Annotated in this window: 46 protein-coding genes, 1 tRNA gene and 3 rRNA genes (1 of these 50 only partly in view); 38 read left to right on the top strand and 12 right to left on the bottom strand. The window is 72.6% G+C overall.

Going from position 1 to position 57671, the window contains the following annotated elements:
- The first annotated feature begins 253 nt into the window (after window positions 1-253).
- The 3 genes from mfd (at window position 254) to JOE61_RS06285 (ending at window position 5317) form a co-directional block, all read left to right on the top strand.
- Complete coding sequence (mfd, locus tag JOE61_RS06295; RefSeq protein ID WP_307822843.1) at window positions 254-3901, top strand: transcription-repair coupling factor; 3648 nt, start codon at window positions 254-256, stop codon at window positions 3899-3901.
- 74 nt (window positions 3902-3975) lie between these two features.
- Entirely contained in the window at window positions 3976-4662 is a 687-nt protein-coding gene (locus tag JOE61_RS06290; RefSeq protein WP_193670067.1) for a hypothetical protein, read from the top strand.
- Window positions 4663-4675: 13 nt separating this feature from the next.
- Window positions 4676-5317 (top strand): MazG nucleotide pyrophosphohydrolase domain-containing protein, encoded by a 642-nt coding sequence (locus JOE61_RS06285; protein WP_307822842.1) that lies wholly within the window; start codon window positions 4676-4678, stop codon window positions 5315-5317.
- Window positions 5318-5329: 12 nt separating this feature from the next.
- Here JOE61_RS06285 and JOE61_RS06280 read toward each other — a convergent pair whose 3' ends face one another.
- Window positions 5330-6808, bottom strand: a complete 1479-nt coding sequence (locus JOE61_RS06280) for an amidase (protein ID WP_193670066.1) — start codon at window positions 6806-6808, stop codon at window positions 5330-5332.
- A gap of 141 nt (window positions 6809-6949) precedes the next feature.
- Between JOE61_RS06280 and eno the strand changes: the two genes are divergently transcribed.
- From eno to JOE61_RS06255, 5 genes are all read left to right on the top strand, one after another.
- A complete protein-coding gene (eno, locus tag JOE61_RS06275) occupies window positions 6950-8227 on the top strand; it encodes a phosphopyruvate hydratase (protein ID WP_193670065.1) in 1278 nt (425 codons plus the stop codon).
- A 15-nt stretch (window positions 8228-8242) separates the two neighbouring features.
- Window positions 8243-8821, top strand: a complete 579-nt coding sequence (locus tag JOE61_RS06270) for an FtsB family cell division protein (protein WP_193670064.1) — start codon at window positions 8243-8245, stop codon at window positions 8819-8821.
- A complete protein-coding gene (locus JOE61_RS06265; protein ID WP_372440054.1) occupies window positions 8818-9342 on the top strand; it encodes a DUF501 domain-containing protein in 525 nt (174 codons plus the stop codon). Before JOE61_RS06270 ends, JOE61_RS06265 begins: the two co-directional genes overlap by 4 nt.
- Window positions 9333-10289: a Ppx/GppA phosphatase family protein gene (locus tag JOE61_RS06260; protein ID WP_204797163.1), complete on the top strand. Its 957-nt coding sequence runs from the start codon at window positions 9333-9335 to the stop codon at window positions 10287-10289. The genes JOE61_RS06265 and JOE61_RS06260 overlap by 10 nt, the downstream gene beginning before the upstream one ends.
- A gap of 62 nt (window positions 10290-10351) precedes the next feature.
- Complete coding sequence (locus JOE61_RS06255; RefSeq protein ID WP_193670062.1) at window positions 10352-10585, top strand: hypothetical protein; 234 nt, start codon at window positions 10352-10354, stop codon at window positions 10583-10585.
- 81 nt (window positions 10586-10666) lie between these two features.
- Here the strand turns inward: JOE61_RS06255 and JOE61_RS06250 are convergent, their stop codons facing one another.
- Window positions 10667-11848, bottom strand: coding sequence for a zinc-dependent alcohol dehydrogenase (locus JOE61_RS06250; RefSeq protein WP_193670061.1), 1182 nt, complete (start codon window positions 11846-11848; stop codon window positions 10667-10669).
- A 184-nt stretch (window positions 11849-12032) separates the two neighbouring features.
- Between JOE61_RS06250 and JOE61_RS06245 the strand changes: the two genes are divergently transcribed.
- The 8 genes from JOE61_RS06245 to JOE61_RS06210 all read left to right on the top strand — a co-directional run bounded on the left by JOE61_RS06245 (window position 12033) and on the right by JOE61_RS06210 (window position 17925).
- Window positions 12033-13526, top strand: coding sequence for an FAD-dependent oxidoreductase (locus tag JOE61_RS06245; protein WP_193670060.1), 1494 nt, complete (start codon window positions 12033-12035; stop codon window positions 13524-13526).
- Entirely contained in the window at window positions 13523-14155 is a 633-nt protein-coding gene (locus JOE61_RS06240) for an endonuclease (RefSeq protein WP_193670059.1), read from the top strand. The genes JOE61_RS06245 and JOE61_RS06240 overlap by 4 nt, the downstream gene beginning before the upstream one ends.
- A gap of 1 nt (window position 14156) precedes the next feature.
- Window positions 14157-14873, top strand: coding sequence for a uracil-DNA glycosylase (locus JOE61_RS06235; RefSeq protein WP_307822841.1), 717 nt, complete (start codon window positions 14157-14159; stop codon window positions 14871-14873).
- Window positions 14870-15418: a glycine cleavage system transcriptional repressor gene (locus JOE61_RS06230; RefSeq protein ID WP_193670057.1), complete on the top strand. Its 549-nt coding sequence runs from the start codon at window positions 14870-14872 to the stop codon at window positions 15416-15418. Before JOE61_RS06235 ends, JOE61_RS06230 begins: the two co-directional genes overlap by 4 nt.
- Window positions 15415-15969, top strand: coding sequence for a peptide deformylase (def, locus tag JOE61_RS06225; RefSeq protein WP_193670056.1), 555 nt, complete (start codon window positions 15415-15417; stop codon window positions 15967-15969). Before JOE61_RS06230 ends, def begins: the two co-directional genes overlap by 4 nt.
- Before the next feature lie 15 nt (window positions 15970-15984).
- Window positions 15985-16061: transfer RNA gene (locus JOE61_RS06220), tRNA-Leu, on the top strand.
- Between the two features lie 191 nt (window positions 16062-16252).
- Window positions 16253-16882 (top strand): class I SAM-dependent methyltransferase, encoded by a 630-nt coding sequence (locus tag JOE61_RS06215; RefSeq protein WP_193670055.1) that lies wholly within the window; start codon window positions 16253-16255, stop codon window positions 16880-16882.
- A gap of 179 nt (window positions 16883-17061) precedes the next feature.
- Window positions 17062-17925: a Bax inhibitor-1/YccA family protein gene (locus JOE61_RS06210; RefSeq protein ID WP_193670054.1), complete on the top strand. Its 864-nt coding sequence runs from the start codon at window positions 17062-17064 to the stop codon at window positions 17923-17925.
- Window positions 17926-18001: 76 nt separating this feature from the next.
- Here JOE61_RS06210 and JOE61_RS06205 read toward each other — a convergent pair whose 3' ends face one another.
- Window positions 18002-19030 carry an SGNH/GDSL hydrolase family protein gene (locus tag JOE61_RS06205; RefSeq protein ID WP_193670053.1) on the bottom strand — a complete coding sequence of 343 codons (1029 nt, stop codon included), beginning with the start codon at window positions 19028-19030 and terminating at the stop codon, window positions 18002-18004.
- A 116-nt stretch (window positions 19031-19146) separates the two neighbouring features.
- On the opposite strand from JOE61_RS06205, the gene JOE61_RS06200 reads away from it, so the two are divergent.
- From JOE61_RS06200 to JOE61_RS06150, 11 genes are all read left to right on the top strand, one after another.
- Window positions 19147-20547, top strand: coding sequence for a cystathionine beta-synthase (locus JOE61_RS06200; protein WP_193670052.1), 1401 nt, complete (start codon window positions 19147-19149; stop codon window positions 20545-20547).
- A 94-nt stretch (window positions 20548-20641) separates the two neighbouring features.
- Window positions 20642-21097, top strand: a complete 456-nt coding sequence (locus JOE61_RS06195) for a Zn-ribbon domain-containing OB-fold protein (protein WP_193670051.1) — start codon at window positions 20642-20644, stop codon at window positions 21095-21097.
- Window positions 21094-22290, top strand: a complete 1197-nt coding sequence (locus tag JOE61_RS06190; protein ID WP_307822840.1) for a lipid-transfer protein — start codon at window positions 21094-21096, stop codon at window positions 22288-22290. Before JOE61_RS06195 ends, JOE61_RS06190 begins: the two co-directional genes overlap by 4 nt.
- Window positions 22291-23056: 766 nt before the next feature.
- Window positions 23057-24578: ribosomal RNA gene (locus JOE61_RS06185) — 16S ribosomal RNA — on the top strand.
- 421 nt (window positions 24579-24999) lie between these two features.
- Window positions 25000-28134, top strand: a 23S ribosomal RNA gene (locus JOE61_RS06180).
- 151 nt (window positions 28135-28285) lie between these two features.
- Window positions 28286-28402: ribosomal RNA gene (gene rrf, locus JOE61_RS06175) — 5S ribosomal RNA — on the top strand.
- Together the 16S, 23S and 5S rRNA genes form the textbook arrangement of a ribosomal RNA operon.
- A gap of 147 nt (window positions 28403-28549) precedes the next feature.
- Entirely contained in the window at window positions 28550-30004 is a 1455-nt protein-coding gene (locus JOE61_RS06170; RefSeq protein ID WP_193668952.1) for a cytochrome ubiquinol oxidase subunit I, read from the top strand.
- A gap of 30 nt (window positions 30005-30034) precedes the next feature.
- The gene (gene cydB, locus JOE61_RS06165) at window positions 30035-31054 is read left to right on the top strand and encodes a cytochrome d ubiquinol oxidase subunit II (protein ID WP_193668953.1); all 1020 of its coding nucleotides are present in this window, start codon (window positions 30035-30037) and stop codon (window positions 31052-31054) included.
- On the top strand, window positions 31051-34422 hold the full coding sequence (gene cydD, locus JOE61_RS06160) for a thiol reductant ABC exporter subunit CydD (protein ID WP_193668954.1): 3372 nt from the start codon (window positions 31051-31053) through the stop codon (window positions 34420-34422). Before cydB ends, cydD begins: the two co-directional genes overlap by 4 nt.
- Window positions 34415-35086 carry a response regulator gene (locus JOE61_RS06155; RefSeq protein ID WP_193668955.1) on the top strand — a complete coding sequence of 224 codons (672 nt, stop codon included), beginning with the start codon at window positions 34415-34417 and terminating at the stop codon, window positions 35084-35086. The genes cydD and JOE61_RS06155 overlap by 8 nt, the downstream gene beginning before the upstream one ends.
- A gap of 4 nt (window positions 35087-35090) precedes the next feature.
- Window positions 35091-36311, top strand: a complete 1221-nt coding sequence (locus JOE61_RS06150; RefSeq protein WP_193668956.1) for an acetyl-CoA hydrolase/transferase family protein — start codon at window positions 35091-35093, stop codon at window positions 36309-36311.
- Window positions 36312-36329: 18 nt separating this feature from the next.
- Here the strand turns inward: JOE61_RS06150 and JOE61_RS06145 are convergent, their stop codons facing one another.
- The 5 genes from JOE61_RS06145 to JOE61_RS06125 form a co-directional block, all read right to left on the bottom strand.
- A complete protein-coding gene (locus JOE61_RS06145; protein WP_193668957.1) occupies window positions 36330-36923 on the bottom strand; it encodes a hypothetical protein in 594 nt (197 codons plus the stop codon).
- 134 nt (window positions 36924-37057) lie between these two features.
- Entirely contained in the window at window positions 37058-38665 is a 1608-nt protein-coding gene (locus JOE61_RS06140) for a GAF domain-containing sensor histidine kinase (protein WP_193668958.1), read from the bottom strand.
- 38 nt (window positions 38666-38703) lie between these two features.
- Window positions 38704-39144, bottom strand: a complete 441-nt coding sequence (locus JOE61_RS06135; protein WP_193668959.1) for a pyridoxamine 5'-phosphate oxidase family protein — start codon at window positions 39142-39144, stop codon at window positions 38704-38706.
- Window positions 39145-39229: 85 nt separating this feature from the next.
- The gene (locus JOE61_RS06130; RefSeq protein WP_193668960.1) at window positions 39230-39649 is read right to left on the bottom strand and encodes a YchJ family protein; all 420 of its coding nucleotides are present in this window, start codon (window positions 39647-39649) and stop codon (window positions 39230-39232) included.
- The gene (locus JOE61_RS06125) at window positions 39646-40488 is read right to left on the bottom strand and encodes an adenylate/guanylate cyclase domain-containing protein (protein ID WP_193668961.1); all 843 of its coding nucleotides are present in this window, start codon (window positions 40486-40488) and stop codon (window positions 39646-39648) included. Before JOE61_RS06125 ends, JOE61_RS06130 begins: the two co-directional genes overlap by 4 nt.
- Window positions 40489-40603: 115 nt before the next feature.
- Here JOE61_RS06125 and JOE61_RS06120 point away from each other — a divergent pair, with 115 nt between their 5' ends.
- The 3 genes from JOE61_RS06120 to JOE61_RS06110 are packed head-to-tail and all read left to right on the top strand — an operon-like array spanning window position 40604 to window position 45084.
- Window positions 40604-41554 carry a universal stress protein gene (locus JOE61_RS06120; protein WP_193668962.1) on the top strand — a complete coding sequence of 317 codons (951 nt, stop codon included), beginning with the start codon at window positions 40604-40606 and terminating at the stop codon, window positions 41552-41554.
- A gap of 55 nt (window positions 41555-41609) precedes the next feature.
- Window positions 41610-43031: a sigma 54-interacting transcriptional regulator gene (locus tag JOE61_RS06115; protein WP_193668963.1), complete on the top strand. Its 1422-nt coding sequence runs from the start codon at window positions 41610-41612 to the stop codon at window positions 43029-43031.
- Entirely contained in the window at window positions 43024-45084 is a 2061-nt protein-coding gene (locus JOE61_RS06110) for a vWA domain-containing protein (protein WP_193668964.1), read from the top strand. Before JOE61_RS06115 ends, JOE61_RS06110 begins: the two co-directional genes overlap by 8 nt.
- Before the next feature lie 19 nt (window positions 45085-45103).
- Here the strand turns inward: JOE61_RS06110 and JOE61_RS06105 are convergent, their stop codons facing one another.
- Window positions 45104-45472: a DUF2695 domain-containing protein gene (locus JOE61_RS06105; RefSeq protein ID WP_307822839.1), complete on the bottom strand. Its 369-nt coding sequence runs from the start codon at window positions 45470-45472 to the stop codon at window positions 45104-45106.
- Between the two features lie 287 nt (window positions 45473-45759).
- Here JOE61_RS06105 and JOE61_RS06100 point away from each other — a divergent pair, with 287 nt between their 5' ends.
- Both JOE61_RS06100 and folP read left to right on the top strand, forming a co-directional pair.
- On the top strand, window positions 45760-50199 hold the full coding sequence (locus tag JOE61_RS06100) for a DUF11 domain-containing protein (RefSeq protein WP_193668966.1): 4440 nt from the start codon (window positions 45760-45762) through the stop codon (window positions 50197-50199).
- 100 nt (window positions 50200-50299) lie between these two features.
- Window positions 50300-51163: a dihydropteroate synthase gene (gene folP / locus JOE61_RS06095; RefSeq protein WP_307822837.1), complete on the top strand. Its 864-nt coding sequence runs from the start codon at window positions 50300-50302 to the stop codon at window positions 51161-51163.
- A 25-nt stretch (window positions 51164-51188) separates the two neighbouring features.
- Here the strand turns inward: folP and JOE61_RS06090 are convergent, their stop codons facing one another.
- The gene (locus tag JOE61_RS06090; protein WP_193668967.1) at window positions 51189-52058 is read right to left on the bottom strand and encodes a cobalamin-binding protein; all 870 of its coding nucleotides are present in this window, start codon (window positions 52056-52058) and stop codon (window positions 51189-51191) included.
- Between the two features lie 49 nt (window positions 52059-52107).
- Here JOE61_RS06090 and JOE61_RS06085 point away from each other — a divergent pair, with 49 nt between their 5' ends.
- The 6 genes from JOE61_RS06085 to JOE61_RS06060 all read left to right on the top strand — a co-directional run bounded on the left by JOE61_RS06085 (window position 52108) and on the right by JOE61_RS06060 (window position 56030).
- Entirely contained in the window at window positions 52108-52887 is a 780-nt protein-coding gene (locus JOE61_RS06085) for a sulfite exporter TauE/SafE family protein (protein WP_193668968.1), read from the top strand.
- Entirely contained in the window at window positions 52884-53516 is a 633-nt protein-coding gene (locus JOE61_RS06080) for a YigZ family protein (RefSeq protein WP_193668969.1), read from the top strand. Before JOE61_RS06085 ends, JOE61_RS06080 begins: the two co-directional genes overlap by 4 nt.
- A 30-nt stretch (window positions 53517-53546) precedes the next feature.
- A complete protein-coding gene (locus JOE61_RS06075; RefSeq protein ID WP_193668970.1) occupies window positions 53547-53885 on the top strand; it encodes a pyridoxamine 5'-phosphate oxidase in 339 nt (112 codons plus the stop codon).
- Window positions 53882-54649, top strand: a complete 768-nt coding sequence (locus JOE61_RS06070) for a VOC family protein (protein WP_193668971.1) — start codon at window positions 53882-53884, stop codon at window positions 54647-54649. Before JOE61_RS06075 ends, JOE61_RS06070 begins: the two co-directional genes overlap by 4 nt.
- Before the next feature lie 25 nt (window positions 54650-54674).
- Window positions 54675-55202 carry a DinB family protein gene (locus tag JOE61_RS06065; RefSeq protein ID WP_193668972.1) on the top strand — a complete coding sequence of 176 codons (528 nt, stop codon included), beginning with the start codon at window positions 54675-54677 and terminating at the stop codon, window positions 55200-55202.
- 156 nt (window positions 55203-55358) lie between these two features.
- Window positions 55359-56030, top strand: a complete 672-nt coding sequence (locus tag JOE61_RS06060; protein WP_204797162.1) for an alpha/beta fold hydrolase — start codon at window positions 55359-55361, stop codon at window positions 56028-56030.
- On the opposite strand, the gene JOE61_RS06055 is transcribed toward JOE61_RS06060, so the two are convergent.
- Window positions 56027-57361 (bottom strand): ABC1 kinase family protein, encoded by a 1335-nt coding sequence (locus JOE61_RS06055; RefSeq protein ID WP_193668973.1) that lies wholly within the window; start codon window positions 57359-57361, stop codon window positions 56027-56029. The two genes, JOE61_RS06060 and JOE61_RS06055, sit on opposite strands and share 4 nt — an antisense overlap.
- A 38-nt stretch (window positions 57362-57399) precedes the next feature.
- Window positions 57400-57671, bottom strand: partial view of a hypothetical protein gene (locus JOE61_RS06050; protein WP_193668974.1) — the 3' portion only. It continues 19 nt past the right edge of the window; the window shows 272 of its 291 coding nt (coding positions 20-291); its start codon lies off the right edge, out of view — the gene reads right to left on this strand; it ends in the stop codon at window positions 57400-57402.

Raw genomic sequence — 57671 nt, 5'->3', positions numbered from 1 at the left:
GGGCAGCGAGCTCTGCGTCCTGCGCTCGGAGCCCGAGCTGGCCGGCTGACCACCGCTGCGCTTGGCAGTGGGGTACACGTGTGCCCCTCTGCCAAGTGCAGGGCAGGGCAGTGCGCTCCGGGCGGTGACGGACTCGGCGGGCGTCGGTGCCCGGTCGTAGACTCGAGCGCGCTGCACCGCACCCCCGCCTCGAGCCCGAGCGGGGGCGTTCCCTGTGCTTGACGCACCAGCGACCACCAGGAGCCCCGCGCACGTGTCGACCACGACCCTCGAGACCCCTCTTGCCCCCGGCCCGGCCGGGATCGCCGACGCCGTGCTGGCCGACCCCGTCCTCACCGAGGTGCTCGCCGACGCGGGGGAGGGGCGCGTCCGCGCGCTCGACCTCACCGGCCCCGAGGCCCTGCGGCCCTTCGTGGTGGCCGGCCTGGTGCGCTCGGGCCGCAGCGTGCTCGCGGTGACCGCGACCTCCCGCGAGGCCGAGGACCTGGTCAACGCGCTCAGCGACCTGCTCGACCCGGCCGCAGTGGCCTACTACCCCTCGTGGGAGACGCTGCCCCACGAGCGGCTCAGCCCGCGCTCCGACACGGTCGGGCGACGCCTCGCGGTGCTGCGCCGCCTCCAGCACCCCGGCACCGACGCCAGCAACGGCCCGCTCCAGGTGGTCGTCGCGCCGGTGCGCTCGGTGCTGCAGCCGCAGGTCAAGGGGCTGGCCGACCTCGAGCCCGTCGAGCTGGTGCCCGGCGGCACCGCGCCGCTCGACGACCTGGTGCGCCGCCTCGCCGACGCGGCGTACTCACGCGTCGACCTGGTCGAGCGCCGTGGCGAGTTCGCGGTGCGCGGCGGCATCATCGACGTCTTCCCGCCCACCGAGGAGCACCCGCTGCGCGTGGAGCTGTGGGGCGACGAGGTCGAGGAGATCCGTTCCTTCTCCGTGGCCGACCAGCGCACCCTCGAGCCCGTCGAGCGGCTGTGGGCGCCGCCGTGCCGCGAGCTGCTGCTGACCGACGAGGTACGCCGCCGCGCCGCCGAGCTCGGCCAGGCGCACCCCCAGCTGCTCGAGCTGACCGACAAGATCAGCGAGGGCATCGCCGTCGAGGGCATGGAGTCGCTGGCCCCGGTGCTCGTCGACGACATGGAGCTGCTCGTCGACCTGATGCCCTCCGACACCCACGTGCTGGTGCTCGACCCCGAGCGGGCCCGCCGCCGCGCCCACGACCTGGTCGCCACCAGCGAGGAGTTCCTCGGCGCCAGCTGGGCCGCGGCCGCCAGCGGCGGCAGCGCCCCGATCGACCTCGGGGCGGCGTCGTACCGCACCCTCTCCGACGTGCGCGAGCACGCCCTGGCCCAGCACAAGCCGTGGTGGACCGTCAGCCCCTTCGGCATCGACGACGCCGAGACGGGCGCCGCCGGCCCGGTGCTGCGCGACGAGACCGGTGCGGTCACCGGCATCGACGTCGACGTGACCGTCGGCGCGGTGCCCAGCCGGGCGCTGCCGGCCAAGCCGGTCGACGCCTACCGCGGTGACGTCGAGCGGGCGATCAAGGACCTCGAGACCTGGCGCTCCGAGGGCTACCGGGTGCTGGTGCTGCACGAGGGCCACGGCCCCGCGCAGCGGATGGTCGAGGCGCTGGCCGAGCACGACGTGCCGGCCCGCCTGGTCGAGCCGCACGCCGGCGACGGCGCGCCGGCCGAGCAGGCACGACTGGTGCCCGACGTGGTGACCGTGAGCTGCGGGGCGCTCGCCCACGGCTTCGTCGACGAGACCAACCGCCTGGTCCTGGTGACCGGCGAGGACCTCTCGGGGCAGAAGTCCTCGACGCGCGACATGCGCAAGATGCCGACCCGGCGCAAGAAGCAGATCGACCCGCTCGAGCTCAAGGCCGGCGACTTCGTGGTGCACGAGCAGCACGGCGTGGGCCGGTTCGTGGAGATGAAGCAGCGCCAGGTGGGCGGCGCGACCCGCGAGTACCTCGTCCTCGAGTACGGCGCCTCCAAGCGCGGCGGCCCCGCCGACCGGCTCTACGTGCCCGCCGACGCCCTCGACCAGGTCACCCGCTACGTCGGCGGCGAGCAGCCCAGCCTCGACCGGCTCGGCGGCGGCGACTGGGCCAAGCGCAAGGGCCGCGCCCGCAAGGCGGTGCGCGAGATCGCCGCCGAGCTGATCAAGCTGTACGCCGCCCGGCAGGCCACGCAGGGCCACGCGTTCGGGCCCGACACGCCCTGGCAGCGCGAGCTCGAGGACGCCTTCCCGTTCCAGGAGACCCAGGACCAGCTGACCACGGTCGACGAGGTCAAGCAGGACATGCGCCAGGTGATCCCGATGGACCGCCTGGTCTGCGGCGACGTCGGCTACGGCAAGACCGAGATCGCGGTGCGCGCGGCGTTCAAGGCCGTCCAGGACGGCAAGCAGGTGGCGGTGCTGGTGCCGACCACGCTGCTGGTCACCCAGCACCTGTCGACCTTCAGCGAGCGGATGGCCGGCTTCCCGGTCGTGCTCAAGGGCCTCTCGCGCTTCCAGACCGACAAGGAGGCCAAGGAGGTCCTGGCCGGGCTGGCCGACGGCACCGTCGACATCGTGGTGGGCACCCACCGCCTGCTCAACCCCGACACCCGGATGAAGGACCTCGGGCTGATCATCGTCGACGAGGAGCAGCGCTTCGGTGTCGAGCACAAGGAGCAGATGAAGCGGCTGCGCACCTCCGTCGACGTGCTGTCGATGAGCGCGACGCCGATCCCGCGCACGCTCGAGATGGCGATCACCGGGATCCGCGAGATGTCCACGATCACCACCCCGCCCGAGGAGCGGCACCCGGTGCTGACCTACGTCGGCGCCTACGAGGACCGCCAGGTGGTGGCCGCCGTGCGCCGCGAGCTGCTGCGCGAGGGCCAGGTCTTCTACATCCACAACCGGGTGCAGTCGATCGAGAAGGCCGCCGCCCGCATCAAGGAGCTGGTGCCCGAGGCGCGGGTCGCGACCGCCCACGGCCAGATGGGCGAGCACCAGCTCGAGCAGGTGATGCTCGACTTCTGGGAGAAGCGCTTCGACGTGCTGGTGTGCACCACCATCGTGGAGTCCGGCCTCGACGTCTCCAACGCCAACACGATGATCATCGAGCGCTCCGACACCCTGGGTCTCTCCCAGCTGCACCAGCTGCGCGGACGGGTCGGCCGCTCGCGCGAGCGGGCCTACGCCTACTTCCTCTACCCCGCCGAGAAGCCGCTCACCGAGACCGCCCACGAGCGGCTGGCCACCCTGGCCCAGCACTCCGACCTGGGCGGCGGGATGGCGATCGCGATGAAGGACCTCGAGATCCGCGGCGCCGGCAACCTGCTCGGCGGCGAGCAGTCGGGCCACATCGCCGACGTCGGCTTCGACCTCTACGTGCGCCTGGTCGGCGAGGCGGTCGCGGAGTTCAAGGGCGACGGCTCCGAGCCCGAGCTCAACGAGGTCCGCATCGAGCTGCCCGTCGACGCGCACCTGCCCCACGACTACATCCCCACCGAGCGCCTGCGCCTGGAGATGTACAAGCGCCTGGCCGAGGTGCGCGCCGACGACGACGTCGACGCCATCAACGAGGAGCTGCTCGACCGGTACGGCGAGCCGCCGGTCGAGGTGGTCTCGCTGCTCCTGGTCGCCCGGTTCCGGGCCCGCGCCCGCCAGGCCGGCATCGGCGAGGTCACCATCGCCGGCAAGAACGTCCGGTTCGCGCCGGTCAGCCTGCCGGAGTCGCGGGTGGTGCGCCTGCAGCGGATGTACCCGAAGTCGCTGGTCAAGCCGCAGCTCGACACGATCCTGGTGCCGCGGCCGCAGACCGCGGTCATCGGTGGGCGTCCCCTCGACGGCATCGCGCTGCTCGAGTGGGCCCGCGGCGTGATCGACCAGGTGATCGACCCGGCGTGAGGGGCTGGTTCAATGTGACCAGTGCACTGTGATCCCGCACTCACCGCCCGTCCCGCCGTCGCCAAGGAGCCCCCGTGCGTCTGTCCCGCCCCCTCGCCGCTCTCGGCGCCGTGGCCCTGCTGGGCACCGGCGCGCTCTCCGGGTGCGGCCTCTCCGACATCCAGGCGGCGCCCGGCGTGGCCGCCGAGGTGCACGGGACGCAGATCAGCGTCGAGGAGGTCGACCAGCTCTCGGTGACCACCTGCGAGGTGCTGCGCAGCAACCCCGAGCTGCTCGGCCAGGGCTACACCGGCTCGACCGTGCGCGACACCGTGCTGGCCCAGCTGGCCCAGCGCGAGATCGCCGACGCGATCGCGGCCGAGAACGACATCGACGGCGCCCCGATCTACGCCGGGGCCGCCCAGCAGGCCCGGCTGGGCCTGGGGCAGGCCGACTCCGAGCAGCTCGAGGAGGTGCTGCCGGTCTTCGCCTCGAGCAGCTACCTGCGTGCCGTGGTCGCCGAGGTCGTCGACCCCTCGCTGCCCGACGACGCCGGCGAGGCGACCGCGACGGCGGCGTACCAGACCTACCTCGCGGCGTGGGAGGCGGCCAACCCCGTCACCACCAACCCCCTCTTCACCGAGGTCGACTTCTCCGGGCCCCAGGAGCGGCGCAACGAGCTCTCGGTCGCGGTCAGCGACGAGGCCGTCGAGCTGTTGACGCTCGACCCGGCGGCGGTGCGGCTCGAGGAGCGGCTGCCCGCCTCCCAGCGCTGCACCTGAGCGGGTGGTGGGCGTGCCGGGCGACGGGTCGGCCGAGCCGCTGCTCGAGCTGCGCGCGGTGATGGCGCGGCTGCGCGCCGAGTGTCCGTGGAAGGCCGAGCAGACGCACCGCTCGCTGGTGCGCTACCTGCTGGAGGAGACCCACGAGACGATCGAGGCCGTCGACCGGCTCGCGGCGGGGGAGCCCGGCGCGGTCGAGCACCTGCGCGAGGAGCTCGGCGACCTGCTGCTGCAGGTCTACTTCCACGCCGCCGTCGCCGCCGAGGCCGGCGGCTTCGACATCGACGACGTGGCCCGCGGCATCACCGACAAGATGGTGCGCCGCAACCCCCACGTCTTCGGCGACGAGACCGGCCAGGTCGGGCAGGCAGGTCAGGTCCAGGACGCCGCCGCGGTCAACGAGCGCTGGCAGCAGATCAAGGCCGCCGAGAAGGCCCACCGCACCACCCCCGACGAGGGCGTCCCGCCCGGCCTGCCCGCGCTGCTCTACGCCGACAAGGTGCTCGACCGGCTGCACCGCGCCGGCCGCGAGGTTGACCTGGACCCCGCCTCCGCCGACCTCGGCGAGCGGCTGCTCGCCCTCGTCGAGGAGGCCCGCGCCGACGGGCTCGACCCCGAGCAGGCCCTGCGCGACGCCGTACGCCGCCGCACCTGACCCCGCGCCGGGTCAGAGGGGCGGGCGGCGGTCGAACCAGGGAGCGGCGTCCTCGAGCTGGCCGGCCAGCCGCAGCAGGGTGGCCTCGCTGCCCAGGCGACCCACGAGCTGCACGCCCATCGGCAGGCCCTCGGGGGTCCAGTGCAGCGGCACGCTCATCGCCGGGCGCCCGGTGAGGTTGGCCAGCTGGGTGTAGGGCACCCAGCCGAGGTTCTCGTTGATCATCTGGTCGACCAGCGGGGTGAAGCGCAGCAGGCCGCCGCCGCGGGCGCGCAGCAGCGCCTTCTGGACGCCCTGCACCACGGCCGGCTGGTCGAAGGCGCCCACGCGGGGCGGGGGAGTGGCGGTCGTGGGCGTGAGCAGCAGGTCGTGCTCGGCGTGCAGCTCGGCGAGGCGGCGCACGTGGCGGTGGCGGTCCTCGACGGCCTCGATGAACCGGGCCGCGCTGGTGGCCCGGCCCAGGGCGGCCATCACCTGGGTGTCCGGCTCGAACACGTCCTCGCCGCAGCCGGTGGCCGCGCGCGCCTGGGCCACGGTGACCGCGGCGTGGGCGAACCAGGTGGTCAGGAAGCTCCGGCCGAGCGCCGCGTCGTCGACCGGGGGCGTGTCGAGCTCGACGACCTCGTGGCCCAGGCCGGCCAGCAGCTCGGCGGCCCGCTCCACCGCGGCGCGCGCCTCCGGGTGCGGGTCGGGGTTGATCGAGCTGCGCCAGCTCATCACCACGCGCAGCCGGCCGGGGTCGCGACCGACCTCGGCGGCGTACCCGTCGCTGGGGCCGGGCGCCGGCAGGAACGGCGAGACGTCGGTCGGCCCGGCGAGCACGTCGAGCATCGCCGCCGAGTCGCGCACGCTGCGCGAGACCACGCCGTCGGTCGAGGTGCCGCCGAAGGGCTCGCCGTAGACCGGGCCGTAGGGCAGCAGGCCGCGCCCGGCCTTGAGCCCGAAGAGGCCGCACGCCGAGGCCGGGATGCGGATCGAGCCGCCGCCGTCGCTGGCCGCCGCGCAGGGGACGATCCCCGCAGCGACGGCCGCTGCGGCACCGCCCGAGGAGCCACCCGGGGTGTGGTCGGTGTCCCAGGGGTTGCGCGCCGGGCCGAAGAGGTGCGGCTCGGTGACGCCCTTGGCGCCGAACTCGGGGGTGTTGGTCTTGCCGAAGACCTGGAGACCGGCGTCGATCCACCGCTGCACCACCGTCGCCGTCTCGGTGGCGGGCAGGTCGGCGAGCGCGCGGCTCCCGCCGCTGGTCGGCACGCCGGCCAGGTGCTGGTGCAGGTCCTTGAGCAGGAACGGGACGCCGGCGAAGGCCCGCCCGCCTTCGGGCTCGGGAGCCGAGGGGGCCGGGGGCTCGAGGTCGCGCACGATGGCGTTGATGCGCGGGTTGACCTCCGCGGCGCGGGCCCGGGCCGCGGCGAGCAGCTCCTCGGCGGTGGTGGTGCCCTCGCGCACCAGGGCGGCGAGGGCGGTGGCGTCGTGGTCGGCGTAGTCGTGCATGGCCACACCGTAGTGACCCGGGGCCGCGCCCGTGGGCGGACCGCGCGAGTCGGGAGCGGCCCGACGCACTAGGCTCGACGTCGACGAGACCGTCCCCCGTTCATGACGCAGCACCACCCGAACCACTCAGGAGCACCCACCGTGGCATCCATCGAAGCAGTCGGCGCCCGCGAGATCCTCGACTCCCGGGGCAACCCCACCGTCGAGGTGGAGGTCGTCCTCGACGACGGCACCTTCGCCCGCGCGGCAGTGCCCAGCGGCGCCTCCACCGGCGCCTTCGAGGCCGTGGAGCTGCGCGACGGCGGCGACCGGTACGCCGGCAAGGGTGTCCAGCAGGCCGTCGACAACGTGATCCGCGTGCTCGGGCCGGCCGTCGAGGGCCTCGACGCCGACGACCAGCGCCTGGTCGACCAGGCGATGCTGGCCACCGACGGCACCCCCAACAAGGCGGAGGTGGGAGCCAACGCCATCCTGGGCGTCTCGCTGGCCGTGGCCCGCGCGGCCGCCGACTCGGCCGGCCTGCCGCTCTACCGCTACGTGGGCGGTCCCAACGCCCACGTGCTGCCGGTGCCGATGATGAACATCCTCAACGGCGGCTCGCACGCCGACTCCAACGTCGACATCCAGGAGTTCATGATCGCGCCGGTGGGCGCGCCCTCGTTCCGCGAGGCGCTGCGCTCGGGCGCGGAGGTCTACCACGCGCTCAAGGCGGTGCTGAAGGAGCGCGGGCTGGCCACCGGCCTGGGCGACGAGGGCGGCTTCGCGCCCGACCTCGACTCCAACCGCGCCGCCCTCGACCTGATCGCCGAGGCCGTCGAGCGCTCGGGCCAGCGTCTGGGCACCGACATCGTGCTGGCCCTCGACGTGGCCGCCACCGAGTTCTGCACCGACGGTGTCTACTCCTTCGAGGGCCAGTCGAAGAGCGCCGCCGAGATGACCGCCTACTACGCCGAGCTGTGCGAGGCCTACCCGATCGTCTCCATCGAGGACCCGCTCGACGAGGACGACTGGGAGGGCTGGAAGACCCTGACCGACCAGCTCGGCGACAAGGTCCAGATCGTCGGCGACGACCTCTTCGTCACCAACGTCGAGCGCCTGCAGCGCGGCATCAGCGGCGGCCAGGCCAACGCGCTGCTGGTGAAGGTCAACCAGATCGGCTCGCTGACCGAGACCCTCGACTCCGTCGACCTGGCCCACCGCAGCGGCTACCGCTGCATGATGAGCCACCGCTCCGGCGAGACCGAGGACGTCACCATCGCCGACCTGGCCGTGGCCACCGGCTGCGGCCAGATCAAGACCGGTGCCCCGGCCCGCTCGGAGCGGGTGGCCAAGTACAACCAGCTGCTGCGCATCGAGGACGAGCTGGCAGATGCCGCGCGCTACGCCGGTGTGTCGGCGTTCCCGCGCTACACCTCCTGAGCGACCCTGGGACACATGCCCGAGAACCGACGCACCTCGTCGCGGGGCAGCGGCCCGCGCGGGCGCACCGGCCCGGGCCGGGGCGGCGCCCCGCGCCCGGCCGCGCGCCCCGCGACCGGGCCGACCCCTCCCACGGGTGCCACGCCCCGCCGTCGCCCCCAACCGACCGGTCGCGCGGCGGTGCTGGTGCTGGTGGTCGCGGTGCTGGCCGTCTCCTACGCCAGCTCGGCGCGCGCCTACCTGCAGCAGCGCAGCGAGCTCGACGCGCTGCGCGCCGAGATCGCCGAGACCGAGGCCAGCATCTCCGACCTCGAGCGCGAGATGCGCCGCTGGGAGGACCCCGCCTACGTCACCCAGGAGGCGCGCGAGCTGGGCTACGTCATGCCCGGCGAGACGTCGTACGTCGTGCTCGACGAGAACGGTGAGCCGCTCGAGCCGGCCGCCGAGCTCGCCGACCCCGACCAGGTCGGCCCCGAGGTCGAGCCGGCCTTCTGGGAGGACGCCTGGGCCTCGGTGCTGCTGGCCGGCAACCCGCCGCGCAACCCCGGCACCCCGCCCCTGACCGAGATCGACGGCTCCGAGGAGCAGCAGTGAGCGACCAGCCGACCGACCGGCTGCCCGGCATCGACCCGGCCGACCAGGCGGTCGTCGACGAGCAGCTCGGCCGCTCGGCCAGCGGCATCGCCGAGGTCGGGCACCGCTGCCCCTGCGGCAACCCCGACGTGGTGACCACGGTGCCGCGGCTGCCCAGCGGCACGCCGTTCCCGACCACCTACTACCTCACCTGCCCGCGCGCGGCCTCGCGCATCGGCACCCTCGAGGGTTCGGGGCTGATGAAGGAGATGGAGGCGCGTCTCGCCGACGACGAGGAGCTGGCCGCGGCGTACGCCGCCGCCCACGAGCGCTACCTCGCCGCGCGCACCGAGATCGGCCGGGCCGCCGGCCTCGACGTGCCCGAGATCGAGGGCATCTCGGCGGGCGGGATGCCCGACCGCGTCAAGTGCCTGCACGTGCTGGCCGGCCAGTCCCTGGCCCAGGGCCGCGGCGTGAACCCGCTCGGCGACGAGGTCCTCGACGCGCTCGGCGCCTGGTGGGAGCCCGGCCCGTGCGTGTAGCCGCGGTCGACTGCGGCACCAACACCGTCAAGCTGCTCGTCGCCGACGTCGACGTCGAGGCGGGCACCGCCACCGAGGTGGCCCGCGAGTCGCGGATGGTGCGCCTCGGCGAGGGCGTCGACCGCACCGGCCGCCTGGCCGAGGCGGCCCTGGCGCGCACCTTCGCGGCCGTCGACGAGTACGCCGCCCTGGTGCGCGAGCACCGGGTCGACCCGGCGCACACCCGCTTCTGCGCGACCTCGGCGACCCGCGACGCCGACAACGCCGAGGAGTTCGGCGACGGCGTCGAGCAGCGCCTGGGCGTGCGCCCCGAGGTGCTCACCGGCGGCGAGGAGGCCCGGCTGGCCTGGGCCGGCTCGGTGCGGGTGCTGAGCGAGACCCCGGCTGCCCCGGTGCTCGTCGTCGACGTGGGCGGCGGCTCGACCGAGCTGGTGCTCGGCCATGCCGGCGCCGAGCAGGACCGGCCCGACCAGGCGCACTCGATGGACATCGGGTCGGTGCGGCTCACCGAGCGGCACCTGCACTCCGACCCGCCGAGCGCCGACGAGGTCGCGGCCTGCGTGGCCGACGTCGACGCCGCCCTCGACCAGTGCCCGGTGGCCGCCGGCGACGCCCTGAGCGTGGTCGGGGTGGCCGGCACGATCACCACCCTGGCCGCCGGCGTGCTCGGCCTGGCCGCCTACGACCGCGCGCTGATCGACCAGCAGGTGCTCGACGTCGCCGAGGTGCACCGCGAGTGCGACCGGCTGGTCGGCCTCAGCGTCGAGCAGCGCCTCGACCTGCCGTGGATGCACCCCGGCCGCGCCGACGTGATCGCCGCCGGCGCGCTGATCGTGTCGCGGGTGCTGGCGCGCACCAGGGCCACCGAGCTGGTCGTCAGCGAGAGCGACATCCTCGACGGGATCGCCTGGGACCTCGCCCAGCGCTCGGCTCAGCCCTCCCCCTGAGGTGGATTGAGCCGCCGCACAGCGGGTAGGGGGACCGGGTCACCGACGAGAGGACCAGACCCATGAAGAAGATCCCGATGCTGATCGCCGCCGGCGCCGGCTACGTGCTCGGCGCCCGCGCCGGCCACGAGCGCTACGAGCAGATCAAGGCGGGCGCAGCGCGGGTCCGCCGCGACCCGCGGGTCCAGGACGCCACCCAGCGCGCCACCGACACGGTCAAGGAGAAGGCCGGCGAGGTCGCCTCCGACGCCGTGGAGGCCGCGAGGCGCCAGAACTCGATGCCGCCGGCTCCCTGAGCCGGTCTCCACGACGACGAAGAGCCGCCCGTCCCGGGACTCCCGGGGCGGGCGGCTCTCGTCGTGGGGCCGTGGGGTCGGTCAGGGCGTGAAGACGACCTTGATCATCTCGTCCTGCTTGCCCTGGAACTTGGCGTAGGCCTCCGGCGCCTCGGCGAGGGGGAGCCGGTGGGTCACGAACTGCTCGGTGCCCAGCGGGTCGGCGTCGTCGACCAGCAGCGGCATGATGTCGTCGGTCCACCGGCGCACGTTGGCCTGGCCCATCCGCAGCTGCAGCTGCTTGTCGAACATCTGCATCAGCGGCATCGGGTCGGCGGCGCCGCCGTAGACGCCGAGCAGCGACACGGTGCCGCCGCGACGTACGGCGTCGAGCGAGGCGTGCAGCGCCGCGAGCCGGTCGAAGCCGGCCGACATCATCAGCGGCTTGGCCACCGCGTCGGGCAGCAGCCCCACGGCCTTGATCGCCTTCTCGGCCACCGGGTTGCCGTGCGCCTCCATGCCCACCGCGTCGATGACCGCGTCGGCGCCGCGCCCACCGGTGCGGCTGCGGACCTCCTCGGCGACGTCGTCGACGGCGTCGAGGTCGATCGTCTCCGCGCCGCGGGCCCGCACCCGGGCGAGCCGCTCGGGCACGCGGTCGACCACGATCACCCGGATGCCGCGGTGCATCGCGATCCGCGCGGCCATGTCGCCGATCGGTCCGGCGCCCATGATCAGCAGGGTGCCGTCGGCGGGGCAGTCGGCGTACTCGACGCCCTGCCAGGCCGTGGGCAGCACGTCGGAGAGGAAGACGAAGCGGTCGTCGACGGGGCCCTCGGGCACCTTGACCGGCAGGAAGTCGGCGAACGGCACGCGCAGCAGCTCGGCCTGCCCGCCGGGCACCGCGCCGTAGAGGCTGCTGAAGCCGAAGAGGCTGGCGCCGGTGCCGTGCTCGTGGTTCTGGGTGGTCTCGCACTGCGAGTACAGGCCGCGCTCACAGGTCCAGCAGCTGCCGCAGCTGATGTTGAACGGCACCACGACCCGGTCGCCGACCTTGAGCTTGCTGACCCCGGGCCCGACCTCGCGCACGATGCCCATCGGCTCGTGGCCGACGATGTCGCCGGGGGTCATGAACGGGGCCAGGGGCTCGTAGAGGTGCAGGTCCGAGCCGCAGAGACCGGTGGTGGTGATCTCGACGATCGCGTCGGAGGGGTCCTGGATGGTGGGGTCCGGCACGTCCTCGACGCTGATCTTGGACGGGCCCTGCCAGGTGACTGCCTTCATGGGGGGTGCTCCCTTTGCTCGTCGTCGTACGTGCTCCAGCGCTCACCGGGGTCCCCGGCGAGCCAGTGCCCCACGGTGCGCGGCCGACGGGGGTCGACACGACCTCCCTGGGGGTGAGTCGTGCCCGGCGGGGTTGTCGCAGGCTGGGTCAGGTCCGGGCCCCTCGACCCGTCCAGGAGTGCAGATGAGCGCCGAGAGCGTGTGGTGGCAGCACCGGGGACACCCCCCGACCCAGCCGGCCGACCCGGATCCCGGGCAGGCGGGCCCCGACGAGACCTTCGACACGGTCGTGGTCGGGGCGGGCGTCACCGGCCTGACCACGGCGCTGGCGCTGGTGCGGGCCGGGCGCTCGGTGCTCGTCGTCGAGGCGCGCCACCCCGGCGCGGTCACGACCGGGCGCACCACCGGCAAGGTCTCGGCGCTGCAGGGCACGACCCTGTCGTCGCTGACCAGCCAGCACGGCTCCGGCGGTCGCCGGCGCCTCGAGGCGTACGTCGAGAGCAGCCTGGCCGCCCTCGACTGGGTGGCCGCCTTCTGCGAGGAGACCGGCGTGCCGGCCCAGCGCCGTGACGCCGTGACGTACGCCGCCGCGCCCGAGGAGGTGCCGACGGTGCGCGACGAGCACGAGGCGGCCGCCTCCCTCGGTCTCGACGTGGCCTGGCGCGGCACGCCCGACCTGCCGGTGCCGGCCCACGCGGCCACCGTGCTGGCCGACCAGCTGCAGCTCGACCCCGTCGCGCTGGTGCTGGCGCTGCTCGACCGGGTGCGCGCCGGCGGTGGCCGGTTGCTGACCGGGCGCCGTGTCCAGCGGCTGCGCCAGCGCGGGGAGGTGGTGCACGTGCTGGGCGAGGACGGCCTCGACGTGCGCGGGGAGCACGTGGTGCTCGCCACCGGCACGCCCGTGGTCGACCGCCGCCTGCACTTCGCCCGGCTGACGCCGCAGCGCAGCTACCTGGTGGCCTACCGCCACCCCGCGCCGCCCGAGGTGATGGCGCTCTCGGCGGGCTCGCCCGGCCGGTCGTGGCGCGGGGGCGAGGTCGACGGCAGCGGCCTGCTGCTGGTGGGCGGCGAGGGGCACGAGACCGGACGCGGCCGCCGGGAGTCCACCCGCGTCGACCGGCTGCGCTCCTGGACCGCCGAGCACTTCCCCGACGCCGTCGAGCTGGCCGCCTGGTCGGCCCAGGACTACGTCTCCCTCGACGGGCTCCCGCTGGTGGGCGGCCTGGGCTCGCCGACGTCGCGGGTCAGCGTGGCCACGGGCTACCGCAAGTGGGGCCTGACCAGCGGCGTCGCCGCCGGCCTGGCGCTGGCGGGCGAGCAGACCGGTGCGCCGGTGCCGTGGGCGCGCGACCTCTACACCCGTGCGCCGCGGCTGCGCGACCTGCCCGCCTTCCTCGGCGTGCAGGCGGGGGTGGCGGCGGGCGAGGTCGGCTCCCTCGCGCGCGGCGTACGCCGGCCGCCGTCGAGGGCCGCCACCGAGGCGGGCGGCTGCGCGGCACTCCCCGTCTGCACCCACCTGGGCGGGACGCTGCGCTGGAACGACCACGAGCAGACCTACGACTGCCCCCTGCACGGCTCGCGGTTCTCCGCCGACGGCGAGGTGCTCGAGGGGCCCGCGACCCGGTCGCTGGCCCGGCTGCCGCGCCGGGGAGGTCGGCACGCGGGGGAGACGACGTGAGCCGCGACCAGGTGCCCGAGGGGGTGCTCGAGGAGCTGCTCGCCGAGCACGGGCGCACCTACGCCGACCAGGCCGGCATCACGCTGCGCGACAAGCCGGCGTCGCTCTTCCAGCTGCTGGTGCTGGCGACGCTGTCGTCGGCGCCGATCTCGGCCGACGTGGCGGCCACGACCGCCCACGAGCTCTTCCGGGCGGGGTGGCGCACGCCCGAGCGGATGCGCTCGGCCACGTGGCAGCAGCGCGTCGACGCCCTGGGCCGCGGCGGCTACCGCCGCTACGACGAGCGCACCGCCACGGTGCTCGAGGAGTCGGCCGCCCTGCTGGAGGAGCACCACGGCGGCGACCTGCGCCGGCTGCGACGCGAGGCCGACGGCGACCGCGACGCGCTGGTCGAGGCGCTGCAGGAGTTCCCGCGGGTGGGGCCCACCGGCGCCCGGATCTTCTGCCGCGAGGCCCAGGCCGTGTGGCCCGAGCTGGTGCCGTTCTTCGACGACCGCGGCCTGGAGCGGGCCGGAGGGCTGGGCCTGCCCACCGACCCCGGCGCCCTGGCCGACGTGGTCGGTGGCGACCCGGGCGAGGTGGCGTGGCTCTCGGCCGCGCTGGTGCGCTCGGCGCTGGCCGACGGCTGAGGTGCCCCGCGAGCCGCTCGACCCGCTGCAGCGGCTCGAGGACCGCCTGGTCGACTGTCGGGCCTGCCCGCGCCTGGTCGCGTGGCGCGAGCAGGTCGCGCGCGAGAAGCGGGCGGCGTACGCCGACGAGGACTACTGGGGGCGACCGGTGCCCGGCTGGGGCTCGAGCGACCCGCGCATCCTCGTCGTGGGCCTGGCCCCGGCCGCCCACGGGGCCAACCGGACCGGGCGGATCTTCACCGGCGACCGCTCCGGCGACTGGCTCTTCGCCTCCCTGCACCGGGTCGGCCTGGCCGCGATCCCGACCAGCACCCACGCCGGCGACGGCCAGGCGCTGCGCGGCACCCGCCTGGTCTCCGCGGTGCGCTGCGCGCCGCCCGACAACAAGCCCACCCCCCCCGAGCGCGACACCTGCGCGCCGTGGCTCGACGAGGAGCTCGCGCTGCTGCTGCCCGGCGTCGAGGTCGTGGTGGCGCTGGGCGCCTTCGGGTGGGCCGCGGCCCTGACGGCGCTGGCCCGGGTGGGCGCCGACGTGCCGCGTCCGCGTCCGCGCTTCGGGCACGCCGTCGAGGTCCGCCTGCCCGTCGACGGGCGCGAGCTGCCGCTGCTGGGGTGCTACCACCCGAGCCCGCACAACACCGTCACGGGGCGGCTGAGCGAGCAGATGACGGACGAGGTGCTCGGCCGCGCCGCGGCTCTTGCGAGAATGGACGGGTGAGCACCGACCCCGCACCGACCAGCCTGCACGCCGTCACCGTCCTGGGCCACGACCGGCCCGGCATCATCGCCGAGACCACCGGCCGTCTCGCCGAGCTGGGCCTCAACATCGAGGACTCCACGATGACGCTGCTGCGGGGGCACTTCGCGATGACGCTCGTGTGCTCCGGGCCCGCGGCCGGCGTCGAGATCGAGCAGGCGCTGGCCCCGCTGGCCGCCGACAGCGCCCTCACCGTCACCGTGCGCGACGTCGACGACGCGCACGCCGAGCCGGCCCCCGTGGGGCAGGGCACGAGCTGGCTGCTGACCGTGCACGGCGGCGACCGTGCCGGCATCGTCTCGGCGATCATCGGCCGGGTCGCGATGGTGGGCGGCAACATCACCGACCTCACCACCCGGCTGGCCGGCGACCTCTACCTGCTCGTCGCCGAGATCGACCTGCCCGCCGACGCCGACGCGGGCGCGCTGTCGCACGCCATCGACGAGGCCGCCGCAGGCCTCGGCGTGCGCGCCACGCTGCGCGCGGCCGAGGCCGACGAGCTGTGAGCGAGCACCCGGTCGCGGCCTGGAGCGAGCACGACCTGGGCGTCGAGGGACGTGTGCTCGAGGTCGTGCTCGCCCCCGCGGAGGTGCTCTCGACGGTGGGGGAGCGGGTCGACCCCTGCAGCGCCGAGAGCCTCCAGCTGGCCGCCGACCTCGTCGCCACGATGCGGGTCAGCCCCGGCTGCGTGGGCCTGGCCGCGCCGCAGGTCGGGGTCAGCGCCCAGATGTTCTGCGTCGACGTGTCCGAGCACCCCAAGACCCGCGGGCACCACGGCACGTTCGTGCTGTGCAACGCCGAGGTCGTCGCCTCGAGCCGCAACGAGAAGGCGCGCGAGGGGTGCATGAGCGTCCCCGACCTGACCGGCGACGTGAAGCGCGCCTCGCGCCTGACCGTGCGCGGGCAGCTGCCGGGCACCGGCCTGGAGGTCGAGGTCGAGACCAGCGCCTTCGAGGCCCGCGCCCTGCAGCACGAGATCGACCACTGCCAGGGGCTGCTCTTCGTCGACCGGGCCGCGGGTGCGCACGCCATCTACGCGCGCAAGACTTACCTCTGAGCCGACAGGCTCACGGCCCCTGTATCCCAATCGGCAGAGGAAACCGCCTTAAAAGCGGCTCAGTCTGGGTTCGAGTCCCAGTGGGGGCACCACGAGACGGGAGTACGCTTCTGGTGGGGAGGGAACCGAGCACCGGCCACTCATGCCCCCCATCCGTGGCCGGCAGCTCCTGCCCCCGGCAGGGCCGATCGCGGTGCCGCTGCGACCGCGAGGAATGTCCCCGGCCCTGCCGTCACCCTCCCTCGGCGCCCGCGGGGCCCGGCCGGCACGCCATGATGGGCGGATGAGCGAGCACGACGAGCGGCACCAGTGGAGCGCCCGGGCCTGGGACGAGCGGTACGCCGAGAAGGGCGCGATCTGGAGCGGACGGGTCAACCCCCGCCTGGTCGAGCAGGCCGGCGACCTGGAGCCTGGCACGGCCCTCGACGTGGGCTGCGGCGAGGGCGGCGACGCGTTGTGGCTGGCCGCCCGCGGGTGGCGGGTCACCGGCATCGACGTCTCCCAGGTCGCGCTCGACCGGGCCGCCGCCCGCGCCGCCGAGGAGGGTCTCGAGGTCGACCTGCGCCAGGTCGACCTGCTCGACGAACCCGTGCCCGGCGGCCCCTACGACCTGGTCTCCGTCTTCTTCCTGCACGTGCCCCGCCCGGTCTTCGACGCCCTGTACGCCGCCCTGGCCGCGACCGTGGCGCCCGGCGGGTCGCTGCTGGTGGTGGGCCACCACCCCGACGACGAGCACACCGGCGTGCGCCGCCCGCACGGCGAGGACCTGCTCTTCGGCCCCGACCGGGTCACCGCGCTGCTCGACGACACCGAGTGGGAGCTGCGGACGGCGGAGGCGCCCACCCGGTCGCAGGACCTCGACGGCCGGCCGGTCACGGTCACCGACACCGTCGTGCACGCCGTACGCCGCTGACCCGGCCCGGCGCCAGTTCCTCGTGCCGGCTCGGCGTTTCTCAGCGACTTCACAGCCGCCCCCGCGACCTTCGGGGAACGCGGGCGCCCGCCGCGGCGTTGGACTGGTCAGAACCACTACAGTGGATCCACCACAGCGGCCGTCGACGCGGCCACCACCCGGCCTCCAAGGAGAGACCAATGAAGAGCAACAACCCGGTGTTCTCGCGCTCGGAGGAGTTCAACCGCTCCGGCGCGAACGCCTACGGCAACCAGACGTACGCCGGGGGCTACGGCTCCGACCCCTCGACCTGGGGGACCGGCACCCCCGGTGACACCGGCCACGCCGCCCCGCAGGCGCCGGCCGCCCCCATGACCATCGACTCGGTGGTCCAGAAGACCGCGATCACCCTGGGCGTCGTGCTGGTCACGGCCTTCGCGACCTGGATCCTCACCCCCGACCTGACCGACAGCACCCAGGCCGGCGGAGCACTCTACGCCGCCCTGATGATCGGTAGCCTGGGCGCCTTCGCCCTGTCGATGGTCAACTCCTTCAAGAAGGTCATCAGCCCCGCGCTGGTGCTGGCCTTCGCCGCCCTCGAGGGCGTCGCGATGGGCGCGTTCTCGAAGTTCATCGAGCAGACGTTCGTGCCCCAGGACGGCCCCTCGATCGTGATGCAGGCGGTCATCGGCACCTTCGCCGCCTTCGCCGGCACCCTGGCCGCCTACAAGTTCTTCGACATCAAGGTGGGCGACAAGTTCCGCACCTTCGTGGTCGCGGCGATGTTCGGCATGGTGGCCCTGGGCCTGCTCGAGGTCGTGCTCGGCATGTTCGGCAGCGCGATGGGCTTCCTGGGCTTCGGTGCCCTGGGCCTGCTCTTCGCGGTCGGCGGCCTGGTGCTCGGCATCTTCATGCTGATCCTCGACTTCGACTTCGTCGAGCAGGGCGTGGCCAACCGGATCCCCGAGCAGGAGTCCTGGCGTGCGGCGTTCGCGCTGACCGTCAGCCTGGTCTGGATCTACACCAACCTGCTGCGCATCCTCGCGATCCTCCAGCAGGACTGATCGACCCGCAGCACCCCGCACCACGCGAAGGCCCCCGGAGCACCGCTCCGGGGGCCTTCGTCGTACGCGGCGCGGCTCAGACCTGGGCAGGCAGGTCGTGCTCGTCGTTCTCGTCGGGCGTCTCGCCGGCGGTCGCGGGCCGGCGCCGGCGGTGGCGCAGCTCGACCCACAGCCCGCGCACGCCGCGGCGGTCGCCGCCCACCTGGGTGCCGTCGAGCTCGGTGCCGGGGGTCTTGACGGCCTGGATGGCGGCGTCGGTGATCGGCAGCACGCCCTCGCCGCGCAGCGCCTGCAGGGACTCCTCGTCGGCCTCGATCACGTCGAGGGCGGCCAGCACGCTGGGCAGCAGCACGGTGACCAGCGAGCGGTAGCCGGTCGCGGAGGGGTGGAACTGGTCGGGGCCGAAGAGCAGCGCGGGCGCGGCGGCGAACTCGGGGCCGAGCACCGAGCCGAGCGAGACGGTGCGCCCGCCCTCCTCGATGACCGCGATGGTCTGGCCGGCCGCGAGCCGGCGCGACCACGAGCGGGCCACCTGCTTCAGCGGCGGCGCGATCGGCTTGAGGGTGCCCAGGTCGGGGCAGGTGCCGACCACCACGGCGACGCCGGCCTCGTGCAGGCGGCGCACGCCCTCCTGCAGGTGCCGGATCGAGGTGGCGGGCGGGACGATGTGGGTGACGTCGTTGGCGCCGACCAGGATCAGCGCGACGTCGGGCTCGATGGGCAGCGCGCGGTCGATCTGCTCGTCGAGGTCGGAGGTCTTGGCGCCGACGACGGCGAAGTCGCGCAGGTAGACGCGGCGGTCGGCGTGCTCGGCCACGCCGCTGGCCAGCAGCGCCCCGGGGGTCTGCTCGACCCGCTCGACGCCGTAGCCGGCCGCGCTGGAGTCGCCGAGCAGGGCCACCTTGATCGCCGGACCGGGCCGGCCGCGGCCGTACCAGCCGGTCGGGTCGGGCGGCGGCTCCTCGAGGATCGGCCCGATGGTCTTGCGGGCCAGCTTGGCCTCGGCGGTCAGGACGCCGTAGAGGCCGGCGCCCAGCACGGAGAGCCCGCCGCCGCCGTAGGCCGCGGCGGACGCGAGCTTGCGTGCTGCTGCTGCCTTCCCCACACCGGGGAGTGTAGTGACCGCGCGGACCCTGACCGGACCACCCCGGAGGCGCCGGAGCGACCGGTGGTCGTCGTCACGTTTGGTCGCGGCGCCCCCGGCCGTCCTAGATTGTCGACATGCAGTACGTCGACTCCGTCCTGGACCTGATCGGCAACACCCCGCTCGTGCGCCTGAGCCGCACCCTCGACGGGCTGGCCGACGGCCCCCTCGTGCTGGCGAAGGTGGAGTACCTCAACCCGGGCGGCTCGGTGAAGGACCGCATCGCGACCCGCATGATCGAGGCCGCGGAGGCCTCCGGCGAGCTGCAGCCCGGCGGCACGATCGTCGAGCCGACCTCCGGCAACACCGGCGTCGGGCTGGCGATGGTGGCGCAGCAGAAGGGCTACAAGTGCGTCTTCGTGTGCCCCGACAAGGTCAGCGAGGACAAGCGCAACGTGCTGCGGGCCTACGGCGCCGAGGTCGTGGTCTGCCCCACCGCGGTCGCCCCCGAGCACCCCGACTCCTACTACAACGTCTCCGACCGGCTGGCCTCGCAGCCCGGCGCCTGGAAGCCCAACCAGTACGCCAACGTGCACAACCCGCGCAGCCACTACGAGACCACCGGCCCCGAGGTCTGGGAGCAGACCGAGGGCCGGGTCACCCACTTCGTGACCGGGATGGGCACCGGCGGCACCATCTCCGGCGTCGGGCGCTACCTCAAGGAGCAGGCTGCGCTGGCCGGGCGCCAGGTCCAGGTGGTCGGCGCCGACCCGGCCGGCTCGGTCTACTCCGGCGGCGACGGGCGCCCCTACCTCGTCGAGGGCGTGGGCGAGGACTTCTGGCCCGAGACCTACGACCGCTCGGTGGCCGACCGGGTCATCGAGGTCTCCGACGCCGACTCCTTCGCGATGACGCGCCGCCTGGCCCGCGAGGAGGCGCTGCTGGTGGGCGGATCCTGCGGCATGGCCGTGGTGGCGGCGCGCCAGCTGGCCCACGAGCTGGCCGAGGAGGGCCGCACCGACGCCGTCATCGTCGTCCTGCTGCCCGACTCCGGGCGCGGCTACCTGACCAAGATCTTCAACGACGAGTGGCTGGCGCAGTACGGCTTCGCCACCTCCGAGGGCGGCGACGTCTCGCGGACCGTGGGGGAGGTGCTGCGCGGCAAGTCCGGGCGGCTGCCCGACCTGGTGCACACCCACCCCAACGAGACCATCGCCGAGGCCGTGGCGATCCTGCAGGAGTACGGCGTCTCGCAGATGCCGGTCGTGCGCGCCGAGCCTCCGATCGTGGCCGCCGAGGTCGCGGGCTCCGTCTCCGACCGGGCCCTGCTCGACGCCCTGTACGCCGGCCACGCCCACCTGACCGACCGGGTCGAGGACCACATGTCGGCGCCGCTGCCCACCATCGGCGCCGCCGAGGAGGCCACCGACGCGGTGCGCCTGATGGAGAGCGCCGACGCGGTGCTGGTGCACGAGGACGGCAAGCCCGTGGGCGTGCTGACCCGCCAGGACCTCCTGGCCTTCCTCGCCCGCGCCTGAGACACCCCGCTCCGTCGCCGCTGGGTGAGACCGCGGTGGCCGCGGCGCCGCCTCCCGGGCTAGTGTGAGAACACGTTCTAGTTCTGGAGGGCGCATGTCCGCACCTGCCATCGAGGGGTGGTTCACCACCGGCCCCGACCCCACGCTCACCGGCGAGCGGTGCACCACCTGCGCCACGGTCTACTTCCCGCCGACGATCGCCGCGGCCGGCTACTGCCGCCACCCGGCGTGCGAGGGCGAGGAGTTCGAGCGGGTCCCGCTCTCGCGCCGCGGGCGGGTGTGGTCCTACACCGACGCGCAGTACCAGCCGCCGCCGCCGTACCCCGCCCCCGACCCGTTCGAGCCGTTCGCGATCGCAGCCGTCGAGCTGCCCGAGGGCATCGTCGTGCTCGGCCAGGTCGCCCGCGGCTACGGCGTCGACGACCTGCGCGTGGGCGCCGAGGCCGAGCTCGTCGTCGAGCCCGAGGCCGTGGGTGACGCCCTGGTGTGGAAGTGGCTGCCGCTGGGGTCGGGCCACGTCACCGAGCTGGGCGAGGAGGCCGACCAGTGAGCCCCGCCGACCGGGGGGTCGCCGTCGCCGGGGTGGGCATGCACCCGTGGGGCAAGTGGGGCCGCAGCTTCGTGCAGTACGGCGTGCACGCCGCCCGCCAGGCGCTCGGCGACGCGGGCGTCCCGTGGAGCGACGTCGACCTGGTGGTCGGCGGCGAGACCGTGCGCAACGGCTACGCGGGCTACGTCGCCGGCTCCACCTTCGCCCAGGCGCTGGGCTGGAACGGCGCGCGGATCGCCACGTCGTACGCCGCCTGCGCCACCGGCGCGCAGGCCCTCGACACCGCGCGGGCACGGATCCTCGCCGGGCTGTGCGAGGTGGCGCTGGTCGTGGGCGCCGACACCACGCCCAAGGGATTCCTGGCGCCCAACGCCGGCGAGCGCTGGGACGACCCCGACTGGCTGCGCTTCCGTCTCGTGGGCATGACCAACCCGGCCTACTTCGCGATGTACGCCCGCCGGCGCATGGACCTCCACGGCGCGACGCCCGAGGACTTCGCGCAGGTGAAGGTGAAGAACTCGCGGCACGGGCTGGCCAACCCGAACGCCCGCTACCGCAAGGAGGTCAGCGTGGCCGACGTGCTGGCCAGCGCGGTGGTCAGCGACCCGCTGCACCTGCTCGACATCTGCGCGACCTCCGACGGCGCCGCCGCGGTGGTGCTCGTCTCCGAGGACTACGCCCGTCGGCACGGCCTGGGCGAGAGCGTGCGGATGAGTGCCGTCTCCACGGTCACGCCCACCTTCCCGAACACCGTCCTCGACATGCCGCTGCTGTCCACCGACGCCAGCGGCGGCACCGAGCCGGAGCACACCTTCAAGGAGTCCCTGGCCACGGCGGCCTACGAGGAGGCCGGCCTCGGACCCGAGGACGTCGACGTCGCCGAGGTCTACGACCTCTCGACGGCGCTCGAGCTCGACTGGATGGAGGACCTGGGGCTGTGCGCGCGGGGTGAGGCCGAGTCCCTGCTGCGCGCGGGGGAGACCACGATCGGGGGGCGGATCCCGGTCAACCCGTCGGGCGGCCTGGCCTGCTTCGGCGAGGCCGTGCCCGCCCAGGCCCTCGCCCAGGTCTGCGAGCTCACCTGGCAGCTGCGCGGGCAGGCCGAGGGCCGCCAGGTCGCGGGGGCACGGGTCGGCATCACCGCCAACCAGGGTCTCTTCGGCCACGGCTCCGCGGTGGTCCTGGTCCGCTAGGGAGGCCGCGCGGGCGGCCCACGCCCACGTGGCCCACCACGCGCTCGCCGAGGGCCGCCACCCAGGAGCGCTCCTGCCCCTCGCGCACGATGAGCTGCTCGACCGGGAAGGGCAGCGGCCACCGCATCGGGTACGACGACGTGGGCTGCTGCTCGCCGAGCGAGCGCACCAGTGCGGGCAGGTCGCAAGGCGTGCGGGGACGCACGACGGGGGAGGGGAGCACCGCGCCAAGCACCGCGCCGTCGTCCCCGTCGTGGCCGGCCGGACGGGCCTCCCCGAGGGTGGGAACGCCCCGAATTGACGCTTCCGGGACGGCCGACCTAATGTTCTTCTCGTTGCCCCGGCAGCCGGCCGAAAGGCCCGGACCGGAGCACAGCAGGACCCGAGGCATCCGCCTCAGACCTCCAGCAGCAGGACTCGCTGGCAGGTCTGTCGGTGTGCCTGGGGGCGGATGCTCGCCAGCCGAGTGTCGCGCAGCTCCCCGGAGTTGACGCGGTACACCCGGACGGGTAAGTTTCTGCAGGTTGCCCCGCCGCTGGTGCCGAGAGGTGCTGGGACGGTGTGCGTCTGATTCTTGAGAACTCAACAGTGTGTCATAGTCGACGAATTAGTTTGTTATGCCCCGTCGATCATGGATGTCCCTTCGGGGGTTGATGTGGTTGATGGTTTCTTTGGTAAGACGATGATTCTGGCAATTGTCAGTTTTGTTCTCTTGTCAGGCATCTCTTTTTCTGCACTGGCCTGATGGTTGGTGTGGTGTTGTTTTTCAACGGAGAGTTTGATCCTGGCTCAGGACGAACGCTGGCGGCGTGCTTAACACATGCAAGTCGAGCGGTAAGGCCCTTCGGGGTACACGAGCGGCGAACGGGTGAGTAACACGTGAGTAATCTGCCCTTCACTTCGGGATAAGCCTCGGAAACGGGGTCTAATACCGGATATGACCGCTTCACGCATGTGATGGTGGTGGAAAGTTTTTCGGTGGGGGATGTGCTCGCGGCCTATCAGCTTGTTGGTGGGGTAATGGCCTACCAAGGCTTCGACGGGTAGCCGGCCTGAGAGGGTGACCGGCCACACTGGGACTGAGACACGGCCCAGACTCCTACGGGAGGCAGCAGTGGGGAATATTGGACAATGGGCGGAAGCCTGATCCAGCAACGCCGCGTGAGGGATGACGGCCTTCGGGTTGTAAACCTCTTTCAGTAGGGACGAAGCGCAAGTGACGGTACCTACAGAAGAAGCACCGGCCAACTACGTGCCAGCAGCCGCGGTAATACGTAGGGTGCGAGCGTTGTCCGGAATTATTGGGCGTAAAGGGCTCGTAGGCGGTTTGTCGCGTCGGGAGTGAAAACACTGGGCTTAACTCAGTGCTTGCTTCCGATACGGGCAGACTAGAGGTATTCAGGGGAGAACGGAATTCCTGGTGTAGCGGTGAAATGCGCAGATATCAGGAGGAACACCGGTGGCGAAGGCGGTTCTCTGGGAATTACCTGACGCTGAGGAGCGAAAGTGTGGGGAGCGAACAGGATTAGATACCCTGGTAGTCCACACCGTAAACGTTGGGCGCTAGGTGTGGGGTCCATTCCACGGATTCCGTGCCGCAGCTAACGCATTAAGCGCCCCGCCTGGGGAGTACGGCCGCAAGGCTAAAACTCAAAGGAATTGACGGGGGCCCGCACAAGCGGCGGAGCATGCGGATTAATTCGATGCAACGCGAAGAACCTTACCTGGGTTTGACATACACCGGAAAGCTGCAGAGATGTAGCCCCTTTTAGTCGGTGTACAGGTGGTGCATGGCTGTCGTCAGCTCGTGTCGTGAGATGTTGGGTTAAGTCCCGCAACGAGCGCAACCCTCGTCCTATGTTGCCAGCAAGCCTTCGGGCGTTGGGGACTCATAGGAGACTGCCGGGGTCAACTCGGAGGAAGGTGGGGATGACGTCAAGTCATCATGCCCCTTATGTCCAGGGCTTCACGCATGCTACAATGGCCGGTACAAAGGGCTGCGATCCCGTGAGGGGGAGCGAATCCCAAAAAGCCGGTCTCAGTTCGGATTGGGGTCTGCAACTCGACCCCATGAAGTCGGAGTCGCTAGTAATCGCAGATCAGCAACGCTGCGGTGAATACGTTCCCGGGCCTTGTACACACCGCCCGTCACGTCACGAAAGTCGGCAACACCCGAAGCCGGTGGCCTAACCCCTTGTGGGAGGGAGCCGTCGAAGGTGGGGCTGGCGATTGGGACGAAGTCGTAACAAGGTAGCCGTACCGGAAGGTGCGGCTGGATCACCTCCTTTCTAAGGAGCACACGCCCCGATGCCAGACGCCTGTTCTGGTACGTATGGTGGTGTTCACTAGTGGAATCGTCGATGATGCTTCGCCTTGGTGGGCGGGGTCTTCTCAGTACTGCTCGCACATGCGCTCTTTGAGTGGGTGTGGGGGTGTGGAACCTGGAGGCTCTCGTTTGTTGGGGTGGGGTTGGCACACTGTTGAGCTTTGAGGGATCAGGTGACTGGTCTGCTCGATGCCTCCTGGTATCCCAGGTCCACCGGATGGTGGGTCTGGGGGCTTGGTGGGCTGGTTGTTTGTGAATTGGATAGTGGACGCGAGCATCTGACGCGACAAAAGCATCTGCCTCTTGTGTGGGGTGGGTGTGGGTGTCGTGTCTTTCTAGATGTAATTAATTCTAGTCTTTGTAGTTTTTGTTGAGTGTTTGTGAGACAAGCTATGAAGGGCACATGGTGGATGCCTTGGCATCAAGAGCCGATGAAGGACGTAGGAGCCTGCGATAAGCCCTGGGGAGTTGGCAACCAAGCTGTGATCCGGGGGTGTCCGAATGGGGAAACCCAGCTGGAGTCATGTCCAGTTACCCGCGCCTGAATATATAGGGTGTGTGGAGGGAACGTGGGGAAGTGAAACATCTCAGTACCCACAGGAAGAGAAAACAATAGTGATTCCGAGAGTAGTGGCGAGCGAAATCGGATGAGGCCAAACCACGTACATGTGATACCCGGCAGGGGTTGTGTATGTGGGGTTGTGGGATCGCATGGGTGGGTCTGCCGGCCTACCACACAGTAAGAAACTCGTGATGAAGTTGAAGTCCGCTGGAAAGTGGCGCCGTAGAGGGTGATAGCCCCGTAAGTGTAAGTCGCGAGCTGTGATGCGCATATCCCAAGTAACACGGAACCCCTGAAATTCCGTGTGAATCTGGCGGGACCACCCGTTAAGCCTAAATACTCCTTGATGACCGATAGCGGACAAGTACCGTGAGGGAAAGGTGAAAAGTACCCCTGGCGGGGAGTGAAATAGTACCTGAAACCGTGTGCCTACAATCCGTCGGAGCCTTGCTCACACTTGTGTGACGGGGTGACGGCGTGCCTTTTGAAGAATGAGCCTGCGAGTTTGCGTTGTGTTGCGAGGTTAACCCGTGTGGGGAAGCCGTAGCGAAAGCGAGTCCGAATAGGGCTACTTAGTAGCACGATCAAGACCCGAAGCGAAGTGATCTATCCATGGGCAGGTTGAAGCGCGGGTAAGACCGCGTGGAGGACCGAACCCACTTAGGTTGAAAACTGAGGGGATGACCTGTGGATAGGGGTGAAAGGCCAATCAAACTTCGTGATAGCTGGTTCTCCCCGAAATGCATTTAGGTGCAGCGTTGCGTGTTTCTTGCCGGAGGTAGAGCACTGGATAGCCGATGGGCCCGACCAGGTTACTGACGTTAACCAAACTCCGAATGCCGGTAAGTGAGAGCGCAGCAGTGAGACTGCGGGGGATAAGCTCCGTAGTCGAGAGGGAAACAGCCCAGACCATCAGCTAAGGCCCCTAAGCGGTGACTAAGTGGAAAAGGATGTGGAGTCGCACTGACAACCAGGAGGTTGGCTTGGAAGCAGCCACCCTTGAAAGAGTGCGTAATAGCTCACTGGTCAAGTGATTCCGCGCCGACAATGTAGCGGGGCTCAAGTCATCCGCCGAAGCTATGGCATTCACATAAGCCCAGCACCCACTTGATGGGTGTTCAGGTGTGTGGATGGGTAGGGGAGCGTCGTGTCGCGAGTGAAGCGCCGGAGTGATCCAGGTGTGGATGCGACACGAGTGAGAATGCAGGCATGAGTAGCGAATCACGTGTGAGAAACACGTGCGCCGAATGATCAAGGGTTCCAGGGTCAAGCTAATCTGCCCTGGGTAAGTCGGGACCTAAGGCGAGGCCGACAGGCGTAGTCGATGGACAACGGGTTGATATTCCCGTACCGGCAAAGTAGCGCCCATGACGAACCTGGTGATGCTAACCATCTGAAACATCCGTGATCGGACCCTTCGGGGCGAGACGCGGGTGCGTAGCGTGGGACCCGAACTGGTAGTAGTCAAGCGATGGGGTGACGCAGGAAGGTAGTCCAACCGTACCGATGGTTGTGTACGGCTAAGCATGTAGGGCGAGATCTAGGCAAATCCGGATCTCTGACTTCGATGTCGGGCTTGAGATGTGATGGGGACCCCGTTGGGGGGAAGTGGATGATCCTATGCTGTCGAGAAAAACCTCTAGCGAGCTATGCGCCGCCCGTACCCCAAACCGACTCAGGTGATCAGGTAGAGAATACTAAGGCGATCGAGCGAACCACGGTTAAGGAACTCGGCAAAATGCCCCCGTAACTTCGGGAGAAGGGGGGCCCGGAACGTGAACACCCTTGCGGTGGGAGCGGGAAGGGCCGCAGAGACCAGGCCCAAGCGACTGTTTACTAAAAACACAGGTCCGTGCGAAGTTGTAAGACGATGTATACGGACTGACTCCTGCCCGGTGCTGGAAGGTTAAGAGGACCTGTTAGGTAGCAATACCGAAGCGGAGAATTTAAGCCCCAGTAAACGGCGGTGGTAACTATAACCATCCTAAGGTAGCGAAATTCCTTGTCGGGTAAGTTCCGACCTGCACGAATGGAGTAACGACTTGGGCGCTGTCTCAACCGTGGACTCGGCGAAATTGCACTACGAGTAAAGATGCTCGTTACGCGCGGCAGGACGGAAAGACCCCGGGACCTTTACTATAGTTTGGTATTGGTGTTTGGTTCGGCTTGTGTAGGATAGGTGGGAGACTGTGAAGCATTCACGCCAGTGAGTGTGGAGTCATCGTTGAAATACCACTCTGGTCGTACTAGATGTCTAACCTAGGTCCGTTATCCGGATCAGGGACAGTGCCTGATGGGTAGTTTAACTGGGGCGGTTGCCTCCTAAAGAGTAACGGAGGCGCTCAAAGGTTCCCTCAGCCTGGTTGGCAATCAGGTGGCGAGTGTAAGTGCACAAGGGAGCTTGACTGTGAGACAGACATGTCGAGCAGGGACGAAAGTCGGAACTAGTGATCCGGCGTCGGCATGTGGAAGCGACGTCGCTCAACGGATAAAAGGTACCCCGGGGATAACAGGCTGATCTTCCCCAAGAGTCCATATCGACGGGATGGTTTGGCACCTCGATGTCGGCTCGTCGCATCCTGGGGCTGGAGTAGGTCCCAAGGGTTGGGCTGTTCGCCCATTAAAGCGGCACGCGAGCTGGGTTTAGAACGTCGTGAGACAGTTCGGTCCCTATCCGCCGCGCGCGCAGGAAACTTGAGAAAGGCTGTCCCTAGTACGAGAGGACCGGGATGGACGAACCTCTGGTGTGCCAGTTGTCCCGCCAGGGGCACGGCTGGTTAGCTACGTTCGGAAGTGATAACCGCTGAATGCATCTAAGCGGGAAGCACGTTTCAAGATGAGGTTTCCCACCGGGTCAACCGGGTAAGGCCCCCAGCAGAACACTGGGTTGATAGGCCGGAGGTGTACAGCAGCAATGCCTAGCCGACCGGTACTAATAGGCCGAGGGCTTGTCCCACAACCACTCAGCTGAACCTACAAGGTGAGCTGCTCGCGTCCACGAATCCACACACACAAACCACCACACATGACACATCCACATGTGAATAATGGCTTGGCACACACCACCACCCAGTGAACATCAACCTGGGTGTGTGTGCCGCAAGAGTTACGGCGGCCATAGCGAAAGGGAAACACCCGGTCCCATCCCGAACCCGGAAGTTAAGCCTTTCAGCGCCGATGGTACTGCAACCGAGAGGTTGTGGGAGAGTAGGACGCCGCCGGACAATTCTTCTCAGCAGCCCCACCGCACCGCGGTGGGGCTGCTGTCATTTCCAGACCCTTTCCGCGCCGGAAAGGATGGGGACCTTGGTCCCCATCGTCGGGGACCCACGACGCTGCCCCGGCGCCTCGGCGGGCCCGAGGATCAGGTCGTGGATCTCGACACCCTCGACATTGCCCGTTGGCAGTTCGCCATCACGACCGTCTACCACTTCCTCTTCGTGCCGATCACCATCGGTCTCTCCGCCATGGTGGCCGGCTACGAGACCGCGTGGTTGCGCACCGGCAACGAGCAGTGGCTGCGACTGACGAAGTTCTTCGGCAAGCTCTTCCTGATCAACTTCGCCCTGGGCCTGGTGACCGGCATCGTGCAGGAGTTCCAGTTCGGGATGAACTGGTCGGACTACTCGCGCTTCGTCGGTGACGTCTTCGGGGCACCGTTGGCCATCGAGGGGCTGCTGGCGTTCTTCCTGGAGTCGACGTTCCTCGGGTTGTGGATCTTCGGCTGGGACCGGCTGCCCCCCAAGCTGCACGCCGCGACCATGTGGTTGGTCCACATCGGCACCGTGCTCTCGGCCTACTTCATCCTGGCCGCCAACTCCTTCATGCAGAACCCGGTCGGCTACGCGTTCAACCCCGAGACCGGACGCGCCGAGCTGACCGACTTCGTCGCGGTGCTGACCAACAAGGTGCAGCTCGTGACCTTCCCGCACACCGTCGCGGCGGCGTACATGACGGGCGCCGCCTTCGTGGTGGGGATCTCGGTGTGGCACCTCGTGCGCGGCCAGGGCCGGGACGAGGGGCAGGACGCCCGGATGTACCGCAGCGCGGCACGCACCGGGGCCTGGGTGCTGCTCGCGGCGTCCGTGGCCGTCACGGTCTCCGGTGACGTCCAGGGCAAGATCATGACCGAGGTGCAGCCGATGAAGATGGCTGCCGCCGAGGGGCTCTACGAGACCGAGCAGCCTGCCGCGTTCTCGATCCTGACGATCGGGTCGCTCGACGGTAGCGAGGAGAGCTTCGCGATCAAGGTGCCGGGGCTGCTGTCCTGGCTCGGCTCCGGCAGCCTGGACGCCGAGGTGCGGGGCATCGACGACCTGCGCGAGGAGTACGTCGAGACCTACGGCCAGGACCCGGGAGAGGCCTACTACTCCGCCGGGGACTACACCCCCGTCATCCCGCTGACCTACTGGAGCTTCCGCCTGATGATCGGGCTCGGCATGGCCGGCGCGGCCGGTGCGGTCGCCGTGCTCTGGGCCACCCGCCGTGGCCGGCGGCTCCGGTCGTCGCGCTGGGTGTGGCTGGGCGTCGCGCTCCCGCTGATGCCGCTGTTCGCCAACAGCTTCGGCTGGATCTTCACCGAGATGGGCCGCCAGCCCTGGGTCGTCTTCGGGCTGATGACCACCGAGCGCGGAGTCTCGCCAGGCGTCAGCCCGGCGGAGGCACTGACCTCGCTACTCGTGCTCACCGCGCTGTACGGGGTGCTGGCCGTCGTCGAGCTCAAGCTCCTCCTGCACTACATCGTGCGTGGAGCCGACGCCTTCGAGGCCCCCACGCAACGCGACGACGACCAGGACCCCGACCGCCCGCTCGCCTTCGCCTACTGAGCGACGAACCCGACGAGGAACGCAGGACACATGGAACTGACCACCATCTGGTTCACGCTGATCGCGGTGCTGTGGATCGGCTACTTCGCCCTCGAGGGCTTCGACTTCGGGGTGGGCATGCTGCTGCCCGTCCTGGGACACGGTGAGCGCGAGCGCCGCGTGCTGATCAACACGATCGGGCCGGTGTGGGACGGCAACGAGGTGTGGGTGCTCGTCGCGGGCGGAGCGACCTTCGCGGCCTTCCCCGAGTGGTACGCCACCCTCTTCAGCGGGTTCTACCTGCCGCTGCTGCTGATCCTGCTGGCCCTGATCGTGCGGGGCGTGGCGTTCGAGTACCGCGCCAAGCGCCCCGAGGCGCAGTGGAAGGCGCGCTGGGACGCCGCCATCGTCGTCGGGTCCGTGGTGCCGGCGCTGCTGTGGGGCGTGGCCTTCGCCAACATCGTGCGCGGGGTCCCCATCGACGCCGACCTCGAGTACGCCGGCGGCTTCTTCACCCTGCTCACCCCCTACGCGCTGCTCGGCGGCGCGATGACGCTGCTGCTGTTCCTGACCCACGGCGCGATGTTCATCGCCCTCAAGACCGACGGCCCGATCCGGCACGCCGCCCGGGCGCTGGCGCTCAAGGTCGGCGTCGCGGCGGCCGTGGTCGCCGTGGCGTTCCTGGGCTGGACCCAGCTCGAGACCGGGAACGCCGCCTCGGCCGCGCTCTTCCTGGTCGCCGCGCTGGCCCTGGTCGCCGGCCTGGGCGCGGCCCGGGCCGGACGCGAGGGCTGGGCGTTCATCGGCACCTTCGCGACGATCGTGCTCGGGGTGGGCGGGCTGTTCGTCGCGCTCTTCCCCGACGTCATGCCCACCACGCTGGCCGGCGGGGTCGGCCTGACCACCACCAACGCAGCCGCGACCGACTACACCCTGGGCATCATGACCGTCGTCGCCGTGGTCTTCACCCCGGTCGTGATCGGCTACCAGGCGTGGACCTACTGGGTCTTCCGCCGGCGGATCGCCGTGCACCACATCCCCGAGCCGGTGCTGGCCGGCACCGACGCGTGAGGCCCACCGACCCCCGGCTGCTGCGCCGCCTGGGCCCCGCCCGGCTGCCGCTGGCCGTGGTCCTGGCCTGCGGCGGGGTGGGCGCACTGCTCGTCATCGCGCAGGCGTTCGCCGTGACGGGCCTGGTCGTCGCCGCCGTCGAGGGCGCTGGTGCCGGGTCCTGGGTGCTCGCCACGGTCGCCGTGCTCGCCGGTCGGGGGCTCGTCGGATGGGTCGGCGACGTGGCCGCAGCCCGCTCGGCCGCGCTCGTGGGCAGCGACGTACGCCGGCACCTCGTCGCGCGCCTGCTGGCGCCGGGCGGGCCCGACGTGGCCCAGGGCCGGCTCTCGCTGCTGGTGACCCGGGGGGTCAGCGCCACCGAGCCCTACCTGACCCGCTACCTGCCGGCCCTGGTGCTGGCAGCAGTGCTGCCGCTCCTCACCGTCGCAGCGATCGCCACGCAGGACGTCCTCAGCGCGGGCATCGTGGTGGCCACGCTGCCGCTGGTGCCGGTCTTCGGCATCCTCGTGGGGTTGGCGACCCGGGACCGCGCCGATGCCCAGTGGCGCGCGCTGTCGTCGCTGTCGGGGCACTTCCTCGACGTGGTGCGCGGCCTGCCGACGCTGGTCGGGTTCCGACGTGCGCAGGCACAGTCGTCGACGATCCGCCGGATCACCGACGACTACCGGCGCCGGAGCATGGGGACCCTGCGCGTCGCCTTCGCCAGCTCGGCCGTCCTCGAGCTGGTCGCCACGCTGTCGGTCGCCCTGGTCGCGGTGACCGTGGGGCTCCGGCTCGCCGAAGGCGGCCTCGACCTGCGCACCGCGCTGGTGGTGCTGCTCCTCGCGCCCGAGGCCTACTGGCCGCTGCGACGGGTGGGCGCCGAGTTCCACGCCGCCGCCGAGGGCGTGGCGGCCTTCGAGCAGCTCAGCGAGGTCCTCGACGCCCCCGCCGCCGTGCCGCTCGAGGGCGCCGCGCCCGCTGCCGGTCCAGGGCCCCTGGTCGTCCGCGCCCTGTCGCTGACCCGCCCGGGACGGCAGGCCCCGGTGCTGCACGACCTCGACCTGGTGGTGCCGGAGCGGGGGCTGACCGCGCTCACCGGGCCTTCGGGCTGCGGCAAGTCGACGCTCCTGTCGTTGCTGGCCGGGCTGCTCGAGCCGACGGCCGGTCACCTCACGCGTGGCGGCGCGCCCCTGGAGGTCACCGCGCAGTCGTGGCAGCGCCAGGTCGCCTGGCTGCCCCAGCGCCCGGGCTTCGTGGCGGGCACGATCGCCGACAACCTGCGGCTGGGCCGCAGCGGGGCCGGTGACGACGAGCTCTGGGAGGCGTTGGCCAGGGTCGCCCTCGAGGAGCGCGTGCGTGACCTGCCCGACGGTCTCGGATCGTGGCTGGGCGAGGACGGCGCCGGCTTGTCGGCCGGCGAGCGCGCGCGGCTCGCCCTGGCCCGGGTGGTCGTGGCCGACCGTGCCTGGCTGCTGCTCGACGAGCCCACGGCGCACCTCGACGAGCTGACCGAGCAGGTGGTCGCCGACACGCTGCTAGAGCTGGCCCGCAGCCGCGCGGTGGTCGTGGTGGCCCACCGCCCGGCGCTGGTGGCACTGGCCGACCACGTCGTCGCCCTGCCCGGGCCGGCCGCGCCCGTCCCCGTCGCCCCCCGGTCCAGCGCTCCAGCCTCCGCCCCGGCACGCACGCCCGCTCCCGGAGCGGCGCAGGACCCGGCCCCACGGCGGGACCCGGGGCTGGGGCTGGCGACCCTCCTCAGCGCGGCGGCCTCGGCCTCGGGCGTGGCGCTGACCGCGACCGCCGGGTGGCTGATCGTGCAGGCCTCGACCATGCCGCCGGTCCTGACGCTGATGGTGGCGATCGTGGGGGTGCGCACCTTCGGCCTGGCCCGCCCCGCGCTGCGCTACGCCGAGCGGCTGCGCTCCCACGACGTGGTGCTGCGGATGCTCGCCGAGCGTCGCGTGTCGGTGTACGACGCCCTGGTCCCGCTGGTGCCCGGCCGGCTGGGTCGTCGTCGCGGCGACCTGCTGGCGGCCCTGGTCGACGACGTCGACTCCGAGCTCGACCACCGCCTGCGGGTGCAGCTGCCGGTGCGTGCCTTCGCGCTGGTCGTGGTGCTGGCGGTCGGCGTGACCTCCCTGCTCGAGCCCCGCGCCGCCCTGGTCGTCGCCCTGACCTCGGTGCTGGCCGGGGCGGCGGCGTACCTGCTGGGCAGGTGGGGCGCGGCCCGCGCCGAGCGCCAGGGGATCGCCCTGCGCGCCGCCCTGTCGGACCAGGTGGTGGCGGCGACGGCGCTGGCCGACGAGCTGGTCATGTGGCAGGGCGTCGACCGGGTCGCCGTCGGCCCCGTCGTCGGCCTCAGCGACCGGTTGGGGGCTGCCGCGACGCGGGCCGCGGCCTGGTGGGGAGCGGCGCGGGCCTGGGTGCTGCTGGTCACCGGGATCGGCGTGGCGGCGAGCGCCTGGTGGCTCGACGGCCTGGTGGTCACCGGTGCACTGTCGGCCCCGGTGCTGGCCCTGCTGCTCCTGGTGCCCCTGGCCCTGGCCGACGTGGCGCTCCCGCTCGCCGACGCCGGGGCGCTGTCGGCCCGCACCGACGCGGCGCGTCGTCGGGTCGCCGACCTCGTCGGGCGCACCCCCGCGGTCGTCGACTCGCCGGAGCCGGCGCCGGCCCCGGCCGGGCACGAGGTCGCCCTCGAGCACGTCAGCGCCGGCTGGGAGGGGGCGGACGCGGTGCGCGACCTCGGCCTGCGCCTGCCCGAGGGCGGGAGCGTCGCCCTGGTCGGACCGTCCGGCTCCGGCAAGAGCACCGTCGCGGCGCTGCTGCTGCGCTTCCTCGACCCGGTCTCGGGCGACGTGGCGCTGGGCGGGCGGTGCCTGGGCACGCTGGCCCTCGACCACGTGCGCGGCACCGTCGGCCTGGTCGACGACGACCCGCACGTCTTCGCCAGCACGCTCGTCGAGAACGTCCGCCTGGCCCGGCCGGGCGCCTCCGACGCCGACGTGGAGGCCGCCCTGCGCAGTGCCCGGCTCGGCGACTGGCTCGACCAGCTGCCCGAGGGGCTCGACACCTGGCTGGGAGACGGGCACGCCGCGGTCTCGGGCGGTGAGCGGGCCAGGCTGGCCGTGGCCCGGTCGCTCCTGGCCGACCAGCGGGTGCTGGTGCTCGACGAGCCCACCGCGCACCTCGACGAGGCGACGGCCGAGGAGCTCGCGGCCGAGGTGCTGGGCGCCCGGCGGCGCGTCGACGGCGGCTCCCGGGCCGCTCGGGACCGGGCCGGACGCTCGGTCGTGTGGATCACCCACGCGCGCGCCGGTCTCGACCGCGTCGAGGAGGTGGTAGATGTACGGGGACGCACCCTCACCCAGGAGCAGCCTCATGCCTGACACCCGAACCGACGGCCGGCGCGTGCGCGTCTACCTCCTCGACGACCACGAGGTCGTGCGGCAGGGCCTGCGCGCGCTGCTCGAGGGAGCAGGCGACATCGAGGTGGTGGGGGAGTCGGGGCTGGCCGTGGAGGCCACCGCCCGCATCCCCGCCCTGCGACCCGACGTCGCGGTGCTCGACGCCCGGCTGCCCGACGGCTCCGGGATCGAGGTGTGCCGAGCGGTCCGGGCGGTCGACGACTCGATCCGGGCGCTCATCCTGACGTCGTACGACGACGACGAGGCGCTCTTCGCCGCGATCATGGCCGGCGCCTCGGGCTACGTGCTCAAGGAGGTCACCGGCCTCAACCTCGTCACCGCGGTCCGCCAGGTCGCCGAGGGCATGTCGCTGATCGACCCCGCGCTGACGGCCCGCGTGCTGGACCGGGTCCGCAACGGGCCCTCCACGGCACCGGAGCTGGAGAGCCTCACCGAGCGGGAGATGGAGCTGCTCGCCCTGATCGCCGAGGGACTCACCAACCGCCAGATCGGGGAACGGATGTTCCTGGCGGAGAAGACCATCAAGAACTACGTCTCGGCCATCCTGGCCAAGCTGGGGCTCGAGCGACGCACCCAGGCCGCGGTGCTGGCCAGCCGGCTGCTGGGCCCCGACGGCCGGTCCTGATCCGATGCCACGCAGCGACCTGGCGGCGGTGCTGCGCGCGCTCCCGCCCGACCCCCGGGTCGTGGTGGCGGGCAACCACGCCACTCCGTGGCACACGCTGGGGCTCCTCGACTCGCTGCTGCCCAGCTACCGGCTGTGGATGCTCAACGCCCAGCAGGGCCTGCCCGACCGCGACGGCGTCACCCTCGAGACCTCTTTCGTCGGCCCCGGGATGCGCCGCAGCCCGCGGCTGGCCTACGTGCCCTCGCGGCTCTCGATGGTGCCCACGCTCTTCGCCTCGAGGGTGCCGCCCGACGCGGTCGTCCTGCACACGACCCCGCCCCGGCACGGCCGGGTCTCGATGGGCACCGAGGTCAACGTGCTGCCCGCCGCGGTCGAGCAGGTGCGTCGCCGTGGTGGCGTGGTGGTCGCGCAGGTCTCGCGGCACGTGCCGTGGACCTTCGGCGACTCCGAGCTCGACCTCGACCACGTCGACGTCGTCGTCGAGGCGGACGAGGCGCTGATGACCGCGCCGGAGGCACCTGTCGGGCCCGAGGCGGCGCGCATCGGCGAGCTGGTGGCTGCCCGCGTGCCCGACGGGGCCACGTTGCAGACCGGCATCGGCGCGGTGCCCGACGCGACGGTCAGCGGCCTGGTCGGGCGACGCGGACTGCGGGTGTGGAGCGAGATGTTCTCCGACTCGGTGCTGCGTCTCGAGCGGGCCGGGGCGCTGGAGCGCTCGGAGCCGATCACCGCGTCCTTCCTCTTCGGCTCCGAGGAGCTCCTGACCTGGGTCGACGGCAACGACCGGGTGCGGATGGCCCGCACGGAGGTCACCAACGACCCCGGGCGGATCGCCCGCAACCCCGCGATGACCAGCGTCAACACCGCCCTGCAGGTCGACCTCTTCGGCCAGGCGAACGCCTCGAGGATCGATGCGCGGATCCACTCGGGCTTCGGCGGCCAGACCGACTTCATCGTCGGGGCCATGCACAGCCCGGGCGGCCAGGCGGTGATTGCTCTGCGCTCCTGGCACCCCAAGGCCGACTGCTCGACGGTGGTGGCCATGGTCGACGAGCCGGTGACGTCGTTCCAGATGAGTGCGGTGGTCACCGAGCAGGGCGTCGCCGAGGTCTTCGGGCTGACCCAGCAGGAGCAGGCCCGCCAGCTGGTCGAGCACGCCGCCCACCCGCGGGTGCGCGAGGAGCTGCGCGAGGAGGCCCAGGCACTGGGCCTGGCGTGGTGACCGGGCCGGGGGCGGTCGTCAGCGCAGCACGGGCAGCCGGCGCACCAGCAGCACCTCGCGCCAGCGCCGGCCGAGCCCCCAGGTGTCGCCGGCGTGGAACGCCGCCAGCACCACCAGCGTCAGCCCACCCAGGAGGTGGTCGTCGAGCACCGGGTTGTTGGCCGGGGGCAGCGCCACGCTCCACATCAGCACGTAGAGCAGCGCGCCGCTCGCGGCTGCCAGGCGCATCCCGACGCCCAGGGTGAGCGCCACGCCGATGCCCAGCAGCCCGAGCATGAACAGGACGTCGGCCCAGACCGCGCCGGCGATGCCCTGGTAGAAGTCGGCGAACGGGCCGTCGGCACCGAAGGTCAAGAACCCCTCGGTGGGACTGCCGCCGTTGACCCAGGCCGCGTCGCCGAACCGGTCGACCTGTCCCTCGGGACCACGACCGGTGGCGAAGCCGAGCGCCAGCAGCTTGTCGAGGAAGGCCCACAGGAAGGTCAGGCCGAAACCGATCCGCAGCAGCGCCAGGGCGCGTGCTGCGACGGGGCCTCCGGACGCTGCCGCCGGGGCCGCCTGCGCGACTCGGTCGGCGCCGGGCTGCGGGTGACCGTGCTGGATCGTGCTCATGTGGTGTCTCCTGTCGTCGGAGGTCCCTCGGTGGACCCCTGCCCAGACTGGGGCCCCGGGACGACGCGGCGCAGGGGCCGGGTGTCCCGAGCCCCGGGCCCTTGGTCCCGAGCCTGCGGACTCGGTCCGGCCGCTCAGCCGACCGGCACGCTCCAGACGAACGACGTGCCGTGCGGCTCGCGGCGCGAGACCTCGCAGCTGCCGCCGAGCGCCGCCGCGCGACGCCGGGCGTTGCGCAGGCCGCTCTCGGCGAGCTGCTCGGGGATGCCGACCCCGTCGTCGTCGACGCGCAGCACCAGCGCCCGGTCACCGAGGCTGAGGTCGATCTCGGCCTGCTCGGCGAGGGCGTGGCGCGAGACGTTCGAGAGCGCCTCGCGCAGCACCGGCACCAGCTGCTCCCGCACCGCACCCGGCACCCCGGTGTCGAGCGGGCCCGCGGTGCGCACGACCGGGGTGAAGCCGAGCGCCGGGACGTACTCGCGCACCAGCGTGCGCACCTCCGAGCGCAGCGAGGCCCGCTCGCGGTGCTGCAGCTCGAAGATCGAGCCGCGGATGTCGCGGATCGTCAGGTCGAGGTCGGCCACCGCCTTGTCGAGCCGCCCGGCCATCTCGGGGCCGGCGAGCATCTGGGCGCCCTGCAGCTGCAGGCCCGTGGCGAAGAGCCGCTGGATCACCACGTCGTGCAGGTCGCGCGCGATCCGCTCGCGGTCGGAGATCACCGCCAGCTCGGCCCGCTCCTCCAGCGCCTGCGCCCGGTCGAGCGCCAGGGCTGCCTGGTCGGCGAAGGAGATCATCAGCTCACGCTCCTCGCCCTCGAGCGGGGCGGCCCCCTCGAAGAGGAGCACGAGCGCGGTGCGCTCGGCCAGGTGGGCTCGCAGCGGCAGCACCAGCGCGCGGTAGTGGCCGGCGTCGCCCTCCACCGGCTCGACGCCGTCGGCGAGCGCGACGAGGGAGTCCTCCACGACGCTGCGCAGGACGCCGCGGCCCTCCCCCTCGCGCCCGCCGTCGCGCCGGGTCTCGCGCAGGTCGGCCAGGGCTGCTGCCTGCGCCGCCTCCCCGGCCGGCACCGACAGGCTCACGACCGCGGCGGCGTCGGCCCGGGCCATCGAGGCGGCCGACCAGGCGATCTGCTCGAGTGCGGCTTCGCGGGCCACCGGCGGCTGCAGGGCGTCGCTGAGCTCGGCGCTGGCCTGCAGCCACTCGCGCCGCCGCTCGCTGAGTCCGTAGGCGCGCGCGTTGTCGATGACGAACCCGGCCGCCGAGGCGAGCGCCTCGACCAGGACCGTGTCGGCGTCGCTGAACTGGTCGGCGCCCTGCTTCTCAGTGAGGTAGAGGTTGCCGAAGACCGTGCCGCGGATCCGCACCGGCACGCCGAGGAAGGAGCGCATCGGCGGGTGGTTGGGCGGGAAGCCGTAGGAGGCCGGGTGCTCACCGAGGTCGGGCATCCGCAGCGGCTCGGGGTGCTCGATGAGCAGGCGCAGGATGCCGCGGCCCCGTGGTGGCGCGCCGATCTGCTCGCGCTGGTGCGGGTCGAGCCCCGAGGTGATGAACTCGCTGAGGTCGCCGTCGGGGCCCACGACCCCCAGGGCACCGAAGCGTGCCCCGGTGAGCTCGCGGGCCGACTCGACGATGCGGCTCAGCACGCTGGGCAGGTCGAGGTCGGAGGAGACCGCCACCACCGCGTCGAGCAGCGCCTGCGCGGAGCCGGCCAGCTCGGGGTGGCGCGGCGACGGGTCGGGCATGGAGCCATTGTCACAGGCCCGGGCGCGGGTGGGGAGACTCAGACCAGACGACGGGTGGGCAACGTGCTCACCGGGTCCCACCCGCTGCCCAGCCGGCGACCCGAGATCGTGGTCCACGCGATCGCGACGTAGAGCGAGCGCGTGCCCGAGGCCCACGGCCGGGGCTCCCACACCTTGCGCACCTGCTCGAGGTCCTCGGCGTCGCCCAGCACCTCGCTGCGCCCGCGCGCCACCACGCTCCAGCCCCGCTGCCGCTCGTGGTCGAAGCCGTCGACCTCGAAGGCGAGCACGGCCCCGCGCGCGTTGCTGCCCAGCACGGAGTACGGCGTCGTGCGCACCACGACCCGGCTGTCGACCACGGCGTAGTTCACCGGCACGATGTGCGGTCCGTCGGGTGTGGAGACCGCGACCCGTCCCACGATCCCTGCGCGCAGCAGGGCCTCGCACTCGCTCTCCGACAGCTCTGCTGACTCCAGCACGGTGACCTCACGACGGGACGGGGACCAGGACGACGTCCATCGTCACGCCGCCCCACGGGGCCCTACAGGGTCCTTGGTCCCGACGTCAGCCGCCGAAAGTGCCGTCGACGTAGACCCAGTGGCCCGCCCGCCGCTCGAAGCGGCTGCGCTCGCGCATCGTGCCGCTGCTCGCGACCCCGGCCGGGGAGGTGTCGCGGTGGTGGGCGGCGAACTCGACCCAGTCCTCGCCGTGGTCGAGCACCTCCAGCCCGGTCCACTCCCGGGCCGGGTCGAGCCCGTCCTCGAGCAGCCCGGCCGGGCGGGTGCGCGGGTGCCAGGTGCGGAAGAGGTGGTCGAGGTGGCCCAGCGCGAACGCGCTGTAGCGGCTGCGCATCAGCTCGACCGCCGTCTCCGCCCGCCGGGCTCCCCGGTGCAGCGGCCCGCAGCACGCGTCGTACGCCGCGCCGGTGCCGCAGGGGCACGGGCCGGCCCCCGCCGCGCCCAGCGCGTGCTGTCCGGTGCTCATGTCTCCACCACCAACCTCCACAGGGTGTGCTCGCCGGGCAGGCCCTTCAGCTCGACCTCGCCGGCCTCCTCGAAGCACATCCGCCGCTCGTCGGTGCCCTCGACCTGCAGGCGCACCGCGTCGGTCACCAGCACCTCCCCGCCGTCGGCGAGGTCGGCGACCCGGGCGGCCAGCGCCACGTTGCTCCCGAAGTAGTCGCCGTCGCGCGAGATCACCGGCCCGCAGTGCACGCCGATGCGCACCCTGACCTGGGTCAGGCGCAGCCGGGGGTCGAGCGTGCGGGCCAGGGACCGCTGGATGCCCCGGGCGGCCCGCACCGCCGAGTAGGGGTCGCGGAAGGCGACCATGAACCCGTCGCCGGCGCTCTTGACGACCTGGCCCCGGTGCCGCTCGACATGGGTGCGGACCACCTGGTCGTGCGCCTCGAGCACCTTGACCCAGGTGCGGTCGCCCAGCCGGTGGTTGAGGGTCGTGGAGCCCTCGATGTCGGAGAAGAGCAGGCTGACGGTGCCGTCGGCCGCGGCGACCTGCAGGATGTCGGGACGCTTCTCGAGGGCCCAGGCCTGCAGGTCCTCCAGCGAGGAGCCCAGCACGCCGGCGACGCCCTGGCGCCGCACCCGCGAGGCGGTCCCGACCACGGCCCGCAGCGCGCGCTCGGTCGGCGAGAGCGCGGGGGCGGGGCGCAGGGCGGCGTCGAGGTCGGCCTCGAGCTGGGCGAGCATCCGTCGCGACACGTCGAGCTCGCGGCGGGTGCGCACCAGCAGCACGCCGACGACGACGAGGGCGCTCGACAGCACCGCCACCAGCAGCACGGCTGCCACCCCTGTCGCCGTCTGCACCCCGGCAGCCTAGTGCGGTCCGGCTCCCGGCGCCCGGGTGCTCGGGACCAAGGTCCCGAGCCCGCACGACCACCGCCCCTGAGAAGCAGGGGCACGCCGGGCCCAGGGTGAGGGCATGGACACCGATCTCGAGAACTCCGACAGCCAGGGCAACCCCGACGCCGAGCCGGCGAGCGGCCCCACGGTCGCCGACCACCTCTCGTCCACCGGCGCCGTGGTGGTGGCCGTGGACGGCTCCGAGCACGCCGAGGAGGCACTCGCCTGGGCGGCCGAGCACGCGGCGCTGCACCACCGGCCGCTGGCCGTGGTCTCGGTCTGGGAGCCGGTGCCGAGCATGTGGCTCGACACCACCGGCATCAACCACACCGTGCTCTACGCCGAGCTCGCCTCGGCCGGCGCCGACCGCGTCGAGGCCGCCGCCGAGAAGGCGCGCTCGCTGCACCCCGGGCTCAGCGTCGAGACGGCGGTGGCTCGCGGCGACGTCCGCGGCGAGCTGCTGCGCCTCTCGCAGCACGCCTCGCTGCTGGTCCTCGGCTCCCGCGGGCGCGGGCCGCTGCGCTCGCTGCTGCTCGGCTCGGTCAGCGCCGCGGTCGCCCGCCACGCCCACAGCCCCGTCGTGGTCGTGCGTCCCGGCGGCAAGGGTGGTGGCGGCATCCTGGTGGGCGTCGACGGCACCGAGCGCTCGATGGGCGCCGTGACGGCCGCCTACGAGCAGGCGGCCGCGACCGGGCAGCGGCTCACGGTGCTGCACTGCTTCTGGGACGCCCGGGTCGCCTACGCCGGAGCGATGGTCGTCGACGAGACCGACGACGCCGCCGACGTGCGCGCCCTGGTCGCCGAGACGACCGCCGGCCTGGCCGAGAAGCACCCCGACGTGCAGGTCGAGGTGCGCATCGTGCGCGGCCTCGCCGACCAGGTGCTGGTGGCCGAGTCGAAGGACCGCGACCTGGTGGTGCTGGGCTACCACCGCCAGCACGCGCTGGGCGAGGCGCTCTTCCCGTCGGTGGTCACCTCGGTGCTCGAGCACGCGCACGGCGCGGTGATGGTGGTGCCGGCGCGCGACTGAGCCGGCGTCCGTCTCGCCGGACATCGAGGTTGGTGGGCGCAGTAGCGTGGTCGACGTGACCTCCGCCGAGACCGCGCCCGCCACCCCCCGGCCCACGATCGCCACGCTCGGTGAGCTGCGCGCGTCGGGCCACGAGCACCGGCCGCTGCGCACCGAGCTGCGCGACAACCTGCTGGCCCACCTGCGCGAGGGGCGCGACCCGTGGCCCGGCCTGCACGGCTTCGAGGACACCGTGGTGCCCCAGCTCGAGCGGGCCCTGATCGCCGGGCACGACGTGGTGCTGCTGGGCGAGCGCGGCCAGGGCAAGACCCGGCTGCTGCGCACGATGGTCGGCCTGCTCGACGAGTGGACCCCCGTGATCGCCGGCTCCGACCTGGGCGAGCACCCCTACGAGCCGATCACCGTGGCCTCGCGCCGCCGGGCCCTCGAGCTCGGCGACGACCTGCCGGTCGAGTGGCGCGCCCGCGAGGAGCGCTACGCCGAGAAGCTGGCCACCCCCGACACCTCGGTGGCCGACCTGATCGGGGACGTCGACCCGATGAAGGTGGCCGAGGGCCGCTCGCTCGGCGACCCCGAGACCATCCACTACGGGCTGGTGCCGCGCAGCCACCGCGGCATCGTGGCCATCAACGAGCTGCCCGACCTCGCCGAGCGGATCCAGGTCGCGATGCTCAACGTGATGGAGGAGCGCGACATCCAGGTCCGCGGCTACGTGCTGCGGCTGCCCCTCGACGTGCTCGTCGTGGCCAGCGCGAACCCCGAGGACTACACCAACCGCGGACGCATCATCACCCCGCTCAAGGACCGCTTCGGCGCCGAGATCCGCACCCACTACCCGACCGAGCTGCACGACGAGGTCGCGGTGATCCGCCAGGAGGCCGCCATCGACCCGGCCCTCGTCGACGTGCCCGACCACCTCGTCGAGATCCTGGCCCGCTTCACCCGCCACCTGCGCGAGTCGAGCTCGGTCGACCAGCGCTCGGGCGTCTCGGCCCGCTTCGCGATCGCCGGCGCCGAGACGATCGCGGCCGCCGCGCTGCACCGGGCCACCGCCCAGGGCGAGGAGGCCGCCGTGGCCCGTGTGGTCGACCTCGAGACCGCCGTCGACGTGCTGGGCGGCAAGATCGAGTTCGAGAGCGGCGAGGAGGGCCGCGAGGCCGAGATCCTCACCCACCTGCTGCGCACCGCGGTCGCCGAGACCGTGCGCGTGCACCTGCGCGGCCTCGACATGGGCGTGCTGGTCGACGCCCTCGAGGCCGGCCAGATGGTGACCACCGGTGAGCAGGTCACCGCCCGCGACTTCCTGGCCGGCCTGCCGGTGCTGGGGGAGTCGGAGCTCTACGACGACATCTGCGACCGGCTCGAGGCCACCACCGACGGGCACCGCGCCGGCGCGATCGAGCTGGCCCTGGAGGGGCTCTTCCTGGCCCGGCGGGTCAGCAAGGCTTCCGGGCGCGGTGAGAGCGTGTATGGCTGACATCTGGTCGCAGCGACGCGCGACGCGCTACGGCCGCTACGACGGCGGCCCCGACCCGCTCGCGCCCCCGGTCGACCTCGCCGAGGCGCTCGACGAGATCGGCGAGGACGTGATGGCCGGCTACAGCCCCGAGCGCGCGCTGCGCGAGCTGCTGCGCCGTGGGGCCGGCGACCGGGAGGGCCTCGACGACCTGGCCAGGCGGGTCGCCGAGCGGCGCCGCCGGCTGCTGGCCGAGCACGACCTCGACGGCACCCTCCAGGAGATCCGCGAGCTCCTCGACACCGCGGTGCTCGAGGAGCGCAAGCAGCTGGCCCGCGACGTCGCCATGGACGACGGCGACCGGGCGCTGCGCGAGATGCAGCTCGACAGCCTGCCGCCCAACCCCGCGGCCGCGGTGAGCGAGCTGGGCTCCTACGACTGGCAGAGCACGCAGGCACGCGAGGCCTACGAGCAGATCAAGGACCTGCTGGGCCGCGAGCTGCTCGACCAGCGCTTCCAGGGCATGAAGCAGGCCCTCGAGAACGCCACCGACGAGGACCGCGCCGCGATCGACGCGATGCTCTCGGACCTCAACGAGCTGCTCGAGAAGCGCGAGCGCGGCGAGGACACCCAGCAGGACTTCGACGAGTTCATGGCCGCGCACGGCCGGCACTTCCCCGAGCAGCCGCAGGACCTCGACGAGCTGCTCGACGCGATGGCCGCCCGGGCGGCGGCGGCCCAGCGGATGCTCGCCTCGATGAGCCCCGAGCAGCGCCAGCAGCTGATGGAGCTCTCGGCGCAGGCCTTCGGCTCACCGCAGCTGATGGAGTCGCTGGCACGCCTCGACTCCCACCTGCAGGCGCTGCGACCCGGCGAGGACTGGTCGGGCTCGGAGCAGATGGGCGGCGAGGGCGCCCAGGACGTCGGGCTCGGCGACGGCACCGGCGTCTTCCAGGACCTCGCCGAGCTCGACGCGCTCTCCGAGCAGCTCTCGCAGTCCTACGGCGGCGCCCGCATGGACGACCTCGACCTCGACGCGCTGGCCCGCCAGCTGGGCGACGACGCCGCGGTCAGCGCCGGCGAGCTGCAGCAGCTCGAGCGCGCCCTGCGCGACTCCGGCACCCTGCAGCGCGGCTCCGACGGCGCCCTGCGCCTGACCCCGAAGGCGATGCGCCAGCTCGGCCGCTCGCTGCTGCGCGACGTCGCCCAGCGGATGTCGGGCCGGCAGGGCCAGCGCGACATGGACCGCGCCGGCGCCGCGGGCGAGCGCTCGGGCGCCACCCGGGCCTGGGCGTACGGCGACACCGAGCCGTGGGACGTGACCCGCACCGTCACCAACGCGATCACCCGCACCGTGGGCGAGGGCGGCTCGCCGGCGGCGGGGGTGCGCCTGCAGGTCGACGACGTCGAGGTGCAGGAGACCGAGGCGCGCACCCAGGCGGCCGTCGCCCTCCTGGTCGACACGTCCTTCTCGATGGCCATGGACGGGCGCTGGGTCCCGATGAAGCGCACCGCGCTGGCGCTGCACACGCTGATCCGCAGCAGGTTCCGCGGCGACGCGCTGCAGCTGGTCGGCTTCGGGCGGCACGCCGAGGTGATGGAGATCGAGGAGCTCACCGCTCTCGACGCCCGGTGGGAGAAGGGCACCAACCTGCACCACGCGCTGCTGCTGGCCAACCGGCACTTCCGCAAGCACCCCAACGCCCAGCCGGTGCTGCTGGTGGTCACCGACGGCGAGCCGACCTCGCACCTCGAGGCCGGCGGCGAGGTCTTCTTCTCCTACCCGCCGCACCCGCTGACCGTCGCGCACGCCGTGCGCGAGCTCGACACCTCCATGCGCCTCGGCGCCCAGACGACGTTCTTCCGCCTCGGCGAGGACCCCGGCCTGGCCCGGTTCATCGAGCAGATGGCGCGCCGGGTCGACGGCCGCGTCGTGGCGCCCGAGCTCGACGACCTCGGCGCCGCCGTCGTGGGCTCCTACCTCGGCGGGCGCGCCGGCCGAGGGGGCGGTGGCGCGGCCCCGGGGTCGATGGGCGACTGGTTCGGCGGCCGCGGCTCCTGGGTCGGCGACTGACCCGGCCGCCACGACCCGCTCACCCCCGTCGGGCGCGCGGCCGGCGCTCCCAGTGCCGGCACGGCCGGCTGCTGGTGACCCCCACCCCGGCACAGCCGGGCCAGCGCTCGGGCTCCTCCAGCTCGTCGGTGTGCAGGTCGCGCACCATCACCTCGCGCACCGGGCGCAGGCCCTCGCGCACGACGGCGCAGTCGCAGCCGCCGAGCGCGAGCAGGCGGCGTACGAGGGAGTGGGCGGTGGGGGAGCGCAGGTCGCGGAAGCGCTCGGCCCAGCCCAGCGCAACCGGCGCCGCGTGGACGCAACCGTGGTCGCCCACGACCCGGCGCAGGTAGCAGGCCACGCACTCGTCGGGGTACGGCTCGGGCGCGTCGGGGTCGGTGGGCAGCACGGGAGCGGTTCTACCCGCCGGCACCGACGTGCGTGCCTCGCGACGACATCACCGGGTGCTCGCCGGGTCAACGGTTCGTGCACACGACGTGCACGTTGCGGCACGAGTGCACCGTTCGCCCCGGGGAGGCGCCGCGCCGGGGTGAGGATCGGTCCCGCGTCCGCCGGGAGGGCCGTGGCGCACCCGTTCACGAGGCGTCCGGCAGCGGACGCGGACAGCTGGGGGGCTGAGCAATGCCGACGACTTCTCGCGCGCACCACTCACGGACACGGCGGTGGACCACCTCGGTGGTCACCGCGGCGCTCGCCGGGGCCGGGCTGGCGCTGCTGCCCGCGGCACCGGCGTCGGCCACGGTGTCGCCGTTCGTGTGCACCGACAACACCGTCTACACCGTCAAGGGCTCCAAGGGCTTCGACATCCGCAAGGTCAACAGCGTCACCGGGGCCAGCAGCGCCCACGGTGACTTCGACCCCGTCGACGACGACCACACCGTCAACGCCCTGGCGCTGCCCAAGGGGGGCGGCGACCACATCTGGGCGTTCGACCGCAAGGCCAACCAGGTCCTGCGCTTCGCCCGCACGCACACCACGAAGCGCTACGCCCTGTCCACCAACAGCAACGCGCGCGACGTCGTCGCCGGTGCGATCAACCCGGCGACCGGCATCTACTACTACGCGGCCGGCGGCAGCACCTGGACCGTCTACGCCTTCAACACCGTCACGGAGCAGGCCATCGGCCAGGTCGCCACCATCGCCGGGACCGGTCTGGGCGGCAACGGCGACTTCGCCTTCGACGGCTCCGGCACCCTGTGGGTCGTCAGCAACGACGGGTACACCGACGCGGGCACCCTGGCCCGGGTCAACGAGGCACTGCCCACCACGACCGGCGCGGTGGCGCTGTCGACGAGCACGCTCACCGCCACCCTCGCCAACGCCGGGCAGTACCACTCGATGGCCTTCGACTCCTCCGGCAACCTGGTGATCGGCACCAGCGCCGAGGTGGTCGCCCGGGTCAACCCCGCCTCCGGGGCGCTGGTGGGCTCCCCGTCGTCCGTCAGCTTCGACTTCTCCGACCTGGCCTCCTGCGCGCTGCCCAGCACCGGGAAGGCCCGCGTCGACCTGCCGCAGGGCCGCTACGCCGGCACCGACCAGTTCAAGGTCGAGCTCAGCGGCGGCGGGCTGGCCGCGCCGGTGAGCGGCACCACCGCGGGCGCCGACACCGGCCTGCAGGACCAGGGCGCCGAGGTGGCCGGGCCGGCCGTGCTCGTGCCCTCGCAGACCTACACCGTCAAGCAGACCGCGGTCGGCACCACGGCCCTGACCGACTACACGAGCACCTGGAGGTGCCTCGACTCGGCGGGTGCCACCCTGGCCCAGGGGACGGGCAGCAGCGGGACCTTCACGATGCCCGGGGCCAGCGGCGCCGCGATCACCTGCACCTTCACGAACCTGCCGGTCAAGCCGGCCATCAGCCTCGTCAAGAGCGCGTCGACGATCAACGACCTCGACGGCAACGGGCCCGACGCCGGCGACACCATCACCTTCGGCTTCACGGTCGAGAACGACGGCAACAGCAGCCTCGACCCGGTCACCGTGCACGACCCGCGGCTCAGCGGCGCCTCACCCAACGTGGTCTGCCCCACCGGGTCGCTCGCGGCGGGCGCCTCGCGCACCTGCACCGCGCGCACCTACACGCTGAGCCAGGCCGACGTCGACGCCGGCCTGGTCGCCAACACCGCCACCGCCACCGGCAAGGCGCCCAGCGGCCGCACCGTCACCGCCCCGAGCTCGACCAGCACCCCGGTGGGAGCGGCCCCGGCGGTCAAGCTGACCAAGAAGGCCACCTACCAGGACGTCGCCCCCACCGGGGCGAGCGCCGGCGACAGGATCGTCTACGACTTCACCGTCAAGAACACCGGCAACACGACGCTCTCGTCCCTGACGCTGGTCGACCCGCTCCTGGGCGGTCCGGTCACCTGCGCCACCACGACGTTGGCCCCTGCGGCCAGCACCACCTGCACCACCACGACGTACGTCGTCCAGCAGTCCGACGTCAACGCCGGCAAGGTCGACAACACCGCGACCGTGACCGGCACCTCGCCGAAGGGCTCGAAGGTCAGCGACCCCAGCTCCACCAGCACCCCGCTGGACGCCGAGCCGCGCATCGCGCTCGACAAGAGCGCCGGCCCGGTCGTCGACAAGGACGGCAACGGCCCGGACGCCGGTGACACGATCACCTACTCCTTCGAGGTCACCAACTCCGGCGCCGTGACCCTCGACCCGGTCACGGTCGCCGACCCCAAGCTGGGCGCCATCACCTGCCCGGCGGGCGCGCTGGCGCCCGGGGCGAAGGTGTCGTGCTCCGACAAGACCTACGTGCTCACCCAGGCCGACGTCGACGGGGGCATGGTCGACAACGTCGCCACCGCCACCGGCACCGCCCCGGGCGGCGCCAAGGTCCACGACGACGACGACACCAGCACCTCGGTGGTCGGTACCCCGGGCGTCCGGCTGGTCAAGAGCGCCGGACCGGTCGTGGACGAGGACGGCAACGGCCCGGACGCCGGTGACACGGTCGCCTACTCCTTCGAGGTCACCAACACCGGCACCGTGACGCTGGCCCCGGTCACCGTGCACGACCCGCGCCTGGGTGGCCCGGCTCCCAACGTGACCTGCCCCGGCGGCGCACTCGCGCCCGGCGCGTCCCGCTCCTGCACCGACGCGACGTACCCGCTGACCCAGGGCGACGTCGACGCCGGTGAGGTCACCAACCGGGCGACCGTGACCGGCACCCCGCCGAGCGGTCCCCAGGTCACCGACGACGACACCGTCACCACCCCCGTCGCAGCGACCCCGCGGATCCGCCTCGACAAGACCGCCTCGGTGATCGACGACCTCGACAGCAACGGGCCCGACGCGGGCGACACCGTCACCTTCGGCTTCGAGGTCACCAACACCGGCCCGGTCGCCCTCGACCCGGTCACCGTGCACGACCCGCTCTTCGGTGGTGCCGCGCCCAACACGACGTGCCCCGCCGGTGCGCTGGCGGCCGGCGCCTCCGTCACCTGCACGACCCGCGCCTACACGCTCACGCAGGCCGACGTCGACACCGGTCGCATCGACAACACCGCGACCGCCACCGGCACGGCGCCCTCGGGCCGCACCGTCGACGACAGCGACTCGACCAGCACGCCGATCGTGCCCGTCGTCGTCGAGGACGCCGACCTGGTGCTCACCAAGGACGTCGACAAGGCCTCGCCGCAGGCCGGCGACACCGTCACCTACACCCTCGCCGTGCGCAACACGGGCGCCGGGGACGCACAGGACGTCGAGCTCACCGACGTGCTGCCCTCCGGCGTCACCTTCGTCTCCGCCAGCGCGCCCTGCACCCAGGCCGGCGGCACCGTGACCTGCGCGTGGGACACCCTGGCGCCCGGGGAGGAGCGCAGCGTCAGCATCAAGGCCACCGTCAAGGCGCTGCCCGCCGGCGGCGGCGACCACCAGCACCTCGTCGACGTGCAGAAGGCGGAGGTGCACCTCGACCTCGAGCCCGGCCAGCGGCGCACCCTCGCCGTGACCTGCCCGTCGGGCTACCTGGCCACCGACGGCTCGGGTCGCGTCGACCACGTCGACCAGGGCACCGGCACCCTCGCCTCGGTCGGGGTGCTGAGCAGCCGGGCCACCGGCCTCGACACGTGGGAGGTCGAGGCGGTCAACGACGCCACCGGCCGCGCCCAGGCCAAGGTCTTCGCGGTCTGCGTGCAGACGCCGACCCTCACCGAGGCCGGCCACCACCACCCGCTGCAGGTCGGCTCGGAGCTCACCGCGACCGTCGACCTGTCCGCGGGCGCCGACTCGACCACCCTGCAGTGCGACCCGGGCGCGCGCCCGGTGCAGCCGGGGTGGTCGCTCGACGGCCGCGCGACGAGCCTGACGTCGTACCCCGCGGGCACCACGGGCTGGACCTTCGGGTTCGACCCCGACGGCGCCACCTCGGCCGACGTCTCGATCCGCTGTCTCGACGAGGAGGTCGGTGCGGCGTCCGGCCACACCCACCCGCTCGTGCTGGGTGAGGTCCGCGAGAGCGTGACCGTGCAGCCCGGGGAAGTGCGCGAGGTGACCCTGTCGTGCACCGGCGACGCCAAGGGCGTCGTGGCCGGCTGGGACCTCGACCCCGGCCTGGTCAACCTCGGCAACGACCCGCGTCCGGTGGTGCGGGTGTTCAAGCTCCTCAACCCGACCGCGTCCCCGCTGCAGGCCGACCTGTGGCTGCTGTGCCTCTCGACCCGCACCCAGGGCGGTGACACCCCGGCCGACGTCACCAACACCGGACGCGTGACCACCGCGTCGGTCGAGACCAGCACGGCCGACAACGTCGACAGCGCGACGTTCACGGTGCGGCCCGGCACGTCGGTCGCGACGCCCACCAGCGGCAAGGTCGTCGTCACCGGGACCAAGGTCGCCGCCCAGGTGGCCTGCACCTCGGCCACCGACGGCTGCGCGGGCACCGCGACGCTGGTGGCGCTGAAGACGCAGAAGCTGGGGGGCACGAAGGTCCGCAAGGGCACCACCCTGGCGACCAGCCGCTACAGCGTGGGCGCCGACAGCACCGGCAAGGTGGTGCTCAAGGCCACCAAGAAGGGCAGGAAGGCGCTGCGCTCGAAGAAGGTCCGCAAGGCGCGGCTCTCGATGGGCGGCACCACCCGCACCGTGACGCTGCGTCGCTGACGACGCTGACGACGCTGACGACGCTGACGACGCTGACGACGCCGACCCGGCCGGTGTGCACCGGCCGGGTCGGCGTGGAGCCGTCTGCTAGACACCTGGTGTGACCCTCGAGCTCGGCCGCCACAGCTTCGCCGACGACCAGACGCTGATGATGGCGATCGTCAACCGCACGCCCGACTCGTTCTACGACAAGGGCGCCACCTGGGCCGAGGACAAGGCCTTCGAGCGGGTCGCTGCCGTGGTGGCGCAGGGCGCCGAGGTCGTCGACATCGGGGGCATCAAGGCCGCCCCCGGCGCCGAGATCGACGCGGCCGAGGAGAAGAGCCGGGTGGTCGACTTCGTGGCCCGGGTCCGCGAGAACTTCCCGGACCTGGTGATCTCGGTCGACACCTGGCGCGCCGAGGTGGGCGACGCGGTGTGCCGCGCCGGCGCCGACGTGCTCAACGACGCCTGGGGCGGGGCCGACCCCGAGCTGGTCGACGTCGCCGCCGCCCACGACGCCGCGATCATCTGCACCCACACCGGCGGGGCGACCCCGCGGACCCGGCCCTACCGCGTCGAGTACGACGACGTCGTGGCCGCCGCGATCGCCGACACCACGGCGTACGCCGACCGGGCGGTGGCGGCGGGTGTCGACCCGCGCAGCGTGGTGATCGACCCGGCGCACGACTTCGGCAAGAACACCTTCCACTCCCTCGAGCTGACCCGTCGTCTCGGCGAGATGGTGGCGACCGGACGCCCGGTGCTGGTCTCGCTGAGCAACAAGGACTTCGTGGGCGAGTCGCTCGACCTGCCCGTGGGCGAGCGGCTCACGGGCACCCTGGCCGCCACCGCGGTGTGCGCGCTGGCCGGGGCCCGGATCTACCGGGTGCACGAGGTGGTCGAGACACGGCAGACCGTCGACATGGTCGACGTGATCGCCGGTCGGCTGCTCCCGGCCCGCGCGATCCGCGGGCTGCAGTAGGCCGCTCGGCCCCGACGGGGGCCGCTCAGCCGAGGAGCCCGTGCACCTCCAGGGCCGAGCGCAGGTCGGCGACCCCGTCGACGACGCGCGGGCCGGGGCGGGCCCAGTGGCCGTTGGCGTCGACGGCGTGCACCGGCACGCCGGGCGGCAGCAGCCCCGCCGCCACCAGCCGGTCGGCCTGCTCCTGGGCGGCGGCCCGGTCGTAGCCGCAGGGCGCGACGACGACCAGGTCGGGGCGCGCGGCGTGCACGTCGTCCCAGGTCACCCGCACCGACTTCGCCCCGGCGGTGCCGAGCGCGCACTCGCCCCCGGCGGCCTCGACCATCTCGGGGATCCAGTGCCCCGGGGCGTACGGCGGGTCGGTCCACTCCAGCACCACGACCCGCGGGCGGCGCTGCCCGGTCGGCGGGGTCGCCGCCTGCTCGACGAGGGTCTCGAGCGGGGCGGCCAGGCGGGAGGCGTCGTCGGGCCGCCCCACGGCCGCCCCGATGCGCAGCACGCTGTCGCGGATCTCGGCGAGGGTGTGCGGGTCGAAGGAGAGGACCTCGGCCCGGCAGCCGAGGTGGTCGAGCGCCTCGTCGACCGAGCCGACGTCGATCGCGCAGACCGCGCACAGGTCCTGGGTCAGCACCAGGTCGGGGTCGAGGTCGGCCAGGGCTCCCGCGTCGAGGCGGTAGAGGTCCTCGCCGGCGGCGGCCGCGCGAGCGACGTACGCATCGATCCCGGCGGGGTCCAGGCCCTCGGGCATGGTCGTCGACGACACGATGCGGCGCTCGCGTGCCTGGGCGGGGTGGTCGCACTCGAAGGTCACGCCGACCACGTCGTCGCCGGCGCCGAGGCCGAAGAGGATCTCGGTGGTCGAGGGCAGGAGGGAGACGATCCGCTGTGGCCGCATGGAGGACACCGTAGGCGGGCCGGCCAGGAGGCGGGCCTAGGGTCGCGGTGTGGAGGATCCGACCCTGACCGTGCTGCTCCTGCTGGGGCTCGCCGCGCTCGTCGCCGGCTTCGTCGACGCGGTCGTCGGCGGCGGCGGGCTGATCCAGCTGCCGGCGCTGCTGGTGGGGCTGCCCGGCGCCAGCCCGGTGCAGATCCTGGCCACCAACAAGCTCGGCTCGATCTGCGGCACGAGCGTCAGCAGCGTGACGTTCTACCGGCGGGTGCGCCCCGATCCACGCACCTTCGGCCCGTTGATGCTCACCGCGTTCCTCGGCTCCGCGGGGGGCGCGGCGGTGGCGAGTCTGATCCCGCGCGAGGCGTTCGAGCCGATCGTGCTGGCGGTGCTGGTGCTCGTGGGCGCCTACGTGCTGTTCAAGCCCAGCCTGGGCCAGGTGACCGCGCTGCGCTTCGCCGGACGCCGCCACACCGGGGCGACGATGGGCACGGGCTTCGCCATCGGCTTCTACGACGGCGCCCTGGGCCCCGGCACCGGCTCCTTCTTCGTCTTCGCGCTGGTGGGGTTGTTGGGCTACGGCTTCCTCGAGGCCTCGGCCAAGTCGAAGATGGCCAACTGGGCCACCAACCTCGCCGCCCTGGTCGTCTTCATCCCGCAGGGCGCGGTGCTGTGGAAGGTCGGGCTGCTGATGGGCCTGGCCAACCTCGTCGGCGGGTACGTCGGCGCCCGCACCGCCGTGGCCAAGGGGTCGCGGTTCGTGCGGGTGTTCTTCATCGCCGTGGTGGCGGCGTTCGTGGTCAAGATCGGCGGCGACGTGACGGGGCTGTGGTGAGCGAGCAGGCGTCGTACCTCGTGGTGGGCCGTGACGCGGAGGTGGAGATCGAGGTGAGGCGCTCGCGGTTCCTGGCCACCGTCGCGCGGGTCGCGAGCGAGGACGAGGCCAGGGCGGTGGTCGAGCGGCTGCGCAAGCGCCACCACGACGCGCGCCACCACTGCTCCGCGATGGTCGTGGGGCCGCCGCCGGTGCCGGTGCAGCGCTCCTCCGACGACGGCGAGCCGGCGGGCACCGCGGGGGCGCCCATGCTCGAGGTGCTGCGCGGGGCCGGGCTCAGCGACACCGTCGCGGTGGTCACGCGGTGGTTCGGCGGCACGCTGCTGGGCGCCGGCGGGCTGGTGCGGGCGTACGGCGACGCGTTGCGCGCCGCGCTCGAGGTGGCCGGCACGCGCGAGCGGCGGCTGCTGCGCGAGCTCGGGCTCGAGGTCGACCACGCCGAGGCCGGCCGGGTCGAGGGCGAGCTGCGGGCGCGTGGCGTGGACGTGCTCGACGCGCGGTGGGGTGCGAGCGTGCACCTGGTGCTGGGCGTCGCGCCGGCCGACGAGGAGGCGACCCGGGCGGTGCTGGCCGAGGTGACCGGGGGAGCGGGCGAACCGGTCGTGCTGGGTGAGCGCTGGACGGGCTGAGCAGGGCAGGCGAGCCCTAGGGTGGGGTGCATGAGCATCCCCGTGGCGGTGGCCGACCTGGGTGAGACGCTGGCGAGGTTCGGTGCCGGGTTCCTGCTGACGACCGACCCGTCGGTGCTGCCGGCGCGGGTCAAGGTGGTCTCGGTGCGACCGGTGCTCGACGACGACCTGCTCCTGCTGGGCTCGCCGGGGCGAGGGTCCCTGGCGAACGCTGCGGCGAACGAGACGGTGACGCTGCTGTTCCCGCCCTTGCAGGCCGACGACTTCTCCCTGATCGTCGACGGCACCGCCGAGGTGAGCGGCGACGGGCTGCGGGTGCGCCCCACCGGTGCGGTGCTGCACCGGCCCGCCGGCGGCGGGCCCGCATGAGCGGCGACCTGCCCGCGTCGAGCCCGCTGTGGATCAGCGCGTTCCTCGACCTCGCGGCCGAGGAGCTCGAGCGCGGCACCGCGTTCTGGGCGCAGGTCACCGGCACGACGCTGTCGACGGTGCGCGGCGAGCGGGCCGAGTTCACGACGCTGGTCCCGCCCGACGGCGACGACCACCTGCGGGTGCAGCGCCGCGACGAGGGGCCCTCGCGGGTCCACCTCGACCTGCACGTCGGCGACCAGGCGACCGCCGCGGAGCACGCCGAGCGGCTGGGGGCCGAGGTGGTGCACACGGCCGAGGAGGGGTACGTCGTGCTGCGCTCGCCGGGCGGGCTGACCTTCTGCTTCGTGGGCCACCCCGCGAGCAGGCGCAGCCGGCCCACCACGTGGCCGACCGGCCACCACTCGCAGGTCGACCAGCTCTCGGTCGACGTCCCGAGACGGCTGCTGGAGGCGGAGCTGGCGTTCTGGCGCGACCTGACGGGCTGGCGGCTGCGCCGCACGGCGTACGAGGAGTTCCACCTGCTCGAGGTGCCGGCCGGGCAGCCGCTGCAGGTGCTGGTGCAGCGCCTCGACGACGACGCGCCCGAGGTGTCGGTGCACCTCGACCTGACCACCGACGACGTGGGCGCCGAGCTCGCCCGCCACGTCGCTCTCGGGGCGCGGGTCGTGACCAGCCACGACCACTGGACGGTGATGGCCGACCCCGGCGGGCTGCGCTACTGCATCGCCGGCGACCCGCCCGACGACGACGTCCCGGCCTGAGCGGTCGGCCACTAGCGTGGGCGCGGTGACCCCGACCCCGCTGCCCGAGATCCCGTTCGTCGCCGACGAGGTGAGCGCGGTGCGCTCCTTCCTGGCCTACTTCCGGGCGACCCTGCGCCGCCAGGTCGAGGGCCTCACCGCCGAGCAGCTCGACCAGGCGCTGGCGCCGAGCCCCATGACGCTCGGCGGGATGCTCTCGCACCTCGCCTTCGTCGAGGACTACTGGTGCGGCCACGTGCTGCACGGCGACCAGCCGGCCGAGCCGTGGCGCAGCATCGACTGGGCGGCCGACCCCGACCAGGACTGGCACCGCGCCGCCGGGCGGACGGCCGACGAGCTGCTGGCCCTGCACGAGGCCGCGGTGCGCGCCGCCGACGAGGGGATCGACCGGGCCCTGGCCGCCGGTGGCCTCGACACCCTCGCCGTCGTCGAGCGCCACGGCGAGGCGGCCAGCCTGCGCTGGATCCTCCTGCACCTGGTCGAGGAGTACGCCCGCCACGCGGGTCACGCCGACCTGATCCGCGAGTCGGTCGATGGCGCCACCGGCCTCTGAGCCGGCCTGCAGGAGTCCCCGGCCGGCCGGGGACTCCTGCGCTTGTCAGGGGTTGCAACACCCATCAAGCGCAGGAGCTCCCTGACAAGTCCGCGGCTGCCGGTGCCCAGGCCCGTGCCGGGCGACCCGGCGCGGCCCACGACCTACGGTGGGCAGATGCCATCTGCGATCCTGCGTCCCCGCCGCCCCCTCATGACCGCGGTGCTCGCCATGCTCCTGACGGCGCTCCTCGCGTGCGGCACGGACGAGCCCGCCCCGTCCACCGGCGCCACCGGTGGGGAGTCCAGCGGCGAGCGGATCTCGCTGGTCGACGACGGCGACGCGCTGCGCTGGGGCGACGGCTCGTACGGCGTCGTGCTCGCGCACGGCGCGGCGTTCGACGCCGCGAGCTGGCAGGACCAGGCCGAGGCGATGGCCGACCAGGGCAACAGCGTCGTCGCGGTCGAGGACCTGACGCCCGAGGCGATGACGGCGGCGGTGGACCGGTTGAGGGACGAGGGCGCCGAGAGCGTCGCCCTGGTCGGGGGCAGCGCCGGCGCCGACGCCGCCCTGCGCCTGCTCGCCCAGGACCCCGACCTGGTCGACCAGGTCGTGACGCTGTCGGCCAACAGCACCGTCGAGGGCCTCGGCGACCAGCCCAAGCTCTTCATCGCCAGCGAGGACGAGAGCGTCGCCGACGTCGCCACCGAGCTGGCCGAGAGCGCGCCCGGCGACAACGACGTGCTGCTGCTGCCGGGCTCCGCCCACGCGCAGCACGTCTTCGACGGCGACCAGGCCGAGCCCGCCCTGGAGGCCCTGCTGGGCGCTGTCGCCCCGCAGCGGCCCTAGACCGGCTCGGCGAAGCCCGGCAGCAGCTCGCGCAGGATCTCGCCGAAGGCCACGTCGGCCTCGAGCTGGGAGAGGATGCCGACCGCTCCGAGCCAGGTGCGGTGGATGAGCAGGTACGACGGCGGCAGGTTGATCTTCATCGCCACCGTGAACGACGGGTTCCGGGGGTCGTTGATGCGCTGGAACTGCTCCTGCATCCAGGCCCGCGTGAACTGGAAGCGCTCGGTGCGCGCCGGCTCCACGAACGGGGCGAGGTAGTCGAGCAGCTCGCGCGAGCCGATGCTGACACCGGGCTTGACGAAGCCCTCCTCGCGCAGCCCCTCGAGCAGCGTCGCGTCGTCCTCGATGCTGGCGATCCGGATCAGCGTGCCCATGGCGGTCGGCAGCCCGTCGGGCAGCCGCGCGACGGCGCCGTAGTCGAGCACGCCCATCCGCAGCGGCCCGCCGTCGATGCCGGGCACGACCCGGAAGTTGCCGGGGTGCGGGTCGGCGTGCAGCATCCCGGTCAGGCCGGGGGCGCCGAGCAGGAACCGGGTGAACAGGTCGCCGAAGCGGTCGCGCTCCTCCTGGGTGCCCTCCGCGATGACCTTGGCCAGCGACGAGGTCGAGTCGAGCCACTCGGTGACCAGCGTCGCCGGGCCGTGGGCCACCACGTCGGGCACCACGATGTCGGGGTCACCGGCGTACGCCGCGGCGAAGGCACGCTGGGCGGAGGCCTCGAGGTCGTAGTCGAGCTCCTCCTCCATCCGCGCCTGCATCTCGGCGACGAGCGGCTTCACGTCGAGGCCGGGCACCAGGGGCCCGATGCTGCGCGCGACGCGGGCCAGCTGGCGCAGGTCGGAGCGCAGCGCCTCGCCGGCGCGGGGGTACTGCACCTTGACCGCGACCTCGCGGCCGTCGTGCCAGCGGCCCTTGTGCACCTGCCCGATCGAGGCGGCCGCTGTCGGCCCGCCGTCGAGCCAGACCAGCTGGTCCTGCCAGTCGGCGCCCAGGTCGCGCGCGAGCGTGTCGCGCACGGTCTGGGTCGGCATCGGGGGAGCGGAGTCCTGCAGCCTGGTCAGCTGCTCGCGGTAGGGCGCCGCCAGCTCGTCGGGCAGCGCCGACTCGAGCACCGACAGCGCCTGGCCGAACTTCATCGCCCCGCCCTTGAGCTCGCCCAGGGTGCGGAAGAGCTGCTCGGCGGTGCGCATCTGGATCTCGCTCACCACCGCCTCGGCCGGGCGACCACCCAGGCGCTTGCCGAACCCGATCGCGTTGCGCCCGGCGTAGCCCAGCGGCAGTGCCGCCAGACGTGCGGTCCGCCCGAACGCCTTGCGCGGCATGTCGCTCATGGGCCCATTGTCACCCGGCCCGACAAACGAGCCCGTGCTCAGCCGACCAGGCGCTTGCGCAGCCCGCGTCGCTGTTCGCTGGCGCGCTGCTGCTCGCCGGCGTAGGCGCTGACCAGGACGACCGCACCGGTGAGGGCCGGCACGACCCACTGCAGCGTGGACAGCCGGCGCTGGGCCTGCGCGACGTGCGGGGGTGTCTGGTCGAGCGGTGTGGTGCCGGACTCCGCCGGCACGTCGCGGTGCTCCGAGACGGTGCGCCCGAGCGAGCGCGAGTACGCCGTCGCGCCCAGCGCCGCGGCGGTGAGCGCGG

The sequence above is a fragment of the Nocardioides salarius genome (assembly GCF_016907435.1).
Classification (GTDB): Bacteria; Actinomycetota; Actinomycetes; order Propionibacteriales; family Nocardioidaceae; genus Nocardioides; species Nocardioides salarius.
The sequence above is the reverse complement of the archived record's forward strand: the minus strand, read 5'-3'. Positions and strand labels throughout refer to the sequence as shown.

Excerpts from the sequence above, each read along its gene's own strand:
- JOE61_RS06155 (WP_193668955.1), top strand. The coding sequence starts at position 34,415 with ATGCCTGACACCCGAACCGACGGCCGGCGCGTGCGCGTCTACCTCCTC.
- JOE61_RS06250 (WP_193670061.1), bottom strand. The coding sequence starts at position 11,848 with ATGAAGGCAGTCACCTGGCAGGGCCCGTCCAAGATCAGCGTCGAGGAC.
- JOE61_RS06145 (WP_193668957.1), bottom strand. The coding sequence starts at position 36,923 with ATGAGCACGATCCAGCACGGTCACCCGCAGCCCGGCGCCGACCGAGTC.
- JOE61_RS06195 (WP_193670051.1), top strand. The coding sequence starts at position 20,642 with ATGTCCGCACCTGCCATCGAGGGGTGGTTCACCACCGGCCCCGACCCC.
- cydB (WP_193668953.1), top strand. The coding sequence starts at position 30,035 with ATGGAACTGACCACCATCTGGTTCACGCTGATCGCGGTGCTGTGGATC.
- JOE61_RS06210 (WP_193670054.1), top strand. The coding sequence starts at position 17,062 with ATGAAGAGCAACAACCCGGTGTTCTCGCGCTCGGAGGAGTTCAACCGC.
- JOE61_RS06150 (WP_193668956.1), top strand. The coding sequence starts at position 35,091 with ATGCCACGCAGCGACCTGGCGGCGGTGCTGCGCGCGCTCCCGCCCGAC.
- JOE61_RS06280 (WP_193670066.1), bottom strand. The coding sequence starts at position 6,808 with ATGCACGACTACGCCGACCACGACGCCACCGCCCTCGCCGCCCTGGTG.
- JOE61_RS06255 (WP_193670062.1), top strand. The coding sequence starts at position 10,352 with ATGAAGAAGATCCCGATGCTGATCGCCGCCGGCGCCGGCTACGTGCTC.
- JOE61_RS06215 (WP_193670055.1), top strand. The coding sequence starts at position 16,253 with ATGAGCGAGCACGACGAGCGGCACCAGTGGAGCGCCCGGGCCTGGGAC.
- JOE61_RS06120 (WP_193668962.1), top strand. The coding sequence starts at position 40,604 with ATGGACACCGATCTCGAGAACTCCGACAGCCAGGGCAACCCCGACGCC.
- JOE61_RS06060 (WP_204797162.1), top strand. The coding sequence starts at position 55,359 with ATGCCATCTGCGATCCTGCGTCCCCGCCGCCCCCTCATGACCGCGGTG.
- JOE61_RS06110 (WP_193668964.1), top strand. The coding sequence starts at position 43,024 with ATGGCTGACATCTGGTCGCAGCGACGCGCGACGCGCTACGGCCGCTAC.
- JOE61_RS06140 (WP_193668958.1), bottom strand. The coding sequence starts at position 38,665 with ATGCCCGACCCGTCGCCGCGCCACCCCGAGCTGGCCGGCTCCGCGCAG.
- JOE61_RS06070 (WP_193668971.1), top strand. The coding sequence starts at position 53,882 with ATGAGCGGCGACCTGCCCGCGTCGAGCCCGCTGTGGATCAGCGCGTTC.
- JOE61_RS06245 (WP_193670060.1), top strand. The coding sequence starts at position 12,033 with ATGAGCGCCGAGAGCGTGTGGTGGCAGCACCGGGGACACCCCCCGACC.
- JOE61_RS06270 (WP_193670064.1), top strand. The coding sequence starts at position 8,243 with ATGCCCGAGAACCGACGCACCTCGTCGCGGGGCAGCGGCCCGCGCGGG.
- JOE61_RS06075 (WP_193668970.1), top strand. The coding sequence starts at position 53,547 with ATGAGCATCCCCGTGGCGGTGGCCGACCTGGGTGAGACGCTGGCGAGG.
- JOE61_RS06200 (WP_193670052.1), top strand. The coding sequence starts at position 19,147 with ATGCAGTACGTCGACTCCGTCCTGGACCTGATCGGCAACACCCCGCTC.
- JOE61_RS06090 (WP_193668967.1), bottom strand. The coding sequence starts at position 52,058 with ATGCGGCCACAGCGGATCGTCTCCCTCCTGCCCTCGACCACCGAGATC.
- JOE61_RS06055 (WP_193668973.1), bottom strand. The coding sequence starts at position 57,361 with ATGAGCGACATGCCGCGCAAGGCGTTCGGGCGGACCGCACGTCTGGCG.
- JOE61_RS06130 (WP_193668960.1), bottom strand. The coding sequence starts at position 39,649 with ATGAGCACCGGACAGCACGCGCTGGGCGCGGCGGGGGCCGGCCCGTGC.